The sequence below is a fragment of the Marinobacter sp. PE14 genome (assembly GCF_053566155.1).
On sequence record NZ_JBQXNY010000007.1, the window covers coordinates 1 to 57,671 of the forward strand.

Annotated in this window: 52 protein-coding genes (1 of these 52 running past the window's edge); 12 read left to right on the forward strand and 40 right to left on the reverse strand. The window is 57.1% G+C overall.

Annotation, left to right across the window (positions count from 1 at the left end; genetic code table 11):
* Positions 1-366 precede the first annotated feature (366 nt).
* The 6 genes from ACWJ62_RS18285 to ACWJ62_RS18310 form a co-directional block, all read right to left on the reverse strand.
* Positions 367-975 (reverse strand): sulfite oxidase heme-binding subunit YedZ, encoded by a 609-nt coding sequence (locus ACWJ62_RS18285; protein ID WP_449287480.1) that lies wholly within the window; start codon positions 973-975, stop codon positions 367-369.
* Between the two features lie 14 nt (positions 976-989).
* Positions 990-1,964, reverse strand: coding sequence for a protein-methionine-sulfoxide reductase catalytic subunit MsrP (gene msrP, locus ACWJ62_RS18290; protein ID WP_449287481.1), 975 nt, complete (start codon positions 1,962-1,964; stop codon positions 990-992).
* Between the two features lie 97 nt (positions 1,965-2,061).
* Positions 2,062-2,880 carry a CDP-diacylglycerol--serine O-phosphatidyltransferase gene (gene pssA / locus ACWJ62_RS18295; protein ID WP_148607684.1) on the reverse strand — a complete coding sequence of 273 codons (819 nt, stop codon included), beginning with the start codon at positions 2,878-2,880 and terminating at the stop codon, positions 2,062-2,064.
* A gap of 89 nt (positions 2,881-2,969) precedes the next feature.
* Positions 2,970-3,986: a ketol-acid reductoisomerase gene (gene ilvC, locus ACWJ62_RS18300; RefSeq protein ID WP_148607683.1), complete on the reverse strand. Its 1,017-nt coding sequence runs from the start codon at positions 3,984-3,986 to the stop codon at positions 2,970-2,972.
* A gap of 64 nt (positions 3,987-4,050) precedes the next feature.
* Complete coding sequence (gene ilvN, locus ACWJ62_RS18305) at positions 4,051-4,542, reverse strand: acetolactate synthase small subunit (RefSeq protein ID WP_104323131.1); 492 nt, start codon at positions 4,540-4,542, stop codon at positions 4,051-4,053.
* 2 nt (positions 4,543-4,544) lie between these two features.
* Positions 4,545-6,263, reverse strand: coding sequence for an acetolactate synthase 3 large subunit (locus tag ACWJ62_RS18310; RefSeq protein WP_449287482.1), 1,719 nt, complete (start codon positions 6,261-6,263; stop codon positions 4,545-4,547).
* Positions 6,264-6,784: 521 nt separating this feature from the next.
* Here ACWJ62_RS18310 and ACWJ62_RS18315 point away from each other — a divergent pair.
* The gene (locus ACWJ62_RS18315) at positions 6,785-7,258 is read left to right on the forward strand and encodes a DUF4124 domain-containing protein (RefSeq protein WP_449287483.1); all 474 of its coding nucleotides are present in this window, start codon (positions 6,785-6,787) and stop codon (positions 7,256-7,258) included.
* Positions 7,259-7,310: 52 nt separating this feature from the next.
* On the opposite strand, the gene clpB is transcribed toward ACWJ62_RS18315, so the two are convergent.
* The 3 genes from clpB to rluD form a co-directional block, all read right to left on the reverse strand.
* A complete protein-coding gene (clpB, locus tag ACWJ62_RS18320) occupies positions 7,311-9,887 on the reverse strand; it encodes an ATP-dependent chaperone ClpB (protein WP_449287484.1) in 2,577 nt (858 codons plus the stop codon).
* 320 nt (positions 9,888-10,207) lie between these two features.
* Positions 10,208-10,966: a peptidoglycan editing factor PgeF gene (gene pgeF, locus ACWJ62_RS18325; RefSeq protein ID WP_449287485.1), complete on the reverse strand. Its 759-nt coding sequence runs from the start codon at positions 10,964-10,966 to the stop codon at positions 10,208-10,210.
* Entirely contained in the window at positions 10,956-11,933 is a 978-nt protein-coding gene (gene rluD, locus ACWJ62_RS18330) for a 23S rRNA pseudouridine(1911/1915/1917) synthase RluD (RefSeq protein ID WP_449287486.1), read from the reverse strand. The genes pgeF and rluD overlap by 11 nt, the downstream gene beginning before the upstream one ends.
* A 134-nt stretch (positions 11,934-12,067) precedes the next feature.
* Here rluD and ACWJ62_RS18335 point away from each other — a divergent pair, with 134 nt between their 5' ends.
* Positions 12,068-12,901 (forward strand): outer membrane protein assembly factor BamD, encoded by an 834-nt coding sequence (locus ACWJ62_RS18335; RefSeq protein ID WP_449287487.1) that lies wholly within the window; start codon positions 12,068-12,070, stop codon positions 12,899-12,901.
* 52 nt (positions 12,902-12,953) lie between these two features.
* Here the strand turns inward: ACWJ62_RS18335 and ACWJ62_RS18340 are convergent, their stop codons facing one another.
* Positions 12,954-14,624: an NAD+ synthase gene (locus tag ACWJ62_RS18340; RefSeq protein WP_449287488.1), complete on the reverse strand. Its 1,671-nt coding sequence runs from the start codon at positions 14,622-14,624 to the stop codon at positions 12,954-12,956.
* 93 nt (positions 14,625-14,717) lie between these two features.
* Here ACWJ62_RS18340 and ACWJ62_RS18345 point away from each other — a divergent pair, with 93 nt between their 5' ends.
* From ACWJ62_RS18345 to ACWJ62_RS18355, 3 genes are all read left to right on the forward strand, one after another.
* Entirely contained in the window at positions 14,718-16,373 is a 1,656-nt protein-coding gene (locus ACWJ62_RS18345) for a sensor histidine kinase (protein WP_449287489.1), read from the forward strand.
* A gap of 56 nt (positions 16,374-16,429) precedes the next feature.
* Entirely contained in the window at positions 16,430-17,818 is a 1,389-nt protein-coding gene (locus ACWJ62_RS18350) for a sigma-54-dependent transcriptional regulator (protein ID WP_449287490.1), read from the forward strand.
* A gap of 92 nt (positions 17,819-17,910) precedes the next feature.
* A complete protein-coding gene (locus tag ACWJ62_RS18355; RefSeq protein ID WP_449287491.1) occupies positions 17,911-18,468 on the forward strand; it encodes a GspH/FimT family pseudopilin in 558 nt (185 codons plus the stop codon).
* Positions 18,469-18,474: 6 nt separating this feature from the next.
* Here ACWJ62_RS18355 and ACWJ62_RS18360 read toward each other — a convergent pair whose 3' ends face one another.
* The 12 genes from ACWJ62_RS18360 to murJ all read right to left on the reverse strand — a co-directional run bounded on the left by ACWJ62_RS18360 (position 18,475) and on the right by murJ (position 32,700).
* On the reverse strand, positions 18,475-18,882 hold the full coding sequence (locus tag ACWJ62_RS18360) for a type IV pilin protein (RefSeq protein ID WP_449287492.1): 408 nt from the start codon (positions 18,880-18,882) through the stop codon (positions 18,475-18,477).
* A gap of 21 nt (positions 18,883-18,903) precedes the next feature.
* Positions 18,904-22,398, reverse strand: coding sequence for a pilus assembly protein (locus ACWJ62_RS18365; protein WP_449287493.1), 3,495 nt, complete (start codon positions 22,396-22,398; stop codon positions 18,904-18,906).
* Positions 22,395-22,997 carry a pilus assembly PilX family protein gene (locus tag ACWJ62_RS18370; RefSeq protein ID WP_449287494.1) on the reverse strand — a complete coding sequence of 201 codons (603 nt, stop codon included), beginning with the start codon at positions 22,995-22,997 and terminating at the stop codon, positions 22,395-22,397. The genes ACWJ62_RS18365 and ACWJ62_RS18370 overlap by 4 nt, the downstream gene beginning before the upstream one ends.
* 10 nt (positions 22,998-23,007) lie before the next feature.
* The gene (locus tag ACWJ62_RS18375; protein WP_449287495.1) at positions 23,008-24,039 is read right to left on the reverse strand and encodes a PilW family protein; all 1,032 of its coding nucleotides are present in this window, start codon (positions 24,037-24,039) and stop codon (positions 23,008-23,010) included.
* Positions 24,036-24,476, reverse strand: coding sequence for a type IV pilus modification protein PilV (pilV, locus tag ACWJ62_RS18380; RefSeq protein ID WP_449287496.1), 441 nt, complete (start codon positions 24,474-24,476; stop codon positions 24,036-24,038). Before pilV ends, ACWJ62_RS18375 begins: the two co-directional genes overlap by 4 nt.
* Positions 24,477-24,499: 23 nt before the next feature.
* Entirely contained in the window at positions 24,500-24,979 is a 480-nt protein-coding gene (locus ACWJ62_RS18385; RefSeq protein WP_449287497.1) for a GspH/FimT family pseudopilin, read from the reverse strand.
* 239 nt (positions 24,980-25,218) lie between these two features.
* Positions 25,219-26,172 carry a 4-hydroxy-3-methylbut-2-enyl diphosphate reductase gene (ispH, locus tag ACWJ62_RS18390; RefSeq protein WP_449287498.1) on the reverse strand — a complete coding sequence of 318 codons (954 nt, stop codon included), beginning with the start codon at positions 26,170-26,172 and terminating at the stop codon, positions 25,219-25,221.
* 18 nt (positions 26,173-26,190) lie between these two features.
* Positions 26,191-26,643: an FKBP-type peptidyl-prolyl cis-trans isomerase gene (gene fkpB / locus ACWJ62_RS18395; RefSeq protein ID WP_449287499.1), complete on the reverse strand. Its 453-nt coding sequence runs from the start codon at positions 26,641-26,643 to the stop codon at positions 26,191-26,193.
* Between the two features lie 5 nt (positions 26,644-26,648).
* Complete coding sequence (lspA, locus tag ACWJ62_RS18400) at positions 26,649-27,173, reverse strand: signal peptidase II (protein WP_449287500.1); 525 nt, start codon at positions 27,171-27,173, stop codon at positions 26,649-26,651.
* Positions 27,173-29,992, reverse strand: a complete 2,820-nt coding sequence (ileS, locus tag ACWJ62_RS18405; protein WP_449287501.1) for an isoleucine--tRNA ligase — start codon at positions 29,990-29,992, stop codon at positions 27,173-27,175. Before ileS ends, lspA begins: the two co-directional genes overlap by 1 nt.
* Before the next feature lie 74 nt (positions 29,993-30,066).
* The gene (gene ribF, locus ACWJ62_RS18410; RefSeq protein WP_449287502.1) at positions 30,067-31,038 is read right to left on the reverse strand and encodes a bifunctional riboflavin kinase/FAD synthetase; all 972 of its coding nucleotides are present in this window, start codon (positions 31,036-31,038) and stop codon (positions 30,067-30,069) included.
* Positions 31,039-31,119: 81 nt separating this feature from the next.
* Complete coding sequence (gene murJ / locus ACWJ62_RS18415) at positions 31,120-32,700, reverse strand: murein biosynthesis integral membrane protein MurJ (protein WP_449287503.1); 1,581 nt, start codon at positions 32,698-32,700, stop codon at positions 31,120-31,122.
* Positions 32,701-32,961: 261 nt separating this feature from the next.
* Here murJ and rpsT point away from each other — a divergent pair, with 261 nt between their 5' ends.
* Entirely contained in the window at positions 32,962-33,231 is a 270-nt protein-coding gene (rpsT, locus tag ACWJ62_RS18420; RefSeq protein WP_373001316.1) for a 30S ribosomal protein S20, read from the forward strand.
* A gap of 64 nt (positions 33,232-33,295) precedes the next feature.
* Here rpsT and proB read toward each other — a convergent pair whose 3' ends face one another.
* From proB to rplU, 4 genes are all read right to left on the reverse strand, one after another.
* Positions 33,296-34,420, reverse strand: a complete 1,125-nt coding sequence (gene proB / locus ACWJ62_RS18425; RefSeq protein ID WP_449287504.1) for a glutamate 5-kinase — start codon at positions 34,418-34,420, stop codon at positions 33,296-33,298.
* A gap of 36 nt (positions 34,421-34,456) precedes the next feature.
* The gene (gene cgtA / locus ACWJ62_RS18430; RefSeq protein WP_449287505.1) at positions 34,457-35,650 is read right to left on the reverse strand and encodes an Obg family GTPase CgtA; all 1,194 of its coding nucleotides are present in this window, start codon (positions 35,648-35,650) and stop codon (positions 34,457-34,459) included.
* Between the two features lie 144 nt (positions 35,651-35,794).
* Positions 35,795-36,055 carry a 50S ribosomal protein L27 gene (gene rpmA / locus ACWJ62_RS18435; protein ID WP_148607659.1) on the reverse strand — a complete coding sequence of 87 codons (261 nt, stop codon included), beginning with the start codon at positions 36,053-36,055 and terminating at the stop codon, positions 35,795-35,797.
* Positions 36,056-36,091: 36 nt separating this feature from the next.
* Entirely contained in the window at positions 36,092-36,403 is a 312-nt protein-coding gene (rplU, locus tag ACWJ62_RS18440) for a 50S ribosomal protein L21 (RefSeq protein ID WP_088558084.1), read from the reverse strand.
* A gap of 273 nt (positions 36,404-36,676) precedes the next feature.
* Here rplU and ispB point away from each other — a divergent pair, with 273 nt between their 5' ends.
* The gene (gene ispB, locus ACWJ62_RS18445; RefSeq protein WP_449287506.1) at positions 36,677-37,645 is read left to right on the forward strand and encodes an octaprenyl diphosphate synthase; all 969 of its coding nucleotides are present in this window, start codon (positions 36,677-36,679) and stop codon (positions 37,643-37,645) included.
* Here the strand turns inward: ispB and ACWJ62_RS18450 are convergent.
* On the reverse strand, positions 37,638-38,624 hold the full coding sequence (locus tag ACWJ62_RS18450; protein WP_449287507.1) for a glutathione S-transferase family protein: 987 nt from the start codon (positions 38,622-38,624) through the stop codon (positions 37,638-37,640). The two genes, ispB and ACWJ62_RS18450, sit on opposite strands and share 8 nt — an antisense overlap.
* A gap of 115 nt (positions 38,625-38,739) precedes the next feature.
* On the opposite strand from ACWJ62_RS18450, the gene ACWJ62_RS18455 reads away from it, so the two are divergent.
* Positions 38,740-39,651, forward strand: a complete 912-nt coding sequence (locus ACWJ62_RS18455) for a LysR substrate-binding domain-containing protein (RefSeq protein ID WP_449287508.1) — start codon at positions 38,740-38,742, stop codon at positions 39,649-39,651.
* Positions 39,652-39,767: 116 nt separating this feature from the next.
* The gene (locus tag ACWJ62_RS18460; protein WP_449287509.1) at positions 39,768-41,297 is read left to right on the forward strand and encodes a WS/DGAT/MGAT family O-acyltransferase; all 1,530 of its coding nucleotides are present in this window, start codon (positions 39,768-39,770) and stop codon (positions 41,295-41,297) included.
* Positions 41,298-41,331: 34 nt separating this feature from the next.
* On the opposite strand, the gene ACWJ62_RS18465 is transcribed toward ACWJ62_RS18460, so the two are convergent.
* Positions 41,332-41,892 (reverse strand): DUF2057 family protein, encoded by a 561-nt coding sequence (locus ACWJ62_RS18465; RefSeq protein WP_449287510.1) that lies wholly within the window; start codon positions 41,890-41,892, stop codon positions 41,332-41,334.
* Between the two features lie 389 nt (positions 41,893-42,281).
* On the opposite strand from ACWJ62_RS18465, the gene ACWJ62_RS18470 reads away from it, so the two are divergent.
* Positions 42,282-42,485 (forward strand): DUF6316 family protein, encoded by a 204-nt coding sequence (locus tag ACWJ62_RS18470; RefSeq protein WP_449287511.1) that lies wholly within the window; start codon positions 42,282-42,284, stop codon positions 42,483-42,485.
* A gap of 17 nt (positions 42,486-42,502) precedes the next feature.
* Here ACWJ62_RS18470 and ACWJ62_RS18475 read toward each other — a convergent pair whose 3' ends face one another.
* The 8 genes from ACWJ62_RS18475 to glyA form a co-directional block, all read right to left on the reverse strand.
* A complete protein-coding gene (locus ACWJ62_RS18475; protein ID WP_449287512.1) occupies positions 42,503-43,030 on the reverse strand; it encodes a phosphatidylglycerophosphatase A family protein in 528 nt (175 codons plus the stop codon).
* Positions 43,027-43,983, reverse strand: coding sequence for a thiamine-phosphate kinase (gene thiL / locus ACWJ62_RS18480; protein WP_449287513.1), 957 nt, complete (start codon positions 43,981-43,983; stop codon positions 43,027-43,029). Before thiL ends, ACWJ62_RS18475 begins: the two co-directional genes overlap by 4 nt.
* A 3-nt stretch (positions 43,984-43,986) precedes the next feature.
* Positions 43,987-44,463: a transcription antitermination factor NusB gene (nusB, locus tag ACWJ62_RS18485; RefSeq protein WP_008170760.1), complete on the reverse strand. Its 477-nt coding sequence runs from the start codon at positions 44,461-44,463 to the stop codon at positions 43,987-43,989.
* The gene (gene ribH / locus ACWJ62_RS18490; protein WP_008170762.1) at positions 44,463-44,939 is read right to left on the reverse strand and encodes a 6,7-dimethyl-8-ribityllumazine synthase; all 477 of its coding nucleotides are present in this window, start codon (positions 44,937-44,939) and stop codon (positions 44,463-44,465) included. The genes nusB and ribH overlap by 1 nt, the downstream gene beginning before the upstream one ends.
* A 47-nt stretch (positions 44,940-44,986) precedes the next feature.
* Positions 44,987-46,102 (reverse strand): bifunctional 3,4-dihydroxy-2-butanone-4-phosphate synthase/GTP cyclohydrolase II, encoded by a 1,116-nt coding sequence (ribBA, locus tag ACWJ62_RS18495; RefSeq protein WP_062786483.1) that lies wholly within the window; start codon positions 46,100-46,102, stop codon positions 44,987-44,989.
* A 64-nt stretch (positions 46,103-46,166) separates the two neighbouring features.
* Positions 46,167-47,282 carry a bifunctional diaminohydroxyphosphoribosylaminopyrimidine deaminase/5-amino-6-(5-phosphoribosylamino)uracil reductase RibD gene (gene ribD / locus ACWJ62_RS18500; RefSeq protein WP_449287514.1) on the reverse strand — a complete coding sequence of 372 codons (1,116 nt, stop codon included), beginning with the start codon at positions 47,280-47,282 and terminating at the stop codon, positions 46,167-46,169.
* Positions 47,279-47,797: a transcriptional regulator NrdR gene (gene nrdR, locus ACWJ62_RS18505; RefSeq protein WP_008170769.1), complete on the reverse strand. Its 519-nt coding sequence runs from the start codon at positions 47,795-47,797 to the stop codon at positions 47,279-47,281. The genes ribD and nrdR overlap by 4 nt, the downstream gene beginning before the upstream one ends.
* A 77-nt stretch (positions 47,798-47,874) precedes the next feature.
* On the reverse strand, positions 47,875-49,128 hold the full coding sequence (gene glyA / locus ACWJ62_RS18510) for a serine hydroxymethyltransferase (RefSeq protein ID WP_088829281.1): 1,254 nt from the start codon (positions 49,126-49,128) through the stop codon (positions 47,875-47,877).
* Between the two features lie 398 nt (positions 49,129-49,526).
* On the opposite strand from glyA, the gene ettA reads away from it, so the two are divergent.
* Both ettA and radA read left to right on the forward strand, forming a co-directional pair.
* Positions 49,527-51,188, forward strand: a complete 1,662-nt coding sequence (ettA, locus tag ACWJ62_RS18515) for an energy-dependent translational throttle protein EttA (RefSeq protein WP_449287515.1) — start codon at positions 49,527-49,529, stop codon at positions 51,186-51,188.
* A 117-nt stretch (positions 51,189-51,305) separates the two neighbouring features.
* Entirely contained in the window at positions 51,306-52,682 is a 1,377-nt protein-coding gene (radA, locus tag ACWJ62_RS18520) for a DNA repair protein RadA (protein ID WP_449287516.1), read from the forward strand.
* 6 nt (positions 52,683-52,688) lie between these two features.
* On the opposite strand, the gene ACWJ62_RS18525 is transcribed toward radA, so the two are convergent.
* The 4 genes from ACWJ62_RS18525 to gltB all read right to left on the reverse strand — a co-directional run.
* A complete protein-coding gene (locus ACWJ62_RS18525) occupies positions 52,689-53,057 on the reverse strand; it encodes a PilZ domain-containing protein (RefSeq protein ID WP_449287517.1) in 369 nt (122 codons plus the stop codon).
* A gap of 142 nt (positions 53,058-53,199) precedes the next feature.
* Positions 53,200-54,264 (reverse strand): uroporphyrinogen decarboxylase, encoded by a 1,065-nt coding sequence (hemE, locus tag ACWJ62_RS18530; RefSeq protein WP_449287518.1) that lies wholly within the window; start codon positions 54,262-54,264, stop codon positions 53,200-53,202.
* A gap of 127 nt (positions 54,265-54,391) precedes the next feature.
* A complete protein-coding gene (locus ACWJ62_RS18535) occupies positions 54,392-55,810 on the reverse strand; it encodes an FAD-dependent oxidoreductase (protein ID WP_449287519.1) in 1,419 nt (472 codons plus the stop codon).
* A 72-nt stretch (positions 55,811-55,882) separates the two neighbouring features.
* Positions 55,883-57,671: the 3' end of a glutamate synthase large subunit gene (gene gltB / locus ACWJ62_RS18540; RefSeq protein WP_449287520.1), read on the reverse strand. The gene runs 2,660 nt beyond the window's last position; the window shows 1,789 of its 4,449 coding nt (coding positions 2,661-4,449); the start codon falls outside the window, past its right edge; the stop codon is at positions 55,883-55,885.

Below are 57,671 nucleotides of genomic sequence, written 5' to 3' on the forward strand. Positions count from 1 at the left end.
TCGACGAGTCACTGTCCTGATATTTCGTATCCGAAATACCTCGGCCAGCGCCCACACGAATTACTTGGTCAACTTTTTAAAGAGCGTTTGAGCTGTTGCTCAATCAAGGTGGCGTATTCTACATCGTTCCGCCGCCCTGTCAACCGTTAATCTGAAGAATTTTAAAACTGATTTTCTTCAGTACTTTCAAACGGTTACTTCTGCCTGGGAAACCGCCGTAAGTGGCTTGTCCCTCAGAAGTGGTGCGCATTCTACAGGCGTCAGGAAAACTGTCAACGAGGTTTTTGAATTAATTTATGGCGATCTCGGTTTCCACGTACCTCACTGATCAGGCACTGACCATTACGTTCATTTTTCAGCCAAAAATCAGCCCTTCGCAAAGGGGATCAACCCTTGAGGACCGTTCCATTTCCAGCGCAATGCCAGCAAACCCACGATCACCAGGCCGTAAGCGACCATTTCACCAATATCGCTTCTTGCCTGCCAGATAAAGTGGACCCAGGCGGTGATGGCGATCAGGTAGACCAGCTTATGCAAACCTTTCCAACTTTTACCCAGCCGCTTCATCATTCCCTTGGTGGAGGTCAGAGCCAGGGGCACCAGCATAAGAAAAGACAGTGCGCCCGCCACAATATAGGGCCGCTTGGTAAACGTAGCCCAAAGATCACTCCAACCGAGTATGAATTGCATAAACGCCAACACGTGCAGTACGGCATAGAAGAATGCAAACAGGCCGAGCATTCGGCGCACCCGGATCCAGCCTGCCCAGCCAGTCCAGCGCTTAAGCGGGGTCATGCACAAAGTCACAATTAACAACTGGAGCGCGGCAAGGCCCAGTGACTCCGTCACTTCCTGGCCCGGGTCAGGCCCCAGAGACTGCCTGGCAATATTGATAGCCAATACCAGAAGAGGGACGCAGGCGAGAAACGCGGCCAGAAGGCGGAAAGCCAAGACAAAGCCTTGACGATCCACCATTCCCTTTCCATTCATCAATAGAACTTACTCAGGTCCATACCCTTGTACAGATCGGCGACCTGCTCCCCGTAACCATTGAACTTGACGGTCTCCATCCAGTTAGGCGAAAGCAGACCGGAAGGCAGCCTCCGTTCGCGCTTCTGACTCCACCTTGGGTGGTCCACCTCTGGGTTAACGTTGGCATAGAATCCGTACTCCTGAGGCGCGAGCATTTCCCAAGTCGTTTTTGGGCGCTCCTGCTGGAACCGTATCTTGACGATCGACTTGATGCTCTTGAATCCGTATTTCCAGGGGACAACCAGCCGGATAGGTGCGCCATTCTGGTTGGGCATGGTTTTGCCATATAACCCGACCGCCAGGAAGCTTAACTCGTTCATGGCCTCATCCATTCTCAAACCCTCCTGGTAAGGCCAGTCTATGGTGCTGAACAATGAGCGCTGCCCCCGCATCTGATCCGGATCATACAGGGTCTCGAAATAGACGTATTTCGCGCGGGAGTTGGGCTCAAGCCGTTTAATGATGTCGGCCAGTGGAATCCCGACCCAGGGGATCACCATCGACCAGGCCTCTACACAACGAAGTCGGTACACCCGTTCCTGATATTCGTGGGGCTTGAGCAGGTCCTCCAGAGCATACTCACCGGGCCGCCCGCATTCCCCCTCTACCACGACAGACCAGGGATCAACGCTCATTTCATCGGCGTACCTGGCCGGATCGCCTTTGCCGGTGCCAAATTCGTAAAAATTGTTATAGCGAGTGACGTCCTCGAACGGTGTTTTTTCCTCATCGGTGGAAAAACCGGTCATTGCAACATAGTCCAGCGCTTCTCCCGGGACCGGAAGCTTCGCAGCGGACAACAGACCAGGCATTGATAGGCCCGCGGCTACAGCCATCGTGCCGGACATGAATTGCCGTCGGTTGAGGTAGACAGACTCGGGGGTAACTTCGGAGTGAGGCAAGGCCCAGGATGGGCGTTTCTTGATGAACATGGAAAGTCTCCGTCAGGGCGTCAGCCAGCTAAGGCGTTGACCGGAGACTGTGGTGAAAATTCCCGGACCTCGATGAGGAGGCCCGGAAAACGAGAGCTCAGTCAGCGGCACCTGGAGCTTTTCGTGGCTTGCCACGGAACAACGCACGAACAGGGCCGGACAACGCGTATATCAGAAATCCGGTAAAGAGTACGGTGGCCGGATCCAGCGCGATCACTACGAACACCAGCACAACAAGAAGGATCGCGGCAAAAGGCACTCTTCCGCGTAGATCCAGATCCTTGAAACTGCGATACAGGATATTGCTGACCATCAGCACACCCGTGCCTCCGACTACGACCATGGTCAACAAGGTGAGCCAGGTAGCAGGCTCAAAGAGATGGAAGCACCAGACCAGACCCGCGACACAGGCTGCGGCGGCGGGACTGGGCAAGCCAACAAAGAACTTTTTGTCGACAGAGCCAATCTGGGTGTTGAAACGGGCCAAACGCAGCGCGGCACCAGCAACATAGATAAAGGTGATGGCCCAGCCAACCTTGTCAAAAGCGTTCAGTGACCAGAAAAAGGCGACAAGCCCGGGAGCTACACCAAAGGCAACCATGTCAGCGAGGCTGTCGTATTCCTCACCGAACTTGCTCTGGGTGTTGGTCATGCGAGCTACACGCCCATCCAGACCATCAAGGATCATTGAGACAAAAATGGCAATTGCGGCATTGTCAAAGACACCGTTCGCCGCAGAGACGATGGCGTAGAAACCTGAAAACAGCGAGGCCGTTGTGAGCGCATTGGGGAGCAGGTAAATACCCTTGCGGCGGACCGGCGCACCTTCCACCAGCTCTTCTTCAACCACTTCCCCGGCCTCGACTTCATATTCTGGGGTTTGCTTACCTTCAGCGGATTTTCTTTCTTCAGTCATTCCCATTACTCCGGAAAGCATTTGGGCGGAGTATATACGAAAAACGCGGCCACCCGGGCCGCGTTTTTCAAAACCAGGCGGAATTCCGCTTAGTTTTTGTCCTTATCCACGATCTTGTTCGCCGAGATCCACGGCATCATGCCACGCAGCTTCTCACCAACCACTTCGATGTCGTGGGCAGCGTTCTGGCGACGACGCGCCGTCATGGACGGGTAGTTCAGAGCGCCTTCAGAGATAAACATCTTGGCGTACTCGCCGCTCTGGATGCGCTTCAGTGCGTTACGCATGGCTTCACGGGACTGCTCATTTATGATTTCCGGGCCAGTCACATACTCACCATACTCCGCGTTGTTGGAGATGGAGTAGTTCATGTTGGCGATACCACCTTCGTACATCAGGTCCACGATCAGCTTCAGCTCGTGCAAACACTCGAAGTACGCCATTTCCGGCTCGTAACCGCCTTCCACGAGCGTTTCGAACGCCGCTTTAACCAGCTCCACGGTGCCACCGCAGAGAACGGCTTGCTCACCGAACAGATCGGTTTCGGTCTCATCCTTGAAAGTGGTTTCGATGATGCCGGTACGGCCGCCACCGATACCGCTGGCGTAGGACAGAGCCAGATTCTTGGCGTTGCCGGAGGAATCCTGGAAGATAGCGATCAGGTCAGGGATACCACCGCCGTTGGCGAACTCGGTGCGCACAGTGTGGCCCGGCGCCTTCGGAGCAATCATGATGACGTCCAGATCCTTGCGCGGAACGATCTGGTTGTAGTGGATGGCAAAGCCATGGGCGAACGCCAGGGTGGCGCCTTGCTGCAGATTCGGCTCGATTTCGGCCTTGTACAGCTGAGCCTGGTATTCATCCGGAGTCAGAACCATGACCACGTCAGCGGCGGCAACGGCAGAAGGTACGTCGCTAGTCTTCAGACCATAGGCTTCCGCCTTGGCGATGGAAGAAGAACCCGGGCGCAGGCCCACGGTAACGTCAACGCCGGATTCTTTCAGGTTGCACGCGTGAGCGTGGCCCTGGGAGCCGAAACCAATGATGGCAACTTTCTTGCCCTGGATGATGGAAAGATCGCAATCCTTATCGTAGTAAACCTGCATGAGAAACCTCTGTTATTTGTGATGGCCCCGAAGAACCATATTGTTCAAACCCTGTTTGAAATCGTTAAAGGCTGAGCACCTTCTCGCCCCGGGCGATACCGGATACACCGCTGCGCACCACTTCCAGTACGCCCGACGTGCCAACGGCCTGAATAAAGCCGTCCAGCTTCTCGCTGTCACCTGCCAACTGAACCGTGTACACGGAGCTGGTCACATCCACGATCTGGCCGCGGAAAATGTCCACGGTACGCTTGATCTCCGCACGCTGGGAACCCGTAGCTTTCAGCTTGACCAGCATCAGTTCGCGTTCGATATGGGCGCCTTCGGTGAGATCCACCAGCTTGACGACTTCAATCAGCTTGTTCAGTTGTTTGGTGATCTGTTCGATCACCTTGTCAGAACCCGAGGTGGTCACCGTCAGACGGGACAATGTCTCGTCCTCTGTTGGCGCCACGGTGAGTGTTTCGATGTTGTAGTTGCGCTGGGAAAACAGACCTACCACTCGCGACAGAGCGCCGGGTTCGTTTTCAAGCAAAACAGAAATGATTCGACGCATGATCAGACCCTCTCCGTCTTGCTGAGCCACATATCCTTCATGGAACCCCGGGCAACCTGCATCGGATACACGTGCTCGAAGCGATCCACGTAGATATCCACGAATACCAGATCGTCTTTCATGGCCAGCACTTCTTTCAGCTTGGTCTCCAGATCTTCCTTCTTCTCAATCCGGACACCCTTGTGGCCGTAGGCTTCCGCCAGCTTGATGAAGTCGGGTAGTGATTCCATGTAGGACTCGGCATGACGGGACTCATAGTTCATGTCCTGCCATTGCTTGACCATACCCAGAGCCTGGTTATTCAGATTGATGATCTTAACCGGCAGGTTGTACTGCTTGCAGGTAGACAGCTCCTGGATGTTCATCTGGATACTGCCCTCACCGGTAATGCACAGCACTTCGTCGTCCGGATGGGTGAGCTTGACGCCCATGGCTGCCGGCAGACCAAAGCCCATGGTGCCCAGACCACCGGAGTTGATCCAGCGGTTGGGCTTGTCGAACTTGTAGTACTGGGCCGCGAACATCTGGTGCTGACCGACATCGGAGGTCACGTACGCCTCGCCATTGGTCAAACGACACAGCATTTCAATGACTTCCTGGGGCTTAATCACATCTGGACTGGTCTCGTAGCGCATCCCGTGGAATGCCCGCCACTCGTCAATCTGCTTCCACCAGGAGGCGATTGCGTCCGCGTCGGGCTCTTCCTTCGCTTCCTTGACCAGAGACAACATTTCCTTGAGCACGGCGTCTACCGGGCCCACGATCGGCACGTCCGCATCCACCGTCTTGGAAATCGATGCCGGATCTATGTCGATGTGGATAATGCGCGCGCCCGGACAGAACTTCTCGGTGGCATTGGTCACACGATCGTCGAATCGGGCCCCGACACAGAGAATCAGATCCGAATGGTGCATGGCCATATTGGCCTCATAGGTGCCATGCATCCCGAGCCAGCCCAGGTGCTGCTTGTCGCTGGCAGGATAACAACCGATCCCCATGATGGTATTGGTGATCGGATAACCAATCATCCGAACAAGCTCAGTCAGTTGATCTGAAGCCTTGCCGAGAATAACCCCGCCGCCGGCGTAGATAATCGGACGCTTGGCAGCCAGCAGCATGTCGACCGCTTTCTTGATCTGACCGGCATGGCCGCGAATAGCGGGGTTGTAGGAGCGCAGCTTGACCTTCTTCGGATAAGCGTACTCGTACCGCTCGTTCGGCGTGGTCATATCCTTGGGAATATCCACAACAACCGGACCAGGACGACCGGTCGCAGCAATGTAATACGCCTTGCGGATAATCTCCGGGATTTCTTCGGGGTGACGGACACTGAGGTTGTGCTTAACCACTGGTCGGGAGACACCCATCATATCGGTTTCCTGGAACGCGTCCTCGCCGATGAGAGTGGACGCAACCTGGCCGCACAGAACCACCATGGGGATGGAATCCATGAATGCGGTGGCAATGCCGGTGATGGTGTTGGTGGCTCCAGGACCCGAAGTCACCAGCACGGTACCTGGTTTTCCGGTCGCGCGGGCATACCCGTCGGCCATGTGGACCGCCGCCTGCTCGTGCCTTACCAGAATGTGTTTGACTTTATCCTGCCTGAACAGCGCATCATAAATATGAAGGGCTGCACCACCCGGATAGCCGTATATGTATTCGATACCTTCATCTTGAAGGGACCGGATCAGCATATCGGCGCCAGACAATAACTCCACGATTTTCTACCCTCTTCTACGAGTGAATGAGCCGGGAAGGCTCCCGGTTGCCTGGATTCACGGTGTCCATGCTTCTTTTGAAAGCGGAACCGGCTGCTCCTCCACACCTTGTTAAGAGGTTGTCTCCTGGCCAGCCGCCCTCCTGAGGGTTGCGGAGAACGGCCAATCAACGGGTTGCACGTAAGCAACAACCATCCCGCGACGGATGCGCGGCGCGTTCAGTGTGGTAATTGATGGGGGATACTCGCTCGGGATTGCCTGCCGTATTGACCCCAGTCTTCAGGCAATCGGTAATTCTGACAGCGCGAAACTCCCTGTCAATAGCCGTTGCAGGTTTCTATGCCTATACTGGCCGAAGGTCTGCCATACTTGGAACAAATCCGATACAAAGATTTGAACCAGACAGAAGAAAATCCGCAATAGCGATGGCATGATAGGCAACATTGAACTTAGAAAAAACGGGCCCGGTCTATCCAGGTTGTCTGCCTGCCCGGGAGCAGTGAACATACGCGAGTTAAGCCATGAACAGAAAAATCCTGACGCTGACCTTATTACTGGCCGTTGTACCAGGTGTCGCCATGAGCGCCTCTGTCTACAAGTGGACCGATGAAAACGGGGTTACCCATTTTGGTGACCGGCAACCTACGGGCTCGAAGGCCGAACGAGTCAATGTACGCTCTGGCACTTCTTCAGACGCATCCGGCAATCGACAGAGCCCTCAGGAGCGACTGCAGAATATGCAGGAACAGCAAGCGGATGAATCGGAGCAGCGCAAGGAAACTGCAGTTGAGGAAGCCCGCAGAAAACAGCGGGATGCGAACTGCGCGACCGCACGCTCAAATCTTGAGCTGATAGAGCGCAATGCCCGCATCCGCATCGAGGAGAATGGCGAGCAACGGTACCTAAGCCAAGAGGAAATCGCCGAGAAAAAAGCTGAAGCCCTCAGAATCGCTGAAGAAAACTGCGGGCCAGTGAAAAATAGTGACCAGCAATAAATCTTCAGCGAAAGGGTCAGATGAAAGCGTTCATCTGACCCCGGCTTCAAGTTCAGGCCTTGGCGAACGCCAGGTGGTGGTCCTCCACCGTCCCCTTGATAACATCCCCCGATACAAACTCTCCCTTTAGCAGCCGCTGAGCCAACGGGTTTTCGATCATTCGCTGAATAGCCCGCTTCAAAGGCCGCGCACCGTAGACCGGGTCATACCCGACTTCCGCCAGCAACTCCATCGCGGCGTCATCCAGCTCAAGCTTCATATCCTGCTCTTTCAGGCGCTTGCTCAGAGACTCGATCTGAATCCGCGCAATACCCTGAATCTGATTCTCCGCCAGCGGGTGGAACACCACCACTTCATCCACGCGGTTGATGAACTCAGGGCGGAAATGGGTGCCGACGACTTCCATGACGGCATTCTTCATGACCTCGTAGTTTTCCTCACCCGCCTTCTGCTGGATGATGTCCGATCCGAGGTTTGAGGTCATGACAATGACCGTGTTCCGGAAGTCGACGGTTCTGCCCTGCCCGTCCGTCAGGCGACCATCCTCAAGTACCTGCAAAAGAATGTTGAACACGTCCGGATGGGCTTTCTCCACCTCGTCCAGCAGCAACACGGAATACGGCCTGCGACGCACCGCTTCAGTGAGGTAACCACCTTCCTCGTAGCCGACATAGCCCGGAGGCGCACCGATCAGGCGGGCCACGGAATGCTTCTCCATGAATTCGGACATATCAATGCGAACCATGGCCTCCTCGGTGTCAAACAGGAAGGCCGCCAGGGCCTTGCACAGCTCAGTTTTGCCGACGCCGGTGGGGCCGAGGAACAGGAAGGAACCGTTGGGGCGATTGGGGTCGGACAACCCGGCACGTGAACGGCGGACGGCGTTGGACACAGCTTCAACCGCCTCATCCTGGCCGATAACCCGACCATGGAGTGCTTCCTCCATACGCATCAGCTTGTCGCGCTCGCCTTCGAGCATCTTGGACACTGGAATGCCGGTCCACTTGGAAACAATCTCTGCAATCTCCTCATCGGTCACCCGGTTCCGGAGCAGCTTCATTTCCATCATTTCGGCCTGGCTGGCCATATCCAGCTGACGCTCAAGCTCAGGGATCTGGCCATATTGGAGCTCGGACATCTTGCCAAGGTCGCCGGCGCGACGGGCATTCTCCAGATCGATCCGGGCCTGCTCCAGACGGCTCTTGATTTTCTGGGATCCATGCAACGCGGCTTTTTCGGTATTCCAGACTTCTTCCAGATCGGCGTATTCACGCTCGACACCGGTGATCACATCGGACAGCTCCGACAAGCGCTTTTTCGAGGCCGGGTCAGTCTCTTTCTTCAGAGCCTCGCGCTCGATTTTTAGCTGAATCAGGCGACGCTCAAGGCGATCCAGGGGTTCAGGCTTGGAATCCATTTCCATACGAATCTGGGAAGCTGCCTCGTCCACCAGATCAATGGCCTTGTCCGGCAGCTGACGGTCGGCAATATAACGATGAGAAAGCTTGGCGGCGGCAATGATCGCACCATCGGTCACTTCAACCCCGTGGTGAACCTCATAACGCTCTTTCAGGCCCCGCAGGATAGCGATGGTGTCTTCCTCACTGGGTTCGCTCACCAGTACTTTCTGGAAGCGACGCTCGAGGGCGGCGTCTTTTTCGATGTTTTCACGGTATTCGTCAAGGGTGGTCGCACCCACACAATGCAGCTCGCCGCGGGCCAAGGCCGGCTTGAGCATGTTACCGGCATCCATGGAGCCTTCGGCCTTGCCGGCACCGACCATTGTGTGAATTTCGTCGATGAACAGGATGATCTGGCCTTCCTGCTTGGACAGCTCGTTAAGAACCGCCTTCAGGCGCTCTTCAAACTCACCCCGGAACTTGGCGCCGGCAATAAGGGCACCCATATCGAGTGACAGGACTTTCTTGTCCTTGAGGCCATCCGGCACCTCTCCGTTGACGATGCGCTGGGCCAACCCCTCGACGATGGCGGTTTTACCTACGCCGGGCTCACCGATAAGGACCGGGTTGTTCTTCCGGCGGCGCTGCAATACCTGGATGGTTCGGCGGATTTCGTCGTCGCGACCGATCACCGGGTCCAGCTTGCCGGCTTCGGCTCGCTCGGTCAGGTCGATGGTGTACTTGGACAGAGCCTGGCGGTTTTCTTCGGCGCTGGCGTCATTGACGGCTTCACCACCTCGAACCTCGTCAATGGCTTTTTCGAGGGCGGCTTTGTCGACATGCTGTTCCCGCAGTACCCGACCAAGGGTTCCGCGGTCTTCCAGGGCAGCCAGCAGCATCAGTTCACTGGAGATGTACTGGTCTTTGCGCTTCTGGGCGAGCTTGTCGGCAATGTTGAACAAGCGGCCCATGTCATTGGACATGGAGACGTCGCCGGCCGATCCCTGCACTTCGGGCAGGTTTTCGATTTCCCGGGCGATGGCCTGGCGAATGCGTCCAGGCTCTGCGCCGGCCTGCTTGAGCAGCGGCTTGATGGCGCTGCCTTCCTGGTCAAGCAGTGCCTGCATCAAGTGCACCGGCTCAATGAAGTTATGATCCTTCCCGACCGCGATGGATTGTGCGTCCGCGAGGGCGGTCTGCAACTTGCTGGTCAGCTTGTCGATTCTCATGTGTACTTTCCCCAAATTTCTGCGAATACCATGGTGCCGTGGGTGGCAGATATTCGATTGCTTTGACAGTTAATGTAGGGGCAAGTAGAGCGACTTCAAGCGGGGCTGCGATGTATTCGTCAGAAAATTGACGGCCGTCAGGTTTGAGTTTGGTGCTGGGTGCAAGGCTGGCGCGAGGCTGCTTTCCAGAACACGCCGTGAATACATCCCTGTAGGCTTGGCTGCAGCATCCATGCTGCAGACAGTTCTGGAAAGCAGCCTCGCACCAGCCACCGGACTTTTCAGTAACCGCCTCGCCGCCGCCAATTCAAGCTGGACATTTAACTTGTTAGCCAGACCAGCGTGGCCATCCGCCCGGTTCGACCATCCCTGCGGTAAGAAAAAAACCGTTCTGAATCCTGAACGGTACACAGGCCACCGCCAGTAACACTGGAAACACCGAGATGATTTAGCCGCAAAGTGGCAAGGGCATAGATATCTACCATGAAATGACCCGGCCGAGCGCCTTCGGCTCTGAAGGCTTGGACCGCTTTCGGATCATGTTCAAGGAAGGCGTCACGCACTTCCGGGCCGACCTCGAAGCTGTTCGGACCGATGGCCGGGCCGAGCCAGGCTTGCAGGGTTTCGGACGCAACGGCCATCTCGCTCACAAGAATCTCGATAACTCCTCCACACAGGCTTCGCCAGCCGCAGTGGGCGGCGCCAACGACGGTTCCTTCGCGATCCGCAAGGATAACGGGCAGGCAGTCGGCAGTGAGGATAGCGCAGGCGATACCCGGATGACGGGTGTAGCTGGCGTCGGCCTTGGCGGTTTGTACGACGTTATTCGGGGTCAGTTCGACAACCTCGGTACCGTGCACCTGGTTGAGCCAACCAATCCGGGCGCTATCCAGTCCTGTGGAATCGGCGAGCCTTCGCCGATTCTCTTGCACGTGTTCTGGAGCGTCTTCGACGTGAACACCGAGGTTAAGACTGTTCCAGGGTCGAACACTGACACCCCCGACGCGAGTTGTACTGATGGCCCGCACTCTATCGGGCGCAGGCCAGTCCGGTTTCAGGACGTCACTTTCAATAGTCACGGGTTTCCAGCTCCCGGGCGTGTTTGCGCAGAGCTTCTATCAACGCAACCATATCCTCAGGGAGGGGCACCTCCCAAGTCAGGATTTCACCGGTTTCCGGGTGCTCCAGGGTCAGCTGCCGGGCATGGAGGGCCTGGCGGTTGAACGCAGAGAGAGCCTCACGCAGTTCGTCAGTGGTTCCCTTGGGCAGCCTCAGCCGACCTCCATAGAGCGGATCTCCGACCAGCGGGTGCTTTACATGGGCCATGTGTACCCGGATCTGATGGGTTCGGCCGCTTTCCAGTTTGCAGCGGACGTGAGTGTGGGCGGCAAAACGCTCCACCAGGCGATAATGGGTGACCGCCGGTTTGCCGGAGGCGACGACCGCCATTTTCTTGCGCTCCCGGGGGTGTCTGCCAATGGGCGCATCGACCGTTGCGCCACCGGTGAGGGTGCCTACCACGACGGCCTCATACTCACGGCCCATGGTGCGGGTTTGTAGCTGATCGACCAGGGACGTGTGCGCAATCAGGCTGCGAGCAACAACCATGATGCCCGAAGTGTCTTTGTCGAGGCGATGTACGATGCCCGCCCTCGGTAAATTCTCGACTTCCGGTGCGTAGTTCAGCAGGGCATTGACCAGGGTTCCATCGGCATGGCCAGCCGCCGGATGCACCACCAGGCCCGCGGGCTTGTTGATGACCAGCAAGTGCTCGTCCTGATAGACAATATCCAGGGAGATTTCCTCGGCCTGCCAGCTCACCTGAGCTTCCGGCTCGGCATCCAGCGCCAGGCGATCGTCCAGCATCACTTTGTCCCGAGGTTTTCGCACCTCGCCATTGACTGTTAACGCGCCGCTTTTGATCCAGGATTGCAGGCGGGAACGGGAGTGCTCGGGCATCAGCTCTGCTGCGGCCTGATCCAGGCGCCTGTCGCTCAATTCCGGCGGCACAACAAAGTTGGCGAGGATTCGTTTTTCAGATGACATTAAGCCCCCAGGGCCTGTGTGTGTTACGTTTCGGTCAGATTATTGGAAACAGCGGGGCATTGCTCTGCACATGGCGTCACTTCCCCGCTACAATGACTGCCCTTGATTCAATCGACATTATACGGGATTCCGGAATGAGATCAGGTCTTCGTTTACTGCTACTTTCCACACTGGTTGTTCTGGTCAGTGCCTGCGCCTCCAACAAGCAGGAGGAAGTGCTTCCGGAGAAGACCTATTACGAGAACGCCCGCGAGGCCATGACCTCTGGTAACTTCAACGAGGCAGAGCAGAACCTGGACGCTCTGGAAACCTACTACCCCTTCGGTCGCTACGCTGAGCAGGCCCAGCTTGACCTGATCTATGCCCGCTACCAGAACCTCGACCTCGAAGGCTCCCGTGCGGCCGCCGACCGGTTCCTGCGCCTTAACCCGCAAAGCGATCACGCGGACTACGCGCTCTACATGCGCGGCCTGGCTTCCTATAACCTGGACATCGGGCTTGCGGCCCGCTATTTCCCGATTGATGTTGCGGCTCGGGATCCGGGCGAGCAGTTGCAGTCTTTCCGCGATTTTTCTGAACTTCTGAACCGCTATCCGGACAGCCAATACGTCGCGGATGCCCGCCAGCGAATGATCGCGGTACGCAATCGCATGGCCGAACTGGAACTCTACGCGGCCCGCTACTATGTGAAACGCCAGGCCTATGTGGCAGCCAACAACCGGGCAAGATACATCATCGAGAATTACCCGACAGCGACGGTTACCGAAGAGGCTCTGATTATCCTCGCGGAAACCTTCCGCTTCCTCGAGCTGAGAAAAGGATCGCAGGATGCCATTGCCATGCTGCGTACCAATTTTCCGAAGAGTGACGCTTTCAATGCCGACGGCGAGTTTGAGGTGGACCTGCTGAAGGGCGAAAACCGGTCACTGACGAACGTCGTAACCTTTGGCCTGATGGGCGACGAATAGAAACTGAAATTGGGGTCAGATGAAAATCTCATCTGACCCCAACATCCCCCGGCTACTTCCCGCTTTTCCAGCCGTTGGTAATCGGATAGCGCCGATCCTTGCCAAACCCGCGCTCCGTAATCCGGACGCCTATCGGTGCCTGCCTGCGTTTATACTCGTTGATATCTACGAGGCGAATAACCCGCTCAACGTCGACTCGCTCGAAACCTTCCGCAACGATCGCATCGGCACTGAAATCCCGCTCTACATAAAGATTCAGGATCTGATCGAGCACATCATAACCGGGCAGGCTGTCCTCGTCTTTCTGGTCCGGCGCCAGCTCTGCCGAGGGTGGACGGGTGATCACCCGCTCGGGGATCACTTCTCCCTCCGAAAGCGTGTTGCGGTATTTGGCCAGACGGAACACCAGGGTTTTAGGCACGTCCTTGAGGACATCGAATCCGCCCGCCATATCACCGTAGAGCGTTGAATAGCCCACTGCCATCTCACTCTTGTTTCCGGTGGTCAGCACCAGGGAACCGAACTTGTTGGACAAGGACATCAACAAGACGCCGCGCAGTCGCGCCTGCAGGTTTTCCTCCGTTGTATCTGGCGTAGTGCCCTCGAAGGGCCCGGCCAGAGTTTCCATAAAGGCGTCATACATGGGCTCAATTGAGAACACATCGTACTGCACACCCAGGGCAACGGCCTCCGCTTCGGCATCCTCAAGGCTCATGCTGGACGTGTAGCGAAACGGCATCATCACCGCGCGCACACGATCCTTGCCCAGCGCATCTACGGCAACCGCCAGGGTCACTGCCGAGTCGATACCGCCTGAGAGCCCCAGAACCACCGACTTGAATCCGTTCTTGTTGACGTAATCCCGAACACCGGTCACCAGGGCGCTGTAAACATTGGCCTCCAACGTCGGCTCTTCCGGCAAAGTCTGGGATACCGGCTGACAATGGTGCTCACACAGAAAGTCGACCGGATACAATCCCTCACCAAACGGCGGGGCCTCTGCAGTCAGCACACCGGAATGGTCGAACACCATGGAGCCACCGTCAAAAACCAGCTCGTCCTGCCCCCCCACCAGGTTCACGTAAACGATACTGACCAGATTCTCCCGGGACTTCCGCTCAAGCAACGCCTTCCGACGTGCCTGTTTATCGATATCGTAGGGCGAGGCATTGAGGTTCAGGATAAGACGGGCGCCTGCAGCAGCGCAGTCCTCCACCGGCCCCTCCTTCCAGAGATCCTCACACACAGTAATTCCAACCGGAACGCCCCGGATTTCCAGAGTCAGCACATCTTGGCCCTCGGCAAAGTAACGCTTCTCGTCGAAAACCTGATAGTTGGGCGGGAAACGCTTGAAATACCGACCAGTAATTTCGCCGCCGTCGATGACCACCGCCGCGTTATACAGCAGCGCGCCATTACGAAGCGGTGCGCCAATCACGATGACCGGATCCAGCCTTTCCGCCTGCAGCCGTTCCAGCGCCTCATTAACGCGAACTTCCATGCTGGGCCTCAAGAGCAAATCTTCAGGCGGATAGCCGGTCAGGCAAAGCTCCGGGAACACCACCACGTCCGCCTGATGCTCGGACGATGCCCGCCGGGCTGCGTCCAGAACGAGCTCGGTATTGCCAGGAATATCGCCCACCAGGAAATCCAACTGGGCCATCACCACCCGCAATTTTCTGGGAGACTCCCCGGACGCTGCCTGGTTTCCGGACACGGACATAAATCGGCTCCTGTAACTCATTGCCATGAAAAGGCTATTATAACCCCGCATAGGCGTGGATTTCTTCCGACCAACAGCGGATTCCTGTAAATCATGGCAGCAGATACACCAGTACGATCGGCCGAAGCGCTCGGCCCGGCCCCTTCGACACCTTCCGGAATGCAACAGGCCAAGCTTTTCAGGATCTACAACCACTACCGACTGGTGGTGAGCCTGATGCTGGTGGCACTGCTATTCGTGGATCCCGTCAACTTTGATATGCGCTTCCGACTGCTGGATTATTACCAGGCCGGCGTTTCCGCCTATCTCGGCCTGAACGCGTTTATTGCGTTGCTTCTGATCGCCGGATTTCACCCTAGCCAGCGCAACATAACGCTTTCAATTCTGCTGGACATTCTGATCATGCATGGCCTGTTGCTCGCCAGCACAGGCATTACCAACGGCCTTGCCAACCTCGTGATCGTGTCGGTGGCCGCGGGCAACATTCTGACGCCGAGCCGCATGGGAACCTTCTATGCAGCTCTGGCGGCCATCTGCTCCCTTGGGATCTCAGGGTGGGCAGTTCTGACCGTCGGAGAGTCGGCTGACGATATTGTTCGAGCCGGTTCACTGGGCATCCTTTACTTTGCAGCCGCTTTCGTCCTGCAAAGCATCTCCCGGCGAATGATGCGCAGCGAGGCATTGGCTACCAGCCGCGCCCGGAGCATCGCTGAACTTGAGAAGATCAACCAGCAGATCATTCAACGCATGCGCACCGGCATCCTGGTGCTCGACCGTTTCGGCCAGATCCGCCTTGCCAACGCCGCCGCCGAAGAGCTTTTATACGGCGCACCCAAAGCCTCGGCACCCATTCACGAGCGGGCGACCGTTTTGCCCAAGCCCCTCAAGCAAGGCCTTGACGCATGGCTGAAGGACCCGACACAGCGCATTGAGCCGTTCCAGCCCTCACCCACCTCGCCGCTGTTGCAGGCCAATTTTACTCAGCTGGACCAGGAGCGAGGCGACCAGATCCTTGTGTTCATCGAAGATATGAGCAAAGTCACCCAGCAGGCCCAGCAAATGAAGCTGGCATCGCTGGGCCGACTCACGGCCGGCATTGCCCATGAAATTCGCAATCCGCTGGGGGCAATCAGCCACGCGGCCCAGCTAATGGAGGAATCTCCTAACCTGGCCCCCGATGATCATCAGATGCTCGAGATCATCCGACGTCATTCCCGCAGAATGAATGGCATCATCGAGAATGTGCTGGATCTTTCCAGACGCCGCGCAGCCGATGCTGACCTGATTGAAGTTGCACCATGGCTCCAGGAGTTCCGGGAGGACTTCCTGCAGACGCAAGACAACGACTGCACAACCGCAAACATCATTCTGAAAATCGATCCACAACTGCCACAGGCGCGCTTCGATAAAAGCCAGATTGAGCAGGTGATGGTGAATCTTTGCGACAATGGTTTACGTTACAGTGAACAGCACTCGGGGCAACGAAAGATCGGCATCCATGCCGGGGCAACAGAAGACGGCGAGCGCACCTTTATCGACGTGCGCGACCAGGGCCCCGGCATCGCGCCGGAACACAGAGGCTCTGTCTTCGAACCATTTTTTACCACGGACAAGGCGGGCACCGGGCTCGGACTTTATCTGGCCCGGGAACTGTGCGAGGCTAATCAGGCACATCTTTCCCTGGTAGAAGATAACAAGCCCGGCTGCTGTTTCCGCATTACATTTGCCCACCCGGGGCGAATGATATGAACCGGCGCCGGCGGATATCGGGCGCTTGAACAACGACATGGAACCGACGACACAAGATGACCACATACACAGCGCTGATCGTTGATGATGAACCGGACATCCGGGAGTTGCTTGAAATCACCCTTACCCGGATGGGCATAAAGACCTTTACGGCGCCCGATCTCACCAGCGCCAGAGCCTTGCTGGAACAGAACACAATCCACCTCTGCCTGACCGACATGAACCTTCCAGACGGTAACGGCATCGAACTGGTGCAGTGGATTCAAAAGCACTCTCCGGCCACGCCAGTCGCCGTGATCACGGCTTACGGCAATATGGATACCGCGATTGAATCGCTCAAAGCCGGCGCTTTTGATTTTGTCTCCAAACCAGTCGAATTACCGCGACTACGGGAGCTGGTCAGCAGTGCTCTCAAGCTCTCGGAACCCAAGCCGGACGCAGACGAAGCAGCTGATGAGCCAGGCCTTCTACTGGGTAAATCGCCAGAGATCCGCAAACTCCGGAACCAGACCCGAAAACTGGCCAGAAGCCAGGCCCCCGTGTTTATCAGTGGCGAGTCTGGCAGTGGTAAAGAGCTGGTGGCCCGAATGATCCACCTCCAGGGGCCCCGTCGCGAAGGACCTTTCATCGCGGTCAACTGCGGTGCGATTCCCTCGGAACTTATGGAAAGCGAATTCTTCGGCCACAAAAAAGGCAGCTTTACCGGAGCCGTAGAAAACAAGGACGGCCTTTTTCGCTCGGCTAACGGAGGCACTCTCTTTCTCGATGAAGTGGCAGACTTGCCCCTCGCTATGCAGGTGAAACTGCTGCGCGCCATACAAGAAAAGGCCGTTCGGCCAGTCGGCGACACCAAGGAAGTGCCCGTCGACATCCGGGTATTGAGCGCCACCCACAAGAACCTGCCGGAACTGGTTCAGGAAGGCAACTTCCGCCAGGATCTCTTCTACCGTATCAACGTGATCGAACTGGCCGTGCCGCCCCTGAGAGAGCGGCCGGACGACATTCCCTTACTCTCCAACCATATTCTTGAACGGATCGCGAAAGAGTATGAGTGCGACCCTGCCTCGTTAACGCCCGCGGCCATCGAGAGACTCCGAGGCTATGACTTCCCCGGCAACGTTCGGGAACTGGAAAACGTATTGGAGCGGGCTTTCACCCTGTGCGACGCTGACCAGATAGACGCCGATGACCTTCATCTTGGGAATGGCGTACAGCATGCGGCTTCAGCAGCCCAGATCATTGCCGAAGGACAGGTTGGCGAGGGAGGGGGGCTTGCTGTACCTGATGGTGAAATCGATCTGGAGGGATATCTTGAGAACATTGAACGACAGGCTATCGAGAAGGCGCTTGAGGCGACGCGATGGAACAAGACGGCGGCGGCGAAGCGTCTGGGAATTAGCTTTCGGGCGTTAAGATATCGATTGAAGAAGTTGGGAATGGAGTAGTAAACGGTTACACTCTGGGTGCTTGAGAGCTTTCCAGTTCTAATAATGTAAACGGGATTTCAGGATGAAATCTTTCTCTCGGAGATTCAAGGATGAACGCCAGACTTCAGGCGGGCTTTACGCTCGTCGAGCTATTGATAGCAGTGGTTATTTTTTCACTGCTTATTACTCTTTCTATTCCCTCCTACACCAGTCTTGTCAACGCCAGTAAGCGCGATGCAGAGGTAAATGATCTGCTTGCTTTTATGGTAATGGCCCGACATGAGTCCATCATGAGCGGTGAAATCGTCACTTTATGTCCACTGAATACCATGAAGGAATGCGGCCGGGACTGGAACCAGGAGCTGCACCTGTTCAAGGATCCCGGAAATAAGCGGGCTTTGAGCGATGGACGGCAGGTTGTCCGCACTCTACCGGCAACTTCAACGGGGAAGCGAGTCGTACGGTCACTTTCCAGGAGTTTTTTCCAATACCGGCCCAACGGCATGATATTAAGCGACCTGGGCAACATCACCTGGTGCCCAGAGAATAAGGACCCCAAAGCTGCCGGGCATATCATTGTCAGCAAAGGGGGCAGGGTTCGGTTGGCAACCGACCTGGATGGCGACCAGATTCCGAACCGTGCTAATGGCAAAAATGTTGACTGTTAGCCAATATCACCAACAGTCCGCTTCCGCACCTCCACGAGCACCGCTGTTATCCAGGGTTAGCGTTCCGCAACGGTCCCCGGTTTGGGGGCCGGTCGGTTGTGCCTGCAAAGCAAAGGCGTTCTGCGTTACATTGCCGTTGAAGGTGAGGTTGTAGAAGGTCGTCCCCGTCCTTGGGGAGACCGTGAAGGGAAGCGCGGGCTGATTACCTCCCTCGAGATAGGAGTAGTCCTGAGAATACTGGCGCTCCATCCATTGCGCCAGCTCCAGGAGATCTGCTTGAGCATTGGTCCGACGGGTCTGACGGACGTTCTCCTGGTAAGAAGGATAGGCAATCGCGGCAATGATGCCGATGATCGCCACCACGATCATCAGCTCAATTAGCGTAAACCCTGCTGCCGGTTTCCTTATCATCATATTATTATCCTGAGCTGGTGTTTACTGAGTAAGTTCTCGCCAACCTTTACGACCAAGAGCTAGTCCGAATGGAGGCAGTGCGTCCAACTGCGCGCCGCATCCAGCGCAATCGTAGGCAAGATACTCGTCCCAAACCTTCAATTGCGAAGGAACCCCTTCGACTTTATAGCCCATTGCGTTATAGGTTGAGTCTTCGAAAGCACCGATGCTTTCGCCATCATCCAGCCCTACAAGGCCTTCTTGAATGTCGAATGCCATAATCCAGCCATCGCCGCCTCCCAGACATGGATCTTCACTGGGAATCAATGTGCTGACGTAGACATAATCACCACGAATAACACCATTGGTGACAATGCGTTCACCACTGACGGGCAGATGAGCGTACCAGCCAGACTTTGTTTCATAGTCGACAGCAGTACCTTCGGCAAACCTGATTATCTGGCTGACACCATCCACTTGCCCAGTACCAACCCGCAAATCGCGCTCAACCAGGTCCGCCTGAGTGACAGTTACTTTTTTGTCCGCGGTTTCCAGCACGCCGTAGAACGACTGTTCATCGGTGGAACTGGTGTCACTTCTTTCCAGATATTTACCTGTACCGAACAGGATCATCAAGTTCGGATCCTTGCCTGAGGAAGTGGACGGACCAACTGTCGGAGCACCAGTGATCGGTTTGTTTACCGTTACATAAGGGCGCGCTGAGCTTCCGGATTTGTAGGCAGAACCCCACCCGCCATTCTCTCCAACCGCAACCCACATGTTGCCATCCAGATCACCCGCATAAACGCGATCCGCTATATAGTCACTCGTGGTGTCGATAACGGTGAGTGCTGACAACCCATCACCAGTCTCAAATTCGATGTACTCGAAGTCTCCATTGTCCCATGTCCCATCGAGACCACCTTCCATGTCCAGCATGAAGAAACCAGTCGAGCCTGTGTTATACCCGCTCGGAACGAACGCCGTCCAGCGGTAGTCGCCGCCACCCCAATCAGCCAGCGATACAACCGGCGGCTGTACCAGGTTGCCAAGCTTTTCATGGGTGAACTCCCACAGGACCGTAGACTGAGCATTAGTCTCTGAGAACGAATCCGGGTCTGTGATATCCAGTGCGAAAATGCCCGGCGCGCCAGCACGTCCGCCACCAATCAGAACCGTTTTCCAACCCGCAGTTGACAGGCCACCCGCAGAATTTCGGCCTTGGATGTACATGTCGGTGACACGTGTTTCGAGGTCCACATAGTATCGGTGCTCATAACTCGGTCTTGTCAGATAATTCAGACCTTCACCAGTATCTGTGGAATATATAAAGTCCGGGATGTAGGCAAGCAATTCCTCGCCACCGTCTTCTCCGCTGGTGCCCTTGAATGCGTGCAACATGCCATCATTTGAGCCCGCATACACGACGGGGGTACGGTCTTCGTTGGACTTCCGGAACACAGAGTATTTGCCATCACCGAACGCAGAACTGTTGGGCCATTCAGAGTCCGGGGCCGCAACGAAGCGCGGAGTCGAGTTTACAATCGAGCCGAGGCGGCTGCTGCGTTTGCGGAAGTTCGTCAGATCGGTTTCGAACGAACGGTCGCCACGGAGATATGCAAGGCGATCCTCGGCAAGACTGGCGTCTCCGGTCGCCAGGTCGGCTTTCTGGTCAAGCGTCAAATCACTCCACCTGAACGGACGGCCACGGTCCCCGTCATAGGTAATAATGTTGCGTTCATTCGCAACGATGTCGCGCTCATCCAGAACCTCGCGCGCAGACCAACCTGCGGCACCTTCACCCGGAATCTCCGGCTCACCTTCCTCAGACGCCTGAAGCTCCACAGCCTTAACGTCACCGCTCCAGCCATTTGGATCGAAGGCAGCAGAGAAAAGCAGTGAACCCTCCTTGAATGAAGTAATGCTGAAGTCCAGACCAGTGGATGAACCTGCCCTAGCGCTGGCATCCTTGAGAATCGACGTTAGAGCACCTTCGAACTCCGAGGAATTTGAGGCACTGTAGAAACCGCCTCGACTGTTGACGGAAGCATGAAGCAGATCGTTGATCTTGTTTTCATTGGTATTGCCGCCCCACCAGTCTACGGAATTTCCGTCGAGAGCATTCTCAAAGGCGTCCTTAGGGGCCACAGTTCCTGTGACGCCCAGACCAACACCGTAAGTCACCATATGCTGCCAAAAAGCGGGGTTTCCAGGGCGCCGAACACTCTCATTATCGATGTCATCGGAAACAGGAACGTAGTTGTCTATGTCAGTGCGGAGGTCCCGCTTCCAATAATGCATTGCAATATCAGCGAGGGAAACGCGGTCATTGTAGGAGTCCGCGTATGGCTCGGATGGCTGGTACTGATATGGAGCATCGAGTCCGGTCGTGATATTCGGCCCGTCGGTATCGTCTGCGTAGGTACTAAGATCCGGGTCATAATCGCTTCCCGTATTGTAGTAACCATCAGTCATTAGTACTGTGAAACTTTGACGACATTCTCGTGCAGGATTAGTAATGGGATCGACAGAGCGAGACGGGTCGTCAGCCCATGCACGCTTACTGCCTTCATAATACTGCCCCGCACCCTCCAATGCCTGCTGCAACGGTGTAGATCCGCTTGCACTCTGGTCGTAAAGCCAGTCATAAAAGTCGTCCTTCACGTCGGCATAACGACGAACTCCCTGACGCACGGCTCGAACGGAAGCCCCATCCACGGTATTCCGGTCACGGTTGATTTCGCCCCAGCCCAGCCGAAACTCTTGTGAAAAATCACCCCCAAATGCAGTGCCAACACCCGCTTTGGAGAGCATCATGCGAGTTCTGTAATAAGAGAACCAGTTCGCAAAATTCTGTCGTTGATAGTCTGCATTTCCGGGAAGGTCATTGCTTGGAATTGTTTTTTTCTCCAAGCACGAAAATCGAGCCGGGGTGCATCCGTTGCCAGGAACGTACACGAACGCCCGATCTTCCTCTGCATCTTCACTTAGCGTGAACCCGAAGACATTATTGTATTCCCACCAATTTGAACCGAAGTATAAACGGCCGTAGTGGTAAAAATCGTCCATGATCGCTCGGTACTCATCAGAAAGATCGATACCGTTGCCACCGGAGTACCCGTCCAGTGGGGCATCGGTAAAACTGATATTGGGAAACTTCGAACCGTCGCTTCGGGTTGGCGGATCATAAGTTTCATTCGGATTGTAATAAATATTATTGAAAGTGGGTGAGGCGAGCTGTTCCCGACCCGCGACATCCAGGCCACAAAATGAGCTACCGTCGTAATTTACTTCACGATCACAGTTGGGCAACCTTCGGCCACTCAAGCTAATCCCCGGATCAACTAACTCATCTGGCATAAACCCCCACCGCATGGAGCCGGAATCATCCAGAATGAACAGCATGTTCGCCTCGACCGACCCACCGGCGAAGAGAGGCTTCTGAGCAAAATTAACCTCAGCATAGCCTGACACCGGAATACTGAGCAGCATACCCGCTGCCAAATGAAGCAGTTTCGATTTGGTAGTTATGTTCATCCTTCGTTACCTCCCGCGGCAACCTGATCCGGATCAAAGAAGTAGAAGCTCTCGATCATTTTTCGACTCTGTCCTGAAGGACCATTAGCCATGACAACAACGCGCACCGTTTCCGCGTCTGCAGAGAGTGAGCTGGATCCACCCGCAGCATCCCCCCGCCCCTGGTAGTTCAGGTTGCGAACAGACCCTTCAGCGCCACCAACATTTAGACTGACCAGACCTCGATATTCGATGAAGTACCTGGGCGTTATGCCATCAACCGCGTTGCCACTGAGCACTTCATTGCCCTCATTATCCCAGGTACCGTCATCAAAGACCGGCGGCGCGTATCCAATGTGGTACCAGCCATTTGCATTGCCGGTACCATCCGCGTTGCCAAAGTTATCCATATTGGCGAGGTTACCGAGAATGGCTTCTGCTTCCCGCAAACCAGCTTCGGCGGCCTCTAGTGCGAGGGTACTTTCTCTCGATGCTGTGGACATCCGCTCCTGCATGATTGATCCCTGCATGGATGAAGCACCCAGTATCGACATAATCAGGAGAATGACCAGCGACATCATCAGTGCGACGCCACTTTGGGCTTTGATTGAAATGTTCATCACCACCTCTCTAGCGTGACGCGTTTCTGACGTTCATGGTGAAGGTATAAACCCGGTACAGCCGGTTATCAGGTGCCTGGAAGTTGGGGCCGCCAGCACAGTCCGCCCAGCGCGGGAAACAAAGCGATTGCGCCCCATCAAAGAGGTTATTGTCGCCCCCACGCACCAGCAGACTTACCTCGACAGCCCGCACATTGTTCCAGTTAACGGCACCCGTCGACTCGGTCCAGTTATTCACCGGGTTGTTCGCGGTATTAGAAGTGCCCATTCTGACCCGCATATCGAACACTCCTTCTACCAGCTCCACAGGCGCCTGATTCGGCACTAGTCGCATGAGCGCTCTCTCACCGGTTACATTACTGGTCCCGACATACAGCGTTCGGTTATAGGGGCGCAGAATCTGGGCACCAGTGCCGTAATTATTCGATAAGCAGTTTGTACAACCGTTGTCGGAAAAATCGTTTCCCGGGTCATCTTCACCGCTATTTGCAACTAGAGTTATTTCTGCACCACCGCCGCCACCTTGCTGGATATTTGAGATCTGAAAGATGTCCGTGCCTGTGCAATCAGAAACTGCAATTATGTCGTTGACCTCAAGCCCGCCACGCACATTAACTTCTAGAGACGCCGATGTTTCAGGCCCAGTCGTTGATATCTCGTTTCCGTTGTTCTCCATACCGGAGAAACGAATGAAATGAGTGCCTGCAACGGCTCCAGCTGGCCGTTCAGCGTTCCTGGATGAGATCGGTGCATCGATGTCGAATTCATGGGCGTCGGCATCGAACTCTTCGTCAGTGTCGTCGAGATTGTTAACAACGTTTTCGATATTGCACCCAAAATATCCGGCACCACGGATTTCTCGGCCTAGAATTTCTGAGGCAATTCGCCCATATTCCTGTGTGCGTGCAGTCGCCTCCGTAATCCTGAACGACAGGTTATTGGAGTTGAAGATCTGGAACAGACCAACCGTCAACAGGGTTGCCAACACAAGTGCGACCATCAGCTCGACGATCGACAAACCTGCCTGTCGCTGAAACCTCATTCTCTGTACCTCACGTTTAGGCTGAAGGACCCAGTGACTTCTTCTTTCTCACCTGACTGACCACCTTCTGCCGATCCTGAACCAGGATCCAGTCGGTTCATCCTCTCTACCCACTGCACTGAAATCACAGCGGCACTTCCGCCATCCGCCTCAACCGTTCCAGTACTTCCCGGACCGAGGTCACCCTTCAACTGAGACACCCAGTCCTCCACTTCACCAGCGGCGGGAATACCCCGAATGGATCGAATGTATTCCGCCATCGTCTGGGTATGCATAATAGCAACAGAGCGACTATCGGCAGCTGCAGTCTGCTGCATCGATACCGTCTGCAGCCCGGCAACGCCAAGCAACCCTATCGCCATAATGATTAGTGCAATCAGCACTTCGATCATCGTAAAGCCGGAAGAAGCTCTTCTGTGCCGATTAAAATCACTCATCGACCTTCCCTCTCGAAACTGACTTAAGAACATGCCGGGGCAACCTGATCACGGGACGTTTGTCCGCCGGCGTTTATAACCACGGCAACACCAGCCTCTCCGTTCCCTGGGCACACCTGATACACCGTTGAAGCCCCGTTCTGCTTCATACCGTTACCGCTAAAAGTGGGGTCGACCCCTCCCGTTCGCGACAAGGTCACGCTCCCTGGCATTGGTTCGATCCTGCGGATGACCGTATTGACATCGGAAGCCAAGACAACTCGCAAGCCATTATTGTAGGCCCCTCCCACGGGTAAGACCTGAACCGGCTCGCCCCTGCGCACGGCCTCGGAGCGCGCAAAGTTGAGAATACCGATGACACTGTTTGCCGCAGATGTTTGGCGATTCGCCTCAATCAATCCGCGAAATCCAGGGACAGCAACGGCCGCTGTTATCGCAATCAAAGCGATCACTACCATCAACTCGACCAGCGTAAACCCGGCGTTTTTTCGTTTTGTCGTCATAGTTTCCTTCCACTTTGACCTATGAAGAGAATAGCGAGGGATACATCCTGTCTCTACAGGCATCTGACAGATGGTTTCTTTCCAGCGATAAACGGCGCGCCCTCTAAAATAATGTGACGAGAATCACACGGCTCCAGGGACGCTTAACTCGGGGGGGGGGATGACTGACTTCAGCGCGAACCCAGTCACATGAACAGTTGGACCGCGGGGGATGAGGCCCGGAAGAACAGCAAGTGGCTCTAATCTATTTCTGTAACCTCAATCCGCAACTCCCGCGGCATAGAAAACACAATATTCTCCTCACGCCCGGCAATCTCCTCCGGAACGCTCCCACCAAGCTCTCGCAGACGAGTAATCACATCGTTCACCAGAACCTCCGGGGCAGAGGCACCAGCAGTAACACCAACAGAGGTCTTCCCTTCCAGCCAGGCAGCATCGATCTGGGAGGCCTCATCTATCAGATAGGCTGGCGTGCCCATTCTCTCGGCCAGCTCGCGCAAGCGATTTGAGTTGGAGCTGTTCGGCGAGCCAACCACCAGCATCAGATCGCAGTCTCCAGCCAACTGCTTGACCGCGTCCTGACGATTCTGGGTGGCGTAACAGATGTCGTCCTTGCGCGGACCTTGGATCTCCGGGAACTTTGCACGGAGAGCGTCGATGACCCGGGCGGTATCGTCCATGGACAGAGTGGTCTGGGTCACGTAGGAGAGCTTACCGGGGTCTTTAACCTCGAGGTTGGCAACATCCTCCTCGTTTTCCACGAGGTAGATTTCACCACCATTGCTGTGGTCGTACTGCCCCATGGTGCCTTCCACTTCCGGGTGGCCGTGGTGGCCGATCAGCACGCATTCCCTGCCATCGCGACTATATCGCATGACTTCCAGGTGGACTTTGGTAACCAGCGGGCAGGTGGCGTCGAAAACTTTCAGGCCGCGGCGGGCGGCTTCGTTCTGCACCGCCTGGGAAACGCCGTGGGCGCTGAAGATAACGAGTTTGTCGTCCGGCACTTCGTCCAGCTCGTCCACGAAAATGGCGCCACGATTGCGCAGGTTATCCACCACAAATTTATTGTGGACCACCTCGTGCCTTACGTAGATGGGCGCTCCGAACACGTCCAGCGCCCGGTTTACAATTTCGATGGCGCGGTCCACGCCGGCACAAAAACCTCGGGGATTGGCGAGTCGGATCTGCATATCAACCTGCTATTCTGGTTAGTGGGCCGGGCCTGCCGGCTCCACGTCAATGATTTCTACTTCAAATGTCAGTGTACGCCCTGCCAGGGGGTGATTGAAATCCACCTCCACTTCGTCACCTTCGACGCGGCTGACAACTCCGGGCAACTCACTCTGGCGCGCATCGGCGAAGGAGATCATCACTCCTGGCTCCAGCACCATATCGGGGCTGAACTCATGGCGCTTGAAGGTCTGGAGGTTATTCGGGTTGTGCTGACCAAAGGCTTTCTCGGGCGGCACCTGAAAGCTGTCTTTGTCACCGGCTTTCATACCCATCAGGTAGGCCTCGAAATTCTCCGGCAGGTTGTCATCGCCGATTTCCAGGGAGGCCGGCTCTTTCTCAAAGGTCGAATCAATCACTTCGCCATCCGGGAACTTCAGGGCAAAATGAAGTTTTACCCGGGTACCCTTGTCGACAGGCAGTTCATTCATAAGAGTTACTCACCCCTTTGCGCGTCCCCGTCCGAATCGGCGGGTTTGCGGAACATATCAAGTATCATCATGGCGGCACCGATGGTGATCGCGGTGTCAGCCAGGTTAAAGGCGGGAAAGTGCCAGTCCTGCCAGTAAAAGTGCAGGAAATCGACCACGTAGCCGTGCACCACCCGATCGTAGACGTTGCCCAGGGCGCCGCCGAGTATGAGTACGATGGCAATGGCGGTCCAGGTTTCATGGCGCTGCAGGTTTTTCAGCCAGTAGATCAGTACCACGCTGACCACCAGCGCCAGGATTACAAAGAACCAGCGTTGCCACCCAGCGGCTTCGGCCAGGAAGCTGAACGCTGCCCCGGTGTTGTGCAACAGCGTCAGGTTGAACATGGGTATGACCGGCACAGGGTCGCCATAGGTCAGCATAGCAGTGGCCATGGCCTTGGTACCGAGATCCAGAGCGATCACCAGGACCGCCAGCCAAAGCCACTTCAGTTTGCTCCCGGTGACCTGCTCAGTCATGGTCGCGTCCATCAAGCGTAGGCGCGGGCTTCGCCGGGCCCTTCCACGTTGGTCACACAGCGACCACAGAGATCGTCGTACTTGGCATTGCGGCCGACATCTTCCCGATGGTGCCAGCAGCGCTCGCACTTGGTGTGAGCGGCGGGTGTCACCTTCACGCGGAGACCTTCATGGGAGGTCATTTCCGCATCGCCCGCTTCTGAAACCGGTTTGACACTGGCCTCGGAAGTAATCAGAACAAACCGCAGCTCCTCACCCAGGTGCTTCAGATCGGCAGCCAGGTCGCCTTCGCAGAACAGAGCCACCTCGGCACTGAGCGAGCCTTTGATTTCACCCCGTGCCCTGGCTTCCTCCAGGCACTTGTTGACGGCCTCTTTCACGCTGTACATCTCGCGCCAGTAGTCGCGGCCAAGCTCAGCGTTTTCCGGCAGTGCCGTGAGGCCCTCGTACCAGGTTTCATAGAATACGGTATCGCTGCGCTTACCCGGCAGATGCTGCCAGATTTCATCAGCGGTGAAGCTGAGAATCGGGGCAATCCAGCGAACGAGCGCTTCGGCCACATGGTACAGGGCCGTCTGGCAGGAACGACGCGCCAGACTGTCGGCCTGGGTGGTGTACTGGCGATCCTTGATGATATCCAGATAGAAGCCGCCCAGGGTGGCTTCACAGAAGTTGTACACCTTCTGGTAAATCCGCAGGAAGGCGTAGTTGCCATAGTCCTCATGCAGCTCTTCCTGCAATTGCAGGGCACGGTCCACCATCCAGCGATCCAGCGCGATCATGTCTTCCGGCGCGACCATGTGCTGCTCCGGATCGAATCCGGTAAGGTTGCTCAACAGGAAGCGGGAGGTGTTCCGGATCCGGCGGTAACCATCGGCGGTCTGGCGCAGGATGTCCTTGGACACGGTCATTTCGCCGCTGTAGTCGGTTGCGGCCACCCACAAGCGCAGGATGTCGGCGCCCAGCTCGTTCATGACTTCCTGGGGCGCGATGACGTTGCCCAGGGATTTGGACATCTTGTGGCCCTTGCCATCGACGGTAAAGCCGTGGGTCAGAACCTGCTTGTACGGTGCGACGCCATTCATGGCGATGGACGTTTTCAGGGACGACTGGAACCAGCCACGGTGCTGGTCTGAACCCTCGAGATACATATCCGCCGGGAACTGCCCCAACTCCTCACGAACCCGCAGCACGGACTCGTGAGTTACGCCCGAATCGAACCAGACATCCAGGGTGTCCGTCACCTTCTCGTACTGCTCGGCATCACTGCCCAACAGGGAAGACGCATCCAGCTCGTACCAGGCGTCGATACCGCCCTCCTCGATCTGTTGGGCCACCTGCTCAATCAGGTTCTGAGTATCCGGGTGCAGCTCCTGAGTCTCTTTATGGATAAACAGGGTAATGGGCACACCCCAGGTCCGCTGACGGGAGATGCACCAGTCCGGCGACTGGTTGAACATGGCTTCGATACGGTTCTTACCCCAGGAAGGCACCCAGCGCACACCCTGGATAGCTTCCAGCGCGTCGGCGCGCAGGTTTTCCTTGTCCATGCTGATAAACCACTGGGGTGTGGCCCGGTAGATCAGCGGGGTCTTGGTACGCCAGCAGTGGGGATAGCTGTGCCGGAACTTCTCGGAACGAACCAGCTTGCCCTCACGCTCGAGGGCGCTGCAAACCGGCTCATCCGCCTTGTAAACGTGCACGCCTGCCAGCTCACCGGCGGCCGAGGTGTAGGTGCCGTCAGCCTGAACCAGATTGATGGTGCCGATGTTGTAGGCCTTGCCCACTTCAAAGTCTTCCATACCGTGATCGGGCGCGGTATGAACAGCGCCGGTACCGGCATCGGTGGACACGTGATCGCCCAGGATAACCGGCACCTGCTTGTCGTAAATCGGATGCTGGAGAACCAGATTCTCCAGGGCAGCGCCAGAGCAGGTGGCCAGAACTTCGTAGGTCTCAACCTGCCAGCGGGCCATGATGCCATCAACCATGTCGGCAGCCAGGATCATCCGCTCCGGGCCATGCCCTACGTCGGTCTGGACCAATGCATAGTCCAGATCGGCATTGAGGGACACCGCCTGGTTGGCCGGAATCGTCCAGGGCGTGGTGGTCCAGATAACAACGGACACATCGCCACTGCCATTATCGGTGCCGAACAGTGACAGGGTTTTTGCCTGATCAACCGCGGTAAAGCGCACATCGATCTGGGTCGAGGTTTTGTCCTGGTACTCAACTTCGGCCTCTGCCAGTGCGGACTGACCCACCACACTCCAGTAAACCGGCTTGTAACCGCGCACCAGGTGCCCCTTGGCGACAATCTTGCCGAGCGCACGAACAATACCCGCCTCAACCTTGGGATCCATGGTCAGGTAGGGCTTGTCCCACTCCCCCATCACGCCGAGGCGGATGAAATCGGTTTTCTGACCGGCAATCTGCTTGGTGGCGTAGTCGCGACAGGCCTGGCGGAAGGTCTTGTAATCCACCTTCACACCGGCTTTGCCAATCTCCTGCTCCACCTTGTGCTCGATCGGCAGACCATGACAGTCCCAGCCCGGCACGTAAGGCGCGTCATAGCCCATGAAGCTGCGGGATTTGACGATCATGTCCTTGAGAATCTTGTTGACCGCGTGACCAATGTGAATGCTGCCGTTGGCGTAAGGAGGGCCATCATGAAGGATGAACTTTTCCCGCCCTTCACGCTGCTTGCGCAGGTTGCCGTAGACGTCGAGATCCTGCCAGCGCTTGAGCATTTCCGGCTCGCGCTTGGCCAGGTTGCCGCGCATGGGGAAGGCGGTTACCGGCAGATTCAGGGTGTGCTTGTAGTCGCTCATGGTTTGTGTGCGTACTCTTTTGGTCTTGGTCAGTTTGAGTCAGTCATTTATTCGTTGGGGCGCAGCCGGGCGTTTCAATCCGCGCTTTTCACAGAGCCGTTTTCGGCAATCCACGCTCGGGCCTGGTCAAAATCCCGGGCAATCTGATCTTTCAGCTCATCCACAGAACCGAATTTTTCCTCGTCCCGCAGGCCATGCCGGAACACAACCTCCAGGTGCTGGCCATAAAGTGTGCCAGCAAAGTCAAACAGGTGCACTTCCAGTGAGGGCCGCTTGCCGTCAACGGTCGGACGTACACCAATATTGGCAACGCCATCGAATCGGGCGCCGTCGTCCAGGGTGGCGGCAACCACATAGACCCCGCGTAGGGCGGGTGTCCGGTGCAGCAGGATATTCGCGGTTGGCGCGCCAATCTGGCGGCCCAGTTGACGGCCATACACAACACGACCCCGGATTCGATAGGGATGACCGAGAAGCGATTCAGCCTTCTCAAGGCCATTCACCGTCAGCGAATCCCGGACCCGGGTACTGCTCACTCGCTCACCCGCTACCGTTACAGTAAGCGTGTTCTCGACGGTAAACCCGGCGTCTTTGCCGACTTTTTCAAGGAGCGCAAAATCGCCAGCCCGATCGCAGCCAAAACGGAAATCGTCTCCAACCACCAAGTGCTGAACTGCCAGCCCTTGAATGAGAACATCGTCTATAAAGCCCATGGCGGAATAGCTACGAAACGCCTGATTGAAGCGAAGGCACAGCACAATATCGATGCCTTCCGCCAGCAGGGCCTCGAACTTCTGGCGAAATCCCATCAGCCTGGGTGGCGCTTCCCTACCCTGAAAAAACTCCCGGGGCTGGGGTTCGAAAATCATCACCACCGAGGGCACGCCCAGAGCCCTAGCCTTGCTTTTGACCTGATCAATAATGGTCTTGTGCCCAAGGTGCACACCATCGAAGTTACCGACGGTTGCGACACACCCTTTAGCGAGCGGCGAGTCTTCCCGGCGGGAAAGCATTTTCAGGTTGGTCAGGCCCCGGATCAGACGCATGCAATGCGAACCTTCAATTGCCAGCTAGCTTTCAGCGCCCACTTTTACCGCAACGCTGGTGAGAAAACGCGCGATTATACCTTACCTGTGGCGGAAATGTCTTACCCGAACCCCGGCCAGCGCCAGTGCAACGAAGTAGACGGCTACGCCTGCACCCACCAGCAACGCCATATCGGCTGCCCGCTGATAACCGCCGTTTGCCAGCCACACCGACACCGGAGCGTTGAGCCAGACAATGATGGCCGCGAGCGCTCCATTGGCAAACAGCAGTTGAAGCAGGAAACGGGGCCAGCCGGGCTGACTCTGCCAGGCCCCTTCCTTGCGCAGTCCTCGCCACAGAAGATAGCCATTCAACCAGGCCGATATGGAGGTGGCCAGCGCGAGACCGGCGTGAGCCAGCGGAAAAATGAGAATCAGGTTGAACACCATGTTTGCCACCATGGCAATGATGCCGATCTTGACCGGCGTTTTGGTGTCCTCCCTCGCAAAAAACCCCGGCGCCAGAACCTTGATCAGCATGAACGCCAGCAAACCGGCGGAATAGGCCCTCAAGCTCTGGGCCGACATGGCCACGTCCCGGTCGGTTACCGCGCCATAGTGGAACAAGGTGGCAATCAGCGGCTCGGCCAGCAGCGCAAGCGCCAGGGCTGCCGGAAGACCAATCAAAAGAACCGCCCGAACCGCCCAATCCAGGGTGGCCGCGAACTGGTCTGCTGACGCCGCTGCGTGTTTACGGGAAAGGCTCGGCAGAATCACCGTGGCAATCGCGATGCCGAATACCCCGAGAGGCAATTCCGAGAGCCGGTCAGAGTAATACAACCAGGAAACGCTGCCAGTCTGGAGGAAAGACGCCAGAACCGTATCCAGCAGCAGGTTGATCTGACTGACCGACACCCCGAACAGCGCAGGCGCCATCAACTTGAGAATCCGGCTAACACCCTCGTGGCGATAATCCACTCGAGGCCGTGGCAACAGGCCCAGTCGCATCAGAAACGGCAACTGGAAAAACAGTTGTAGCGCCCCGGCAATGAAAACTCCCCAGGCCAGAGCCATTACTGGCTCATCCATCAGCGGCGTTAGCCAGATGGCTGCCGCAATCATCGCCAGGTTGAGAAGCACTGGCGTAAACGCAGGCACAGCAAAGCGATCGTAACTGTTGAGGATGCCGCCCGCGAAGGCCGTCAGGGATATCAGCAACAGGTACGGAAAGGTGATGCGCAACATGTCGCTGGTCAGCGCAAACTTTACGTCATCACCCATAAAACCCGGGGCGAAAACCGCTGTCAGCACCGGCGCTCCAAGAATGGCCACCAGCGTAACACCCAACAGCACCAAACCGAGGGAACCCGCCACGGCATTAACCAGCCGCTGAACGTCCGAGAGTGACTGATTCTCCCGGTAGGATGACAATACCGGCACAAAGGCCTGGGAGAAGGCGCCCTCGGCAAATAGACGGCGGAGGAAATTCGGAATCTTGAAGGCCACGAAAAAGGCATCCGCCCCGGCACCGGCGCCGAAATAGCGGGCGATGACCATATCTCGAACCAGGCCCAGCACCCGGGACAGCATGGTCATGATACCGACAAGCCCCGACGACCTGAGCAGGCCGGGCGCCTTGGGCAATTGCTTCTGTTCAGGCGTTGATTCAGGTTCCGACGACATGCAGGCCCTTGTTTGGCATTCTGGATATCTTTTTGGTGCTCGTATTTCGGGAATTACCTGCTTCCCGGTCAAGCCCGCGTTCAGTGAGCCGCGAGTTTACCACAGGCCTTCTGTATCGGGGCATGAAATGGGTTTTAGCCTTGACATTTGGAGGTTTGAGCGGCATAGTTCCGCGTCATTTATTTCGACGCGCTGGTTTTGGCGCGCCCGCGATGTAACGAATCATTCAGCAACGAATTTGAGATTTTCAGGAGTTTTACGGTGGCAAATTCCCCGCAAGCCAAGAAGCGCGCACGTCAGAACGAGAAGAACCGCAAGCACAATGCAAGCCTGCGTTCCATGGCTCGTACTTACATGAAAAAGATCCAATCCAAGATCGAAGCCGGCAACTACGAAGAAGCCCAGGCTGCTTTCCAGCAGGCTCAGCCGATTCTGGACAGCATGGTCAACAAAGGCATCTTCGCGAAGAACAAGGTTGCTCGTAGCAAGAGCCGCCTGAGCGCCAAGATCAAGGCCCTGAAGAGCGCTTAATCAGCTCGATTCAGGTACAAAAAAACCGGCCAGATGGCCGGTTTTTTTTATGGGCGAAGAACAATTACACGATCACCAGATTGTCCCGATGAATCATCTCCTCGCCTGACATGTAGCCAAGAATTTCGGTAATGCGGTCGCTGGAACGGCCGGCAATGGCCCTGGCTTCATCGGCGTCGTAATTTACCAGACCCCGGGCGATTTCACGGCCACTCTGATCAAAGCAGGACACCATTTCCCCACGCCGGAACTGCCCCGACACGCCTTTGACACCCACCGGCAGAAGGCTGCGCCCACCCAGGCAGAGCACTTTCACAGCACCATCATCGAGAGTCAGTCTGCCACGGGTCTGCAGGTGGCTGGCGAGCCATTGCTTTCGGGCCGCAATCCGTCCCTGCTCAGGCAATAGCAGGGTACCGATTACATCACCCTGCCGCAGGCGTCCGATCACGCCCTCAATCCGGCCACCGACGATGACGGTAAAAGCCCCGGACCGGGCAGCAAGCCGCGCAGCCCGCAACTTGGTCTGCATGCCGCCGCGCCCGAGAACACCGGCACCGCCACCGGCCATGGCATCCAGTTCGCGATCGCCGGCTCTGCGCTCTGTCACCAGTCGGGCATCCGAATGTTTTCTTGGATCCTTGTCAAAGAGGCCCAGCTGGTCAGTCAGGATAATCAGGCCGTCCGCCTCAATCAGATTAGCAACCAGCGCGCCCAGAGTGTCGTTATCGCCAAACCGGATTTCGTCGGTAACCACGGTGTCGTTTTCGTTCACAATCGGCACGACACCCAGGTTCAGCAGAGCCCTGAGGGTTCCCCGGCCGTTCAGATAACGCTTGCGGTCGGAGAGGTCATCATGGGTCAACAGAATCTGAGCGGTATGGATATCATGCCGCTTGAACTGGGCCTCCCAGGTCTGCACCAACCCCATCTGACCGACAGCCGCAGCCGCCTGAAGCTCATGGAGCTGGTCGGGCCTGACGGTCCAGCCAAGCCGGCTCATCCCTTCCGCTACCGAACCAGAGGAGACAACAACGACTTCCACGCCATCCTCGATCAGCTCTGCAATCTGATCGACCCACAAACCAAGAGCCGCCACATCCAGGCCACGGCCGTCGTTGGTCAGCAAGGCGCTTCCGATCTTGATTACCAGGCGGCGGGCCTGGCGCAGCTGTAGGCGTTCAGTCATGGTGCGTGAGCGATCTCTCTGGTGTCTGTCCTGCCATTACTCCGGGGCGTAAACCACTTCGACGTCGTAATCATCATCGTCAAAGTCGTCGTCATCGCCCTCTTCACGGGCCGCGCGGCGGGCCTGGCGCTCGGCTTCAATACGGGCACGAGCTTCGTCGTCCATCTGCCGGCGACGCTGGGCCTCCCGCTCCGCAAATTCCGGATTCTGGGCCTCTTCCTCAGCCTGCTCTTCGATCCAGCGCATAACGGCCTGAGCCAGGGACTTGGTGCCCTCGCCACTGAGCGCGGAGATCCAGAAAACCTGCCCTTCCCATCCGAGCTCATCGACAATGGCCTGACAATGAGCATCGCGATCTTCCTCGGCGACCATGTCGACCTTGTTCAGGACAAGCCATCTTGGGCGATTGGCCAGGGTTTCACTGAATTTCTCCAGCTCGTGCTCAATCGCTCTCACCGCATCTGCGGGCGAGGAGCCATCGTACGGCGCCACATCAACCAGGTGCAGTAGAAGGCGAGTACGAACAAGGTGCTTCAGGAAGCGGATTCCGAGCCCCGCACCTTCGGCTGCACCTTCAATCAGACCGGGAATATCAGCAATCACAAAACTCTGATGCGCCTGCACGCTGACAACACCAAGATTGGGTACCAGCGTGGTAAACGGATAGTCTGCCACTTTCGGGCGAGCCGCAGAGACCGAACGGATAAAGGTGGACTTGCCGGCATTGGGCATGCCCAGCAATCCGACGTCCGCCAGCACTTTCAGCTCCAGCCTCAGATTCCGCAGCTCACCCTCGGAGCCCTTGGTGGTCTGGCGCGGCGCACGATTCACCGAGGACTTGAAACGGGTGTTTCCAAGACCGTGGAACCCGGCCTGGGCAACCTTCAGCCGCTGGCCGGCATGAGTCAGATCCCCCAGCACCTCGTGGGTATCCATATCCACAACGGTGGTACCAACCGGAACCGGCAAAACCAGGTCTTCGCCTTTATTACCGGTACAGTTGCGCCCGGAACCGGGCTCACCATTCTGGGCTTTGTGCTTGCGCTGGAAGCGGTAGTCGATCAGCGTGTTGAGCGACTCCTCGGCCTCCAGATACACGGAACCACCATCGCCCCCGTCGCCACCGTCGGGGCCACCCTTGGGAACGTATTTTTCACGCCGGAAGCTCAGGCAGCCGTGACCGCCCTTGCCGGCTTCCACAATGATGGTGGCTTCGTCTACGAATTTCATGAATCAACCCTTTGCGCCATGCGCATAAACTAAAAAGCCCCGCAGCCTCTAGGAAGCTTTGCGGGGCTCCGGATGACTCTGACTCCCTGATAATATCAGGGTATCAGCGCCACCCAAGGTTCGATAGAACCGGATCGCCGCTGCTTACGCAGCCGGAACGATGCTCACGAACTTACGGCTCTGCGGGCCTTTGACTTCGAACTTCACCTGACCTTCCGATTTCGCGAACAGGGTGTGGTCCTTGCCAATGCCAACGTTGCTACCAGCGTGGAAACGGGTGCCACGCTGACGAACGATGATGCTGCCTGCAGAAACAGTCTCACCGCCATAGCGCTTCACACCAAGTCGTTTCGACTCGGAATCGCGACCGTTACGGGTACTACCTGCTGCTTTTTTGTGAGCCATTACCAGCCTCCTTATTTAAGGGGTAATTCGAGAGCCTCAGCCCTTGATACCCGTGATCTTGACTTCAGTAAACCACTGACGGTGGCCCTGACGCTTCATGTGATGCTTACGACGACGGAACTTGATAATCTGAACCTTGTCGTGACGGCCGTGGCTAACCACCTCTGCAGTCACTTTGGCACCATCAACAACCGGCGCGCCCACCTGAACCTTGTCGCCATCGGCGACCAGCAGAACGCGATCGAACTCAACGTTGCCACCGGTTTCAACTTCCAGCTTTTCCAGCTTCAGGGTTTCGCCTTCTTTCACACGGTGCTGCTTACCACCGCTAACAATAACTGCGTACATTCACTCGTTCTCCACGATTGACCCATCCCTGCTCTTATCCACCTGGTTCTAAGGGAAGCGCTCTGGCGACCCTATAGCAGGGAGCGCAGGTTGGGATGAGTTGGGCGCGTGATTGTACGAGAAGATGTCAGGCTAAGCAAGTTGAACTTGGGGTCAGATGAAGGCTTTCATCTGACCCCGACTTAACATTGACACCCCTTCCACCAATACCTAGCATTGCTGCTTCCTGCCCGAAATATCAACAGAAACACCAGCAAGGGATCTACAAGCCGCATGACAGCCCAGCGCATTTACGACACCGTGGCCGACGACTTCAGCCGCGTTAATGATCTGATCATCCAGCGGCTTTCCTCAGATGTCCCCCTGGTGGAGAAAATTGCCCAGTACATCATCGAAAGCGGCGGTAAGCGTTTGAGACCGTTACTGGTTTTGCTTTCCAGCCAGGCTGCCGGCTATAAGGAAAGCGATCATCTGAAGCTCGCCGCCGTGATCGAATTTCTGCACACCGCCACCCTGCTACACGATGATGTAGTGGACACCTCGGACATGCGCCGGGGCCGAAGCACCGCCAACGCCCGCTGGGGTAACGCGCCAAGCGTTCTGGTAGGTGATTTCCTCTACGCCCGTGCTTTCGAGATGATGGTGGAACTGAAAAGCCTGCGGATTATGGAGGTATTGTCGCACGCCACGGCTGTAATCGCCGAGGGCGAGGTCATGCAGTTGATGAACGTGAAAAACCCGGACCTCACAGAAGAGCAGTATATGAAGGTCATCCACAACAAGACCGCCATGCTGTTCGAAGCCGCCTCCCACACCGGCGCACTGCTTGCCAACGCCAATGTAGAGCAGGAACTGGGCCTGAAAGACTACGGCAAGCATCTGGGCCTGGCTTTTCAGCTGGTGGACGATGTCCTGGATTACAGGGGCGACGCCGAAGCCATGGGCAAGAACGTGGGCGACGATCTGGCTGAAGGCAAGACCACGCTGCCGCTGATCCACGCCATGACTCATGGGACCGAAGATGAGCGACAACTGATCCGCCAGGCCATCCGCAAGGGCGGCCTGGATGATCTGCCCCGCATCCTCGATATCGTTGAGCGCTCAGGCGCGATCGAATACACCATGGCAAAGGCCCGGGAGCAGGCGGAACTGGCCAGAGCCTGCCTTAAATCCGTGCCAGACTGTGGCCATAAAGAAGCCATGGAACTGCTGACCGAAGTCGCCGTCGCGAGAGTTAGCTAAGCGACTCACGCCCGTGGGGTGAATCAAAGTCCAGCTCCGGCCCAACCGGCACGATCTGCGTCGGGTTGATGGTTCTCTGGCTCACGTAGTAGTGGCGTTTGATCTGATCGATATCCACGGTCTCCGCCACGCCTGGCACCTGGTAGAGATCCCGAACGTAGGCAGAAAGCGCCGGGAAATCGCTGATCCGCCGGCGGTTGCACTTGAAGTGGCTGTAATACACTGCGTCAAACCGGATCAACGTGGTGAACAACCGCCAGTCAGCCTCGGTCAGGCGGTCACCCACCAGATACCGTTGAGAAGACAACCGCTCCTCAAGCCAGTCGAGAGAATCGAACAGCTCACTGTAGGCTTCCTCGTATTTATCCTGCGCGGTGGCAAAACCCGCCTTGTAAACACCGTTATTGACCGTGTCGTAAACCCGGGCGTTTACCTCATCAATCTCCCTTTGCAATTCTCCGGGATAGAAATCCAGATCGGTGCGAACACCCTCGAGGCCATCAAACGCCGAATTGAACATCCGGATAATCTCGGCCGACTCGTTGCTCGCAATCGTCTTTTTCTTTTTGTCCCACAAAGTTGGCACCGTTACCCGGCCAGAATACTCAGGGGCAGCCTTGGTATAGACCTCGTGCATGAAACGAAAGTCATGCAAATGATCCCGATGCTGCTCACTGTCGGGCCGGAACTCCCAGCCGTTTTCAACCATGTCAGGGTGCACCACTGACACCGAAATATGCTTATCCAGCCCTTTGAGCTTCCGGAAAATCAACGTCCGATGCGCCCAGGGGCACGCCATGGATACATACAGATGATAGCGCCCGGATTCCGCCTTGAAACCGCCTTCGCCATCCGGCCCCGGCGAGCCATCGGCGGTCACCCAGTTCCGGAAACGCGCCGCTTCCCGTTCAAATTTGCCACCGGTCTTGTCGGTGTCATACCACTTGTCGTGCCATTTGCCATCAATCAGCAGGCCCATAAAGCCCTCCCGTTAAAATTCCTGAACATGATGAAATCAATACAGGCAGAATACCGGGGACCCTGCTACGCTCTCAAACAAGCATTTCTGGCCAACAACCTCAGATAATTCGAACATGCATACAGCCATAACCATCGACGCCCTCAAAGTCCTTGATGCCATAGACCGCAAAGGCAGTTTCGCCGGTGCCGCCAACGAACTGTTCAGGGTTCCCTCCGCCATCAGTTACACCGTGCAGAAGCTGGAAGAAGACCTGAATGTCGCCATTTACGACCGAACCGGCCATCGCGCCCGACTGACGCCGGCCGGCCGGTACCTTCTGGAAGAGGGCCGCACCCTGCTCGAGGCGGCAGAAAATCTCGCGCACACCACCCGCCAGGTCGCCCAGGGCTGGGAAACCCGGTTACGGATCGGGTTCAACTCACTGCTGCCGGCGGAATGCCTGTTTCCGGCAATCCAGGAGTTTTATGAGCTGGGCGTGCCGGTGGACGTTCAAATTGTCGAAGAGGTTTTCGCCGGCACCTGGGATGCGCTGCAAAGCCGCCGTGTGGATCTGATTATCGGCGCCGATAATTTCAGCAAGCCTGCCGGTAACTACACAACCAAACCCCTGGGAGATATGCCCTTTGTGTTTGCCGTAGCCGCTGACCACCCTCTGGCGGATGCCGAAACGCCGCTCTCCGAGGAAGACATCTCCCGTTATCCCGCAGCCGTCGCTGCGGACACTTCACGGGCACTGCCACCGGGACACGCGGGCATATTCCACCGGCAACGAACCCTTACGGTCGCCAACATTGACCAGAAGATCGCCATACAGGTGGCCGGCCTGGGCGTCGGATGGTTACCAAGGGCACGAATCGGCGAAGAACTGAAGGAGGGCAAACTGGTCGTAAAGGAAGTTCAGGAGTCGCGCCAGCCGATTAAACTGCACCTGGCCAGACACGCCGAGGACCAGGGTAAGGCCCTGATGTGGTTCTGGGACCGACTCAGCTCGGAGGGAGCCGTCTCGGATTGGCTAACAGGCTGAAAATAAAGCGAATGATATGACTTCAACTCGAAATCAAACCGGGCAAATGAGTCAACCGCTTGCCCGGACACTTCGTTTATACTGCAGCTAAAACCAACGCCGAAGGGAGCTCTCTGATGCGGCAACTGTCGGAACTGGATGCCTCGTTCCTGTATCTGGAGTCGGAAACCACACCGATGCACATCGGAGGCATCTACCTCTTCGATGCCTCCGAACGGGAGAAACCGCTGGCCTTCAGCACCTTTGTCGCCTACCTCCGAAGCCGCCTGCATGTTGTGCCGGTTTTCCGCCAACGCCTGAAAGAAATCCCCCTGCGTCTGGGCCGCCCCTACTGGATTGATGATCCCGATTTCAGCATCGAGCGCCACCTCGCCTACGTTAACCTGGGCGAACACGGTCGCAAGGCAAGCCTGATGACGCTGGCATCACGGATTCTGGAGGAACCGCTGAAAAGGGACCGACCGCTTTGGCACATCACCTTCGTGGACGGGTTCAAGCTGGACGAGGAGAACACCGAAAGCGACGGCTTTGCTCTCATCGTCAAATTGCACCACGCTGCCATCGACGCCTTCAACGGAGAGGAGATAATTGGCAAACTGCTCGAATACACCCCCGAGCCCAGTCCGATTGCGCCACCGCGACCCTGGCAGCCCAGACCCGAACCCTCAGAAGAGCGGGTCATGCTTCAGGCGGGCGCGAACATCATTCGCACGCCACTGCAATTCACCTCCCTGGCATTCAACGCGGCCGAGGCTACTGCCCGGGGCCTGATCCAGAAGCAGTTACGCAAACTGCCACTACCGCTGCCGCTGTTCTCCGCCCCACACAGCCCTTTCAATCGACAGATTACGGCAAATCGGCAGATTGTCGCCGCCAGCGTGGAGCTTTCACGCTTGAAGGCGATAAAGGCGTTTCTCGGGGACGTAACACTGAACGATGTGGTTTTGGGCCTTTGCGCCGAGGCCCTGAAGCGCTATCTGATCAGCGAGGGCGCCAATACCGACAAGTCCCTGGTGGCAATGACACCGATTTCGGTGCGTTCCAACAGCCTGCGCCGGGCAACCGGGAACCAGATGTCTGCCATGCTGCTGGATCTGGCGACCGATGAAACCAATCCTGCCCAACGGATTCGGCGCATACACTGGAACGCGGTCGCCTCGGAACCCTACCGGGAGGCCATTGCTGCAGATCGGCTAACGGAACTCCTGCCTTCCACGATGCTGGCGCTGTCTGCAAGACTTTACTCGGAGTTGCAAATTGCCCAGCGTTACCAGCCGGTGTTCAATCTGCCAATCACCAACGTTCCCGGACCTCAGGTGCCGCTGTATCTGCAGGGTGCACGCCTGGTTCAGCAATACAATACTGCGCCGCTGTTCGACAGCATGGGACTGGTGATTGTTGCGGTGAGCTATGAGGGAAGACTGACACTGAATTTCACCACCTGCCCCGATGTGGTGGCTCACGGAGAGTCATTGCAGGCTCATGTGGATGAAAGCCTCAACGCTATTGAAGCGGCCATGGAACGGCTCGGAACAGAGGACACCAAAGAACCCATCGCAGCCTCACCAACGCAGACCCTTGCAGATGATGCTATGACCGCAATGGAGGGGCTTCTCAAGAAAGCCCTGAAACGTTTCCGGGCCTGAACCGGCCCAGGAAGCGTTTCAGGAAGGGCTCTGGTTATTCGAACGCCCAACGAAGAAACGCCTTCTTCTCCTCGTCATTCGCTGTTTCCCAGATGGTTTTGAGCTGTTCAAGCGCGTTGTCACCGCTCACCGGTGTGCTGTCGGAGGTAGACGCCGGAATCGGAGTGCGGGAAGCGGCCATTTGCTCTGCCCCATCCCAAACCGTTGAACTTGCAACCGCCGCTCCGGCAGATGAAACGATAGCGGCGGAGAACTCCGGCATTTCCTGCTCGGCTTCCTGACGAGACTCAGGCCGATCAAAGTCGAAACGATAGGTTTCACCGGCTTCTGCTTCGAAACGAACAACCTGTGGCTCGCTCTCAATCACATGAACTTTCGACTCTCCGTTTCTGACCACACCACTCTTCGCCCAGATGGTCTTGTAGACAAAAACAACCTCGTTCTCTCCGGGAAGCAGGGCGTAGTCGAGCGCCAGATCGTCCATGAGGAAGTTGGTCATGACGCGACCATTTACCCGGGTCACCCCGATTTCACCTGGCGCCTCAAGCGTGGCAGCATTGGACGCTGCCGCTGGATTGCCTTCCCAGGTTTCCACAACGCTGACACTGGAAGCACATCCAGCCAGAGACATTACAACCACCGCAAAAAGTGCGACGGCTCGGCGCCAGCCCTGTCCTGTTGATTGAAAAACACGGATCACATGAGAAATGTTCATTTAGTCTCCTTGGCATGAAGATGGAAATGGCGTCAGGCTGGCGCCAGTTTTATAGCATTCTGACGAGTGCATCTGACAAGGGCAAGACAACGGCGCGCTTTGCCGGCCCATTCCAGATTTTTCATCGCTGATCCCGATTGAGACGCAACCCGTAAAATTGTAAAAAAATGTTGAATTCGCCCTGAATTGGGTTAATTTTAAACAGATCGGCAGTTATTAACGCGGCGCCCGAGAAGCAAGAACGAAAAGCGGGCAGTACAGGAGACGCCATGAACACCCAGCACAGGACCGGAGAAGAAGGGCCTGTTCCCTTTCGCAGTAGTCGATTCTTCTGCGTAGGGAGCAAATGGTACTTTACCACCCGGGAAGGGTTTGACAGTGGCCCGTTCGCTTCACGGGAGCGGGCGGAAACAGGCCTCAAGCGCTTTCTGCACGTTGTTCGTATGCTGCCGGAAGAACAACAGCTTCACTGACAGGCCTTCGTGCCCGTCTAGATCATGACGGGCACCAGCCACACATCCACTGCCCACAAGCAGATCAGGGCCATGACGCCGGCAATCACATCGTCAACCATGATACCCAAACCTCCGGGCAGGTGCCGGTCCAGCCAGCTGATGGGCCAGGGTTTTGCAATGTCAAAAAGCCGGAACAGAGCGAAAGCCCCCAGAACCCCATAGATAGTGTCAGGGAACAGGCCAAGGGCAATCCACATCCCGACGAATTCGTCCCAGACAATGCCGCCATGGTCGTGAACCTTTAGGTCTTCAGCGGTCTTTCCGCAGAGCCAGATACCTACGATAAAAGCAGCCAGCACCATCAGCCAGTAGCCGACGGGCGGTAACCAGACGAAACCGTACCACAGCGGAATGGCGGCCAGGCTGCCCCAGGTGCCGGGGGCCCTCGCCGTTGCACCGCTACCAAAACCAAAAGCGAGTAGATGCACCGGGTTGCGCAAAAATCCCGGCGGGAGTATGACTACCGGCGTCTCCGGTTCCGGGGTCTCGCCTTCCTGACTCATAATTCACTCCTGAAATGATCAAACCCGGCGGGCACCGCTTCCAGACTGCAATCGACACCATCGAGGTACAGGCCCGGCTCAGCTTCAACGAAGCCGATCACAGTCAGTTGGCTCGTCAATGATTTCGGAGCACGCTCCCAATTTTCTCGCGAGAAACACAGGCAAAGTTCGTAATCGTCTCCGGAGCGCAGTGCGCAGTCCAGGGCCTTTTCACCCTTGAGGCGAACAAGCGCAGGCGAGAGAGGCATACGGGCACTCTCGATCTGGGCACCGACCCCCGAAGCGGAAAGAATGTGCCCGAGATCTGCCAGCAAGCCATCAGAGATATCAACCGCCGCGTTGGCATATTGGCGTATCGCTCCTGCCAGATCCAGTCTCGGCCAGGGATGGTGATAGCGTTCGAGCACGGCGAGCATGTCGGCGGAAGGGGCAGGTTCCGAGAGATAGTCTAAAGCGGCGCCGGCATCCCCCAGGGTTCCGGACACGGCAATCAGATCTCCGGGACGGGCGCCGGAGCGTCGAATCCCGGCCCCCTGCTCCACAGTGCCATGCACCTGCAGGCTCAGGGTGAGCGGTCCGGAGGTGGTATCTCCACCGGCCAGCTCCAGACCAAACGCCTCGCTGGCCTTTCGCAATCCCATCGAGAAGTCTTCAAGCCACTGCTCATCGACGGCCGGCAGCGTCAGTGCGAGCGTAAAACATTCCGGGTCGGCACCCATGGCAGCAAGATCACTGGCAGCCGCGGCAAGTGCTCGCCAACCCAGGTAATCGGGACGATAGTTTCGGGGAAAATGGACACCCTCCACGAGGGCGTCCACGGAAAAGACAAGGTCCCGGCCTGAGGGAATACGCTGAATCGCGCAATCGTCCCCGGGCCCCAGGATCAGGGATCCGGATTCCTGTCGCCCGGCAAGCGGCAGAAAGTAACGCCGAATCAGCTCGAATTCGCCCATCGACTAGCGAGCGCGGGTCTCGGCAAGCCGGAGTCGGCCGCTCAGCTTGTCGAGGATACTGTTAACAAATTTATGGCCCTCGGTGCCACCAAAGCGCTTGGCCATTTCAATGCCTTCGTTGATGACGACCTTGTACGGCACATCAAGCCGATGCTTGAGCTCATAGGCTCCCAGGCGGACAATCGCCAACTCCACGGGATCAACCTCTTTAATGGGCCGATCCAGGAACGGCTCGATCAGCTTGTCCAGTTCGCCCTGCTCGCGATGCACCCCGCGGAGCAGATCCCGGAAATACAGCAGGTCGACCTTGCTCATGTCGTTGTCGACCATGAACTCGGCTTCGATGTCAGAAATCGCCGTCTTGCTGAAATGACGCTGATAGAGCCCCTGCATGGCGAGGGCCCTGGCACGGCGTCGATCACCGGCTTTCGGTTGGCCGGACGGAGCCGGCTGCGGTGATGTACCTTCGGTTTCGCTCATTATTCACCCAGCTTCTTGAACAGGCTGACCATTTCAAGGGCGGTTATCGCTGCTTCAGCGCCCTTGTTTCCAGCCTTGGTTCCGGAGCGCTCGATGGCCTGTTCGATGGAATCCACCGTCAGCACACCGAACGTTACCGGCACGTCGGTATCAAGACTGACCGCGCCAAGGCCGCTGGAGGCCTCGCCGGCAACGTACTCGAAATGCGGTGTGCCGCCACGGATGACTGCACCCAGGGCAATAATCGCATCGTACTCACCGGTTTCAGCAACGCGTTTGACGGCCAGGGGCATTTCATAGGCCCCCGGCACACGGACGATGGTGACGTCGTCATCGGAAATACCGTGACGGCGCAGAGTGTCCAACGCGCCCTCGACCAGGCTTTCCACAACAAAGCCGTTAAAACGGCCCACTACCAGTGCGTAACGCCCGCTGCACTCGGTAAAATCACCTTCTATTACTCTGATATCTGCCATCGATGGCTCCTTCACGTGTCGCGGCATCGGAGCCACGACCGGGTTTATCATTCAGGGGTGTAGGGAACGTATTCGACCACTTCCAGATCGAAACCGGAAATGGCCGAGAATTTGATCGGCGGGCTCAGCAGGCGCATTTTGCCAACACCGATGTCCCGGAGAATCTGGGAACCGGTACCTACCGTGAAGTAAACGCCGGAGCTTCCCTTGCCGGAGGAGCCCTTACCCTCATCAAAGAATTCCTGGATACGGTCTTCCAGGTTGTAGCTGTCCTCGGCGCTGTTTAGCAGGACGACCGCGCCCCTGCCTTCCTCTGCCACCTTTTCAAGGGCGTGGTGCAGGGGCCAGCTTCGGGAATCCTTACGGCGTGCACCCAGGAGGTCCCGGAGGGTGTCCGTGATGTGGACTCGGACATAGACCGGTTCATCGGGAGAAATGTCTCCCATCAACATGGCCAGATGGGTGGCTCCCTGAATGTTGTCGCGGTAGGTCCGAAGTTTGAACACGCCATACTCGGTGTCCAGATCGTTTTCTTCCACACACTCCACGGTACGCTCGTTCATGGTGCGATAGTGGATCAGGTCGGCAATGGTACCAATCTTCAGGTCGTGCTCTTCGGCGAATCGCTCCAGATCCTCACGGCGGGCCATAGAGCCATCGTCATTCATGATCTCGCAGATCACGCCTGCCGGCTCACAACCTGCCAGTGCGGCGAGATCACAGGATGCTTCCGTGTGCCCCGCGCGGCTCAACACACCACCGGGATCAGACATCAACGGGAAAATATGGCCTGGCTGAACCAGATCACTGGCTTTTGCGTTGCGTGCAACCGCTGCCTGCACTGTGCGGGCCCGGTCTGCCGCCGAGATGCCAGTGGTCACGCCCACGGCGGCCTCAATCGAGAGGGTGAACTTGGTTCCGAAGCCGGAGGCGTTCTGCTGGACCATCAACGGCAGACCCAGTTGCTCGCAGCGATCCCGGGTCATCGGCATACAGATCAGGCCACGACCAAAACGGGCCATGAAATTGATGGCTTCGGCCGTGCAATGCTCAGCAGCCATCACGAGATCGCCCTCATTCTCGCGATCTTCGTCATCCATCAGTATGACCATCTTGCCCTGACGGATATCTTCAATGATGTCTTCAATGCTGTTCAGTGCCATATGGTTTTGCACCCTTGCGGCGTTCCGGCAACCATTGCCTGCCGGAACAACCTGAGTTTATGGATTACCGGCGGGTGAGGATCAGGCGCTGATCCTCACCTACCTGACGTCGGTCCAGCACCTTCCATTGTACTTTATCTGCCATGGTTTCCAGCGGCAGATGTGCGGTCGGACGTCCCGTGCTGCCGAGGAAAACCGGCGCCTGATAGAGCCAGAGTTCGTCGACCAGATTTTCGTTGATGAAAGTGCCAGCCAGTGTAGGGCCCGCCTCTACCAGCAGTTCGTTGATGCCGAGCTCGCCCAGGGAGTCCAGTAGTTCTGCCAGATCAATACCGTTGTCTTTCCAGGCCACGCCGGTAAGGCTGATGCCCAGTGCAGCCAGATCCTGGGCCGGCGCTGTTGCCAACGTTGACGACGCACAGAACACCTGGACATTACCACCCTGCAGGATCTTCGCCGAAGACGGCGTACGCGCATCCCGGTCGGCAATCACTCGCAAGGGCTGCCTCGACGGCTCCGTGGCATCGCCGATATCACCCAGCTCCTCGCGACGAACCGTCAACGATGGATCATCCGCGAGAACCGTACCCACACCGGTCAGGATGGCATCACTGATCGCCCTCAGGCGCTGGACATCCCGCCGGGCCTCGTCGCCGGTTATCCACTGGCTCTCGCCCGAGGCCATTGCAGTTCGGCCGTCCAGGCTTGCAGCCATCTTAAGCCGCACCCAGGGCCGCCCCGTGTTCATGCGTTTCATGAAACCCGGATTCAGGCGGACGGCTTCTTCCGCCAGCAATCCCTCGGTCACACGAACACCGGCTTCCCGGAGCATATCCAACCCGCGCCCGGACACCGAAGGATTCGGGTCTTTCGTCGCGGCGTATACATGGGCTATGCCGGCGTCGATCAGTGCCCTGGCGCAAGGCGGCGTACGACCGAAGTGGCTGCAGGGCTCCAGCGTCACATACGCGGTTGCGCCGCGCGCGTCCGGACCGGCCTGACTCAGAGCACGGATTTCGGCATGGGCTTCTCCAGCGCGTTCATGCCAGCCCTCACCGAGTATCAGATCTCCCCGGGCAATGACACACCCAACCCGGGGATTAGGGTGGGTCGAGTACCGACCGCGCCAGGCAAGCTGGACAGCCCGCGCCATCATGGCCCTGTCGCGGTTCTCGATCATGCCTTTCCTTTCGGGGCATGGTTATCTGCCAGCGCTTTGGCGACATCCACGGCCGCCTCACCGTTGCTGGCTGACAACCTCTCAATCTCTTCCTTGAATTCGTTGATATCCTGAAAACTGCGATACACCGACGCGAAGCGGACATAGGCGACCTTGTCCAACTGGCGCAATTCAGTCATGACCTCTTCACCCAGCTGCATGGACTTCACTTCCCGTTCGCCGGTCGCCCGCAAACGGTATTTGATCCGGTTCAGTGCTGCATCGATCTGCTCAATGCTGACCGGTCGCTTTTCGAGCGCTTTCATCAGCCCCGCACGCAGTTTTTCCTCATCAAACGGTTGCCGGGTGCCATCCTGCTTGACCACCCTTGGCATCACCAGCTCTGCAGATTCGAAAGTGGTAAAACGCTCCCGACAGGACAAACACTCCCTGCGGCGACGCACCTGATCGCCCTCGGCCACCAGCCGGGAGTCAATCACCTTGGTATCTGCTTCACCACAGAAGGGACAATGCATAATCTGGAACTCCGAAGAGGAAGCCGGGCCGACAGATCGGCCCGGCAGGTCATGCCTGTAGTCTAGCTATAAAATGATTAGCCGTAGACAGGGAAACGGGCGCAGAGCGCGCTTACCTGCTCACGAACCCGGCTGTTGACCGCCTCATCGTCCAGGTTATCGAGGATGTCGCAAATCCAGCCTGCGAGGTCGCGACACTCGGACTCGCCGAAACCACGGGTGGTGATTGCCGGGGTGCCAATACGAAGACCGGAGGTGACGAACGGAGACCGCGGGTCATTAGGAACCGCGTTCTTGTTAACGGTAATGTGGGCACGACCCAGCGCCGCATCCGCATCTTTGCCGGTAATGTCCTGTTTGATGAGGCTGACCAGGAACAGATGGTTCTTGGTGCCACCGGAAACCACGTCATACCCACGATCCACAAAAACCTGGGCCATGGCAGAGGCGTTCTTCACAACCTGCTGCTGGTAGGTCTTGAAATCGTCACTCATGGCTTCCTTGAAGCACACGGCCTTGGCGGCGATCACGTGCATCAGCGGGCCACCCTGGCCGCCCGGGAATACCGCAGAGTTCAGCTTCTTCTGGAGGTCAGCATCATCGCAGGCCAGGATCAGACCGCCGCGGGGACCGCGCAGGGTCTTGTGGGTTGTAGTCGCAATCACGTGCGCATGCGGAACCGGATCCGGGTAAACGCCGGCGGCTACGAGACCAGCCACGTGGGCCATATCAACGAACAGATAGGCACCCACCTTGTCGGCAATCTCGCGGAAGCGGGCAAAATCCAGCTCCTGGGAGTACGCGGAGAAGCCGGCGATAATCATTTTTGGCTTGTGCTCAAGAGCCAGCGATTCGATTTCATCGTAGTCAAGAAGGCCAGTGTCGGTGTTAATACCGTACTGCACGGCGTTGTAGATCTTGCCGGAGAAGTTGACGCTGGCGCCGTGAGTCAGGTGGCCACCATGGGCGAGACTCATGCCCAGAACAGTGTCACCGGGCTTGAGCAGAGCCATGAAGACAGCAGAGTTGGCCTGGGAGCCGGAATGCGGCTGGACATTGGCATAGGCAGCACCAAACAGTTCTTTGGCACGCTCAATCGCCAGATCTTCGGCAATATCCACGAACTCACAGCCGCCATAGTAGCGCTTGCCCGGATAGCCTTCCGCGTACTTGTTGGTCAGCACGCTGCCCTGGGCTTCCATCACCCGTGGGCTGGTGTAGTTCTCGGACGCGATCAGCTCGATATGAGCTTCCTGGCGCTTCTCTTCCGCCTGCATGGCGTTCCAGAGTTCGTCGTCAAAGCCGGCGATTTTCATTTCACGATTAAACATGGATGCGCTGCCCCTGTGTGCTTGGCTGGCCCGGAGAGCTTTGGCGATCTCCGCAGGCTCCCTGAAAAATTGGGCCGCTATTCTATCTTACAAACGGGTGAAAAATCATCCTTTATACCGTCCGCAGATACCGGCATGCGGCCAACTCCCGTTTCTGCTCAATTGCTATCAAAGGTACGTTTCGTTACCTTAGCCGATTACAGTTCTCAGGTACCGGCACCCGAGGTGTCGGCCCTCGGGGTGGGCGATCCGGGATACGCTGTAAATACGTCCCTGTACGCTCGACAAAATCATCCCTGATTTTGACGATCCCGGATCGCCCACCCCGAAGGCCTTGATCAGGCACCTGACGTGTATTCATTTCTCAAGCGATTGTTTGATAAAAGGATTCTGCCAACATGGCCCAATACGTTTACACCATGAACCGCGTGGGCAAGGTGGTCCCGCCCAAGCGCGAGATTCTGAAAGACATCTCCCTGAGCTTCTTCCCCGGCGCCAAGATCGGCGTTCTGGGCCTCAACGGTGCCGGTAAATCCACCCTGCTCCGCATTATGGCGGGCGTAGACCAGGATTACATCGGTGAAGCCCGCCCGCAGCCCGGCATCAACGTGGGCTATCTGCCCCAGGAGCCGGAGCTGGACGAAGAGAAAACCGTCAAGGAAATCGTGGATGAGTCGGTTTCCGGTGTGCATGACGCCCTGGCCGAATTGGACCAGGTGTACGCGGCCTACGCCGAACCGGATGCGGATTTTGACGCCCTGGCCAAGAAACAGGGCGAACTGGAGGCCTACATCCAGGCCACCGACGGCCACGATATTGAACGCAAGATGGAAGTGGCCGCGGACGCCCTGCGTCTTCCACCCTGGGATCAGAAAGTGAACCTTCTTTCCGGTGGTGAGCGCCGCCGGGTGGCTCTTTGCCGTCTGCTGCTGTCCGGCCCGGACATGCTGCTGCTGGACGAGCCTACCAACCATCTGGATGCCGAATCCGTGGCCTGGCTGGAGCGATTCCTGCACGACTACGAAGGCACCGTGGTCGCCATCACTCACGACCGGTACTTCCTCGATAACGTCGCCGGCTGGATCCTGGAACTGGACCGCGGCCATGGCATTCCGTTCGAAGGCAACTACAGCCAGTGGCTGGAGAACAAGGAAAAGCGCCTGGAGATGGAATCCAAACAGGAAGCCTCTCACCAGAAAGCCATCAAACAGGAACTGGAGTGGGTGCGCAGCAACGCCAAGGGCCGTCAGTCCAAGAGCAAGGCCCGTCTGGCCCGTTTCGAGGAGATGAGTTCCCAGGAATTCCAGAAGCGTAACGAGACCAACGAGCTTTACATTCCACCCGGACCCCGTCTGGGCAACAAAGTGATCGAGGTTGACGGTATCAGCAAGTCCTTCGGTGACCGCCTGCTGTATGAGGACGTGTCCTTCAGCGTACCGCCCGGCGCCATTGTGGGCATTATCGGTGGTAATGGTGCCGGCAAATCCACTCTGTTCAAGATGATTGCCGGTTTCGACAAGCCGGATTCTGGCGACATCACCGTCGGGGAAACCGTGGAACTGGCCTATGTGGACCAGATGCGCGACCTCGATGGCAGCAAAACAGTGTGGGAGGAACTCTCAGACGGCAACGACATCATCAAGGTGGGTAACTATGAGACGCCCTCCCGGGCCTACGTTGGTCGCTTCAACTTCAAGGGCAGCGACCAGCAGAAGCGGGTTGGCGACCTGTCCGGCGGCGAACGCAACCGTTTGCACCTGGCCAAGCTGCTGAAACAGGGCGGCAACGTGCTGCTGCTGGATGAGCCGACCAACGATCTCGACGTGGAAACCCTTCGCGCCCTGGAAGAAGCCCTGCTGAATTTCCCGGGTTCTGCCCTGGTTATCTCGCACGACCGCTGGTTCCTTGACCGTGTAGCCAGCCACATCCTTGCGTTCGAGGATGATGGCGAGGTGGTGTACTTCGAGGGTAACTTCACGGAGTACGATGAGGACTTCAAGAAGCGCAAGGGTGATTCAGCGATGCAGCCGCAGCGCATGAAGTACAAGAAGCTTGCGTAAGGCCCTGTGTCGGATTACGGCCCTGCGGGCCTAATCCGACCTACAAACGCCAGAACCAGACCGTAGGTCGGATTAGGCAAAGCCGTAATCCGACGAACAATCAGGCAACTACCCTTCATGGCAAAATCCAAGACCGCCTACGTCTGCACCGAATGCGGTTCAGACTATTCCAAATGGCAGGGCCAGTGCACGGCCTGCCAGGCCTGGAACACCATCAGCGAAGTCCGCGGCGTCAGTAGCAATAGCAAAGGCGCCCGCGGCGCTCGCTTTGAAGGATTCGCTGGCAGCTTGTCCGAGGTTCAGAGCCTGGATGACGTCAGCCTCGCCGAGCAGCCCCGCATCAGCTCCGGCATGCAGGAGTTTGATCGGGTTCTGGGCGGAGGTCTCGTCGAGGGGTCGGCTGTTCTGATGGGCGGCCACCCGGGCGCGGGCAAGAGTACCCTTCTACTCCAGGCCGTCTGTCATCTGGCTGCAAGCGTCACCGCTTTGTATGTCACCGGTGAGGAATCCCTGCAGCAGGTAGCCATGCGCGCCAAACGGCTGGGCCTTCCGACCAAAGACCTGAAGATGCTGTCCGAAACCAGTGTCGAACGGGTCATGCAGGTGGCCGAGGCGGAAAAACCCCGGATTCTGGTGGTAGACAGTATTCAGGTGATGCACATGGCGGATATCGAGTCCGCCCCTGGCAGTGTCTCCCAGGTACGCGAAAGCGCAGCCTACCTGACACGTTTCGCCAAGCAGACCGGCACCATCCTGTTCCTGGTAGGCCACGTCACCAAAGACGGCAGTCTGGCCGGCCCGAAAGTGCTGGAACACATGATCGACTGCTCGATTCTGCTTGAAGGCTCCAGCGACAGCCGTTATCGAACCCTGCGCGGCATCAAGAACCGTTTTGGTGCGGTGAATGAACTGGGCGTATTCGCCATGCTGGAACAGGGACTCAAGGAAGTGAAAAACCCTAGCGCGATCTTCCTGAACCGCGGCGAAGACGCGGCCCCGGGAAGCGTGGTGATGGTCGTCTGGGAAGGCACCCGCCCGATGCTGGTGGAGATCCAGGCCCTGGTGGATATGGCCCAGGGCGGCTACCCGAGACGGGTCGCGGTTGGCCTCGATCAAAACCGCCTGGCCATGCTCCTTGCCGTTCTGCACCGCCATGGCGGTATGCACGTATCCGACCAGGACGTGTTCGTAAACGTAGTGGGTGGTGTAAAGGTGAACGAAACCAGCGCCGACCTGGCACTACTGGCCGCTATAGTCTCCTCGTTCCGAGACCGCGCCCTACCGCAAGACCTGGTGATCTTCGGCGAAGTCGGCCTTTCCGGGGAAATCCGCCCGGTGCCCAGCGGCCAGGAGCGCATCTACGAAGCCGCCAAACACGGATTCACCCGGGCCCTGGTGCCCAAAGCCAACGCGCCGCGTAAGACCATCGAAGGCATGAAGGTGATTCCGGTGACGAAACTGAGTGATGCCCTCACGGCTTTGGAAGAACTTTAGAGGGATCTAGTCGATAAGATGCGCGAACTCTCGTTCGAGCAACGCCTGGTCCCCCAGGTTGAGCTCAACGAGGCGCTTGAGGTGGGTCGCGCTGTCGAGGTCAATGTACTGGCATTTAAAACCAAGCCTGTGCGGCTCTATATGCCGAAGCTCCACTGCCATCACAATACCTGCCTCGTGATCATTCAGGTGAACAATCACTTCACAGGGCTGCTTTAACGGTACGTCCCACCCTTCCGGGCGTTTTACGAGAACGCCCTTCAAAGAAATATCCAGCACCTCGGTCTTCCAGACAGCATCCAGGCAATGCAGCTCGCAGGGCGCGTCGAAATCGATCCGGTGGAATCGGCGTTTTTCGGGAGTCTTGGTGGGCAAGTGGTTACTCCTGTTTACCAGTCTTGTTTTACCTGACTATAGACCGGACAGAAGAATGCATCCAGAGGAGTTTTGGGTTGTGCGGAACTTGTCGGGTTACAGCACGCTATGCGTGCTTAACCCGACCTACTGGCGTGCAGTCTTAACGGTGATAGTCCGGGCTCAATTCAACGACGGCTTCAATAAACGCCTTGGCATGCTCCGGATCCACATCCGGCGTAATGCCGTGACCAAGGTTGAAGATATGCCCATTGCCGGAACCGAAGCGCCTCAGGATATCGGCCACTTCCTGACGAATCCGCTCGGGCGGCGCATACAGCATGGCCGGATCCATGTTGCCCTGGAGGGCCACCCGGTCGCCAATGCGAGCGCGGGCATTGCCGATATCCGTGGTCCAGTCCAGCCCAACGGCATCTGCACCGGAATCGGCAATGGATTCCAGCCACTGACCGCCATTCTTGGTAAACAGGATCACCGGCACCCGGCGACCATCATTCTCGCGAATCAGGCCGTCAACGATCTTCTTCATGTAGCGAAGCGAGAACTCTTCATACGCCCAGCTGCTCAAAACGCCGCCCCAGGTATCGAAAATCTGAACGGCCTGGGCACCAGCCTTGATCTGGCCATTGAGGTAATCAATGACCGCGTCGGCCAGATGGTCCAGCAAGCGGTGCATAACCTCAGGCTGGCCGTACATGAGCTTCTTCGCCTCCCTGAAATCCTTGGAAGAGCTGCCTTCAATCATATAGGTGGCGAGGGTCCACGGGCTGCCGGAGAAGCCGATCAAGGGAACGCTGCCATTCAAGGCACCCCGGATGGTAGAAACCGCGTTCATGACGTAGTCCAGATCCACTTCAGCGTTGATCTTGGGTAGAGCCGCAACGTCGGCTTCGGAACGGATCGTATTCCGGAATTTAGGGCCTTCGCCGGTTTCGAAGTACAGGCCGAGACCCAGAGCATCCGGAATCGTCAGGATGTCTGAAAACAGGATCGCAGCGTCCAGCGGGAAACGCTCCAGAGGTTGCAGCGTCACTTCACAGGCCAACGGCGTGTTTTTACACAAGCTGAGAAAATCCCCGGCCTTGGCCCTGGTCGCACGGTACTCCGGCAGGTATCGCCCTGCCTGTCGCATCATCCAAACCGGTGTGCGGTCCACGGGCTGGCGCATAAGGGCGCGCAGGAAACGGTCATTCTTCAGCTCGGTCATAGGAAATCCAGCGTATTCTGTACAAAGGGGAAAATTGGATGGGGAGCCATAATACCCGGTTTGCGGGAATAAAAAAGGGCGGCTTTCCCTTAGGAAACCGCCCTTCTGATCAGGATCAATCCTGCAATCAGATATCCAGGAAATCCATGATACCTTCGGCAGCCTGACGGCCTTCCCAGATAGCGGTTACGACCAGATCCGAACCGCGGACCATGTCCCCACCCGCGAAGATTTTCTCGTTGCTGGTCTGGAACATGAAGTCGGACTCCTCCGGCGCGGTTACCCGGCCCGAATCGTCGGTATTCACCTTCAGCTCATCGAACCAGTCGGCCGGGCTCGGACGGAAACCGAAGGCGACCAGAACCGCGTCCGCAGGAATGACCTCCTCACTGCCCGGGACTACTTCCGGACGGCGACGGCCGTTTTCATCAGGATCGCCCAGTCGGGTCTGGACCACTTTCACACCTTCAACCCGGTCTTCGCCAATGATGGCAATAGGCTGACGGTTGAAGAAGAACTTAACGCCCTCTTCCTTGGCGTTGGCCACTTCCTTCCGGGAGCCCGGCATGTTGGCCTCGTCACGGCGGTAGGCACAGGTAACGCTCTCGGCCTGTTGACGGATCGACGTGCGATTGCAGTCCATGGCTGTATCACCGCCACCCAGAACAACCACCCGCTTGCCTTTCATGTCAATGAAGTCCGCTTCGTCTTTCTCGAAGCCCAGACGACGGTTAACGTTGGATACCAGGAACGGCAGTGCATCGTAGACGCCCGGCAGATTCTCTCCCGGGAAACCGCCTTTCATGTAGGTGTAGGTGCCCATGCCCATGAAAACGGCATCGTACTCGTCAATGATATCCTGCAGCTGAACGTCCTTGCCCACCTCGGTAGACAGGCGGAATTCCACGCCCATCTCCTCGAACACCTTGCGGCGGCGGGTCATGACGGATTTTTCCAGCTTGAACTCGGGAATACCGAAGGTCAGCAGACCACCGATTTCCGGATAGATATCGAATACAACCGGCTTGACGCCATTGCGAACCAGAACGTCCGCGCAGCCCAGACCGGCAGGTCCGGCGCCGATGACGGCAACCTTCTTGTCTGTCCACTTCACGGCGGACATATCCGGTTTCCAGCCCAGCGCAAAGGCGGTGTCGGTAATGTACTTCTCGACAGACCCGATGGTAACCGCTCCGTACCCGTCGTTCAGCGTACAGGCACCCTCACACAGGCGATCCTGTGGACAAACGCGGCCGCAAACTTCAGGCAAGGAGTTGGTCTGGTGACACAACTCGACGGCCCGCATGATATTGCCTTCGGAAACCAGCTTGAGCCAGTTCGGAATATAGTTATGAACCGGGCACTTCCACTCGCAATAGGGGTTACCACATTCAAGACAGCGGTGGGACTGGGATGCCGCGTTATCTGCCGTGAAGGGGTGATAAATTTCACCAAACTCTTTCTTCCGCTTCTTGGCCGGGACCTTCTTCGGGTCGACACGTCCAACCTCGACAAACTGGAAGTCATTACTCAGTCGTTCTTTCATCTGGATGCTCTCATCAACTCGATTTCGACAAGGGCGGCAGCCAGGCTGCACGCCCCAAACCCTCTCAGCCTCTTATTCCGGACGCGCCCGGGTGCTGGCCAGCAGACTGCGCAGATTCGCAGCCTTGGGTTTCACCAGCCAGAAGCGGCCGATGTAATCGTCGAAATTCTCAAGAATGTGCTCTGCCCACTCACTGCCGGTTTCCGAGATGTGCTCCCGGATAACACCGCGCAGGTGATTGCGGTAGGACTCCATGTCCTCGCTGGAAATCCGCTGGATTTCCACCAGCTCGTGGTTGTATTTGTCCACGAACGTGTTGTTTATATCCATGACGTAAGCAAAACCACCGGTCATACCCGCACCGAAGTTGTGGCCAGTAGAGCCCAGCACCGTCACCAGACCACCGGTCATGTATTCGCAGCAATGGTCGCCAGCGCCTTCCACAACCGCATGGGCGCCGGAATTTCGAACTGCAAAACGCTCGCCCGCGGTTCCGGCAGCAAAGAGTTTTCCGCCAGTTGCGCCGTAGAGACAGGTATTACCGACGATAGAGGTTTCCTGGGTTTTGAACGCGCTGCCGCGGGGCGGCTTCACGACCAGCTTGCCACCGGTCATGCCTTTTCCGACGTAGTCGTTGGCATCCCCTTCAAGGATCAGGTTGAGACCACCCACGTTCCAGACGCCAAAGCTCTGGCCGGCTGTGCCGGTCAGGTCCAGGGTGATCGGTGCATCAACCATACCCTGGTTACCATGGATCTGGGCGATTTCACCAGACAGGCGGGCGCCAATAGAGCGATCACAGTTGGTGACCCGATAGGACCAGGCGCCTCCGCTCTTCTCTTTGATCGCCGCAGCGGTATCCTGAACCATCTGTTCCGCGAGCTTGCCCTCATCGAACGGGTGATTCCGTTCGACCTGACAGGTCTGCGGCTTGTCCGCAGGAATATGGTCGTTGGACAGCAAGCGACTCAGATCCAGCTTCTTCTGGCGCTCGGTATCCCCGGGCAGGCGTTCCAGCAGGTCAACGCGACCGACAAGCTCTTCCAGGGTACGCACGCCCAGTTTGGCCATCCACTCACGGGTCTCCTCCGCCACGAAGCGGAAGAAATTCATCGCCATTTCCACCGTGCCCTTGAAGTGCTCTTCACGAAGGTGATCGTTCTGGGTCGCCACGCCGGTTGCGCAGTTGTTCAGGTGACAGATGCGCAGGTATTTACAACCCAGCGCCACCATCGGGGTGGTACCAAAACCGAAACTCTCAGCACCAAGGATCGCGCCTTTTACCACGTCCAGACCTGTTTTCAGGCCGCCATCAGTTTGCAGGCGAATCTTGCCACGCAGGTCATTGGCTCGCAGCGCCTGCTGGGTTTCTGTCAACCCCAACTCCCACGGAGAGCCGGCGTAGCGGATCGACGTCAGCGGGCTGGCCGCTGTACCACCATCGTAACCGGACACCGTGATCAGGTCGGCGTACGCCTTGGCCACACCTGCGGCAATCGTACCGACACCGGGCTCAGAGACCAGCTTCACCGACACCAGAGCCTGCGGATTGACCTGTTTGAGATCGAAGATCAGCTGGGCCAGATCCTCGATGGAATAGATATCGTGATGCGGTGGCGGTGAAATCAGCGTTACGCCCGGGACCGAATAACGCAGGCGAGCGATCAATTCATTGACCTTGCCACCCGGCAACTGGCCGCCTTCACCTGGCTTGGCACCCTGGGCCACCTTGATCTGCATGACATCGGCACTACGCAGGTATTCAGCTGTAACGCCAAAACGTCCAGACGCGATCTGTTTGATTTTTGACCGTTTCTCAGTGCCATAGCGAGCGGGATCTTCACCGCCTTCACCCGAGTTG

Coding starts and splice junctions, on each gene's coding strand:
- ACWJ62_RS18385 (WP_449287497.1), bottom strand. CDS start 24,979: ATGACGACAAAACGAAAAAACGCCGGGTTTACGCTGGTCGAGTTGATG.
- ettA (WP_449287515.1), top strand. CDS start 49,527: ATGGCCCAATACGTTTACACCATGAACCGCGTGGGCAAGGTGGTCCCG.
- ispB (WP_449287506.1), top strand. CDS start 36,677: ATGACAGCCCAGCGCATTTACGACACCGTGGCCGACGACTTCAGCCGC.
- ribH (WP_008170762.1), bottom strand. CDS start 44,939: ATGGCAGATATCAGAGTAATAGAAGGTGATTTTACCGAGTGCAGCGGG.
- ACWJ62_RS18285 (WP_449287480.1), bottom strand. CDS start 975: ATGGTGGATCGTCAAGGCTTTGTCTTGGCTTTCCGCCTTCTGGCCGCG.
- nrdR (WP_008170769.1), bottom strand. CDS start 47,797: ATGCATTGTCCCTTCTGTGGTGAAGCAGATACCAAGGTGATTGACTCC.
- pssA (WP_148607684.1), bottom strand. CDS start 2,880: ATGACTGAAGAAAGAAAATCCGCTGAAGGTAAGCAAACCCCAGAATAT.
- glyA (WP_088829281.1), bottom strand. CDS start 49,128: ATGTTTAATCGTGAAATGAAAATCGCCGGCTTTGACGACGAACTCTGG.
- ribD (WP_449287514.1), bottom strand. CDS start 47,282: ATGATCGAGAACCGCGACAGGGCCATGATGGCGCGGGCTGTCCAGCTT.
- clpB (WP_449287484.1), bottom strand. CDS start 9,887: ATGAGAATCGACAAGCTGACCAGCAAGTTGCAGACCGCCCTCGCGGAC.
- ilvN (WP_104323131.1), bottom strand. CDS start 4,542: ATGCGTCGAATCATTTCTGTTTTGCTTGAAAACGAACCCGGCGCTCTG.
- fkpB (WP_449287499.1), bottom strand. CDS start 26,643: ATGAATGAACTGCCTGTCGACAAGGGTACCCGGGTAAAACTTCATTTT.
- ACWJ62_RS18470 (WP_449287511.1), top strand. CDS start 42,282: ATGAACACCCAGCACAGGACCGGAGAAGAAGGGCCTGTTCCCTTTCGC.
- ilvC (WP_148607683.1), bottom strand. CDS start 3,986: ATGCAGGTTTACTACGATAAGGATTGCGATCTTTCCATCATCCAGGGC.
- proB (WP_449287504.1), bottom strand. CDS start 34,420: ATGACTGAACGCCTACAGCTGCGCCAGGCCCGCCGCCTGGTAATCAAG.
- msrP (WP_449287481.1), bottom strand. CDS start 1,964: ATGTTCATCAAGAAACGCCCATCCTGGGCCTTGCCTCACTCCGAAGTT.
- thiL (WP_449287513.1), bottom strand. CDS start 43,983: ATGGGCGAATTCGAGCTGATTCGGCGTTACTTTCTGCCGCTTGCCGGG.
- ACWJ62_RS18365 (WP_449287493.1), bottom strand. CDS start 22,398: ATGAACATAACTACCAAATCGAAACTGCTTCATTTGGCAGCGGGTATG.
- ACWJ62_RS18475 (WP_449287512.1), bottom strand. CDS start 43,030: ATGAGTCAGGAAGGCGAGACCCCGGAACCGGAGACGCCGGTAGTCATA.
- ACWJ62_RS18370 (WP_449287494.1), bottom strand. CDS start 22,997: ATGAACATTTCAATCAAAGCCCAAAGTGGCGTCGCACTGATGATGTCG.
- ACWJ62_RS18345 (WP_449287489.1), top strand. CDS start 14,718: ATGGCAGCAGATACACCAGTACGATCGGCCGAAGCGCTCGGCCCGGCC.
- ACWJ62_RS18460 (WP_449287509.1), top strand. CDS start 39,768: ATGCGGCAACTGTCGGAACTGGATGCCTCGTTCCTGTATCTGGAGTCG.
- nusB (WP_008170760.1), bottom strand. CDS start 44,463: ATGAGCGAAACCGAAGGTACATCACCGCAGCCGGCTCCGTCCGGCCAA.
- ACWJ62_RS18335 (WP_449287487.1), top strand. CDS start 12,068: ATGAGATCAGGTCTTCGTTTACTGCTACTTTCCACACTGGTTGTTCTG.
- radA (WP_449287516.1), top strand. CDS start 51,306: ATGGCAAAATCCAAGACCGCCTACGTCTGCACCGAATGCGGTTCAGAC.
- ACWJ62_RS18315 (WP_449287483.1), top strand. CDS start 6,785: ATGAACAGAAAAATCCTGACGCTGACCTTATTACTGGCCGTTGTACCA.
- rplU (WP_088558084.1), bottom strand. CDS start 36,403: ATGTACGCAGTTATTGTTAGCGGTGGTAAGCAGCACCGTGTGAAAGAA.
- ACWJ62_RS18350 (WP_449287490.1), top strand. CDS start 16,430: ATGACCACATACACAGCGCTGATCGTTGATGATGAACCGGACATCCGG.
- ileS (WP_449287501.1), bottom strand. CDS start 29,992: ATGAGCGACTACAAGCACACCCTGAATCTGCCGGTAACCGCCTTCCCC.
- lspA (WP_449287500.1), bottom strand. CDS start 27,173: ATGGACGCGACCATGACTGAGCAGGTCACCGGGAGCAAACTGAAGTGG.
- ribF (WP_449287502.1), bottom strand. CDS start 31,038: ATGCGTCTGATCCGGGGCCTGACCAACCTGAAAATGCTTTCCCGCCGG.
- rpmA (WP_148607659.1), bottom strand. CDS start 36,055: ATGGCTCACAAAAAAGCAGCAGGTAGTACCCGTAACGGTCGCGATTCC.
- ACWJ62_RS18455 (WP_449287508.1), top strand. CDS start 38,740: ATGCATACAGCCATAACCATCGACGCCCTCAAAGTCCTTGATGCCATA.
- murJ (WP_449287503.1), bottom strand. CDS start 32,700: ATGTCGTCGGAACCTGAATCAACGCCTGAACAGAAGCAATTGCCCAAG.
- ispH (WP_449287498.1), bottom strand. CDS start 26,172: ATGCAGATCCGACTCGCCAATCCCCGAGGTTTTTGTGCCGGCGTGGAC.
- ACWJ62_RS18360 (WP_449287492.1), bottom strand. CDS start 18,882: ATGATGATAAGGAAACCGGCAGCAGGGTTTACGCTAATTGAGCTGATG.
- rluD (WP_449287486.1), bottom strand. CDS start 11,933: ATGTCATCTGAAAAACGAATCCTCGCCAACTTTGTTGTGCCGCCGGAA.
- cgtA (WP_449287505.1), bottom strand. CDS start 35,650: ATGAAATTCGTAGACGAAGCCACCATCATTGTGGAAGCCGGCAAGGGC.
- ribBA (WP_062786483.1), bottom strand. CDS start 46,102: ATGGCACTGAACAGCATTGAAGACATCATTGAAGATATCCGTCAGGGC.
- ACWJ62_RS18355 (WP_449287491.1), top strand. CDS start 17,911: ATGAACGCCAGACTTCAGGCGGGCTTTACGCTCGTCGAGCTATTGATA.
- ACWJ62_RS18450 (WP_449287507.1), bottom strand. CDS start 38,624: ATGGGCCTGCTGATTGATGGCAAATGGCACGACAAGTGGTATGACACC.
- ACWJ62_RS18340 (WP_449287488.1), bottom strand. CDS start 14,624: ATGTCCGTGTCCGGAAACCAGGCAGCGTCCGGGGAGTCTCCCAGAAAA.
- pilV (WP_449287496.1), bottom strand. CDS start 24,476: ATGAGTGATTTTAATCGGCACAGAAGAGCTTCTTCCGGCTTTACGATG.
- ACWJ62_RS18375 (WP_449287495.1), bottom strand. CDS start 24,039: ATGAGGTTTCAGCGACAGGCAGGTTTGTCGATCGTCGAGCTGATGGTC.
- hemE (WP_449287518.1), bottom strand. CDS start 54,264: ATGACCGAGCTGAAGAATGACCGTTTCCTGCGCGCCCTTATGCGCCAG.
- ACWJ62_RS18535 (WP_449287519.1), bottom strand. CDS start 55,810: ATGAAAGAACGACTGAGTAATGACTTCCAGTTTGTCGAGGTTGGACGT.